At 39.2% G+C, this 57,671-nt stretch carries 55 protein-coding genes and 2 tRNA genes (2 of these 57 cut by a window edge); 36 read left to right on the top strand and 21 right to left on the bottom strand.

The window, feature by feature from the left end; all coding sequences use genetic code 11:
* A protein-coding gene (locus LC454_RS07625) for a DNA topoisomerase IV subunit B (RefSeq protein WP_120262205.1) crosses the window boundary here: on the bottom strand, positions 1–1,691 show its 5' portion. It extends 163 nt beyond the left edge of the window; 1,691 of the gene's 1,854 nt are visible here — the first part of the coding sequence; it begins with the start codon at positions 1,689–1,691; the stop codon falls past the left edge of the window.
* Positions 1,692–1,857: 166 nt separating this feature from the next.
* On the opposite strand from LC454_RS07625, the gene LC454_RS07620 reads away from it, so the two are divergent.
* Both LC454_RS07620 and LC454_RS07615 read left to right on the top strand, forming a co-directional pair.
* Entirely contained in the window at positions 1,858–3,009 is a 1,152-nt protein-coding gene (locus LC454_RS07620; RefSeq protein WP_223581175.1) for an SPFH domain-containing protein, read from the top strand.
* Positions 3,010–3,031: 22 nt separating this feature from the next.
* On the top strand, positions 3,032–4,141 hold the full coding sequence (locus LC454_RS07615) for a zinc finger domain-containing protein (protein WP_223581174.1): 1,110 nt from the start codon (positions 3,032–3,034) through the stop codon (positions 4,139–4,141).
* Positions 4,142–4,214: 73 nt separating this feature from the next.
* Here LC454_RS07615 and LC454_RS07610 read toward each other — a convergent pair whose 3' ends face one another.
* From LC454_RS07610 to LC454_RS07595, 4 genes are all read right to left on the bottom strand, one after another.
* Positions 4,215–5,207, bottom strand: a complete 993-nt coding sequence (locus tag LC454_RS07610; RefSeq protein ID WP_223581173.1) for a hypothetical protein — start codon at positions 5,205–5,207, stop codon at positions 4,215–4,217.
* Positions 5,208–5,238: 31 nt separating this feature from the next.
* The gene (locus LC454_RS07605; RefSeq protein WP_223581172.1) at positions 5,239–6,348 is read right to left on the bottom strand and encodes a hypothetical protein; all 1,110 of its coding nucleotides are present in this window, start codon (positions 6,346–6,348) and stop codon (positions 5,239–5,241) included.
* A 10-nt stretch (positions 6,349–6,358) separates the two neighbouring features.
* Positions 6,359–7,102, bottom strand: coding sequence for a hypothetical protein (locus LC454_RS07600; protein ID WP_223581171.1), 744 nt, complete (start codon positions 7,100–7,102; stop codon positions 6,359–6,361).
* Between the two features lie 265 nt (positions 7,103–7,367).
* On the bottom strand, positions 7,368–7,823 hold the full coding sequence (locus LC454_RS07595) for a phosphoheptose isomerase (protein WP_223581170.1): 456 nt from the start codon (positions 7,821–7,823) through the stop codon (positions 7,368–7,370).
* A 242-nt stretch (positions 7,824–8,065) separates the two neighbouring features.
* Here LC454_RS07595 and LC454_RS07590 point away from each other — a divergent pair, with 242 nt between their 5' ends.
* The 9 genes from LC454_RS07590 (at position 8,066) to atpG (ending at position 16,162) form a co-directional block, all read left to right on the top strand.
* Positions 8,066–10,291, top strand: coding sequence for a helix-turn-helix domain-containing protein (locus LC454_RS07590; RefSeq protein WP_223581169.1), 2,226 nt, complete (start codon positions 8,066–8,068; stop codon positions 10,289–10,291).
* A 49-nt stretch (positions 10,292–10,340) separates the two neighbouring features.
* Complete coding sequence (locus tag LC454_RS07585; RefSeq protein WP_223581168.1) at positions 10,341–10,568, top strand: AtpZ/AtpI family protein; 228 nt, start codon at positions 10,341–10,343, stop codon at positions 10,566–10,568.
* Positions 10,561–10,959, top strand: coding sequence for a hypothetical protein (locus LC454_RS07580; RefSeq protein WP_223581167.1), 399 nt, complete (start codon positions 10,561–10,563; stop codon positions 10,957–10,959). The genes LC454_RS07585 and LC454_RS07580 overlap by 8 nt, the downstream gene beginning before the upstream one ends.
* A 94-nt stretch (positions 10,960–11,053) precedes the next feature.
* Positions 11,054–12,142 (top strand): F0F1 ATP synthase subunit A, encoded by a 1,089-nt coding sequence (atpB, locus tag LC454_RS07575; RefSeq protein WP_120262214.1) that lies wholly within the window; start codon positions 11,054–11,056, stop codon positions 12,140–12,142.
* Positions 12,143–12,178: 36 nt separating this feature from the next.
* A complete protein-coding gene (gene atpE / locus LC454_RS07570; RefSeq protein WP_028070619.1) occupies positions 12,179–12,367 on the top strand; it encodes an ATP synthase F0 subunit C in 189 nt (62 codons plus the stop codon).
* A gap of 111 nt (positions 12,368–12,478) precedes the next feature.
* Entirely contained in the window at positions 12,479–12,979 is a 501-nt protein-coding gene (locus tag LC454_RS07565; protein ID WP_223581166.1) for a F0F1 ATP synthase subunit B, read from the top strand.
* 29 nt (positions 12,980–13,008) lie between these two features.
* A complete protein-coding gene (gene atpH / locus LC454_RS07560; RefSeq protein ID WP_223581165.1) occupies positions 13,009–13,551 on the top strand; it encodes an ATP synthase F1 subunit delta in 543 nt (180 codons plus the stop codon).
* Between the two features lie 55 nt (positions 13,552–13,606).
* Positions 13,607–15,181, top strand: coding sequence for a F0F1 ATP synthase subunit alpha (atpA, locus tag LC454_RS07555; protein WP_223581164.1), 1,575 nt, complete (start codon positions 13,607–13,609; stop codon positions 15,179–15,181).
* 78 nt (positions 15,182–15,259) lie between these two features.
* The gene (gene atpG / locus LC454_RS07550) at positions 15,260–16,162 is read left to right on the top strand and encodes an ATP synthase F1 subunit gamma (RefSeq protein WP_223581163.1); all 903 of its coding nucleotides are present in this window, start codon (positions 15,260–15,262) and stop codon (positions 16,160–16,162) included.
* Positions 16,163–16,237: 75 nt separating this feature from the next.
* On the opposite strand, the gene LC454_RS07545 is transcribed toward atpG, so the two are convergent.
* On the bottom strand, positions 16,238–17,284 hold the full coding sequence (locus tag LC454_RS07545; RefSeq protein WP_223581162.1) for a 3-oxoacyl-ACP synthase III family protein: 1,047 nt from the start codon (positions 17,282–17,284) through the stop codon (positions 16,238–16,240).
* 78 nt (positions 17,285–17,362) lie between these two features.
* On the opposite strand from LC454_RS07545, the gene LC454_RS07540 reads away from it, so the two are divergent.
* From LC454_RS07540 to LC454_RS07530, 3 genes are all read left to right on the top strand, one after another.
* Positions 17,363–17,644: an ATP-dependent Clp protease adaptor ClpS gene (locus tag LC454_RS07540; RefSeq protein WP_077437687.1), complete on the top strand. Its 282-nt coding sequence runs from the start codon at positions 17,363–17,365 to the stop codon at positions 17,642–17,644.
* A 103-nt stretch (positions 17,645–17,747) separates the two neighbouring features.
* Complete coding sequence (locus LC454_RS07535) at positions 17,748–20,195, top strand: TonB-dependent receptor domain-containing protein (protein ID WP_223581160.1); 2,448 nt, start codon at positions 17,748–17,750, stop codon at positions 20,193–20,195.
* 67 nt (positions 20,196–20,262) lie between these two features.
* On the top strand, positions 20,263–21,072 hold the full coding sequence (locus tag LC454_RS07530) for a DUF1080 domain-containing protein (protein ID WP_223581159.1): 810 nt from the start codon (positions 20,263–20,265) through the stop codon (positions 21,070–21,072).
* 31 nt (positions 21,073–21,103) lie between these two features.
* Here the strand turns inward: LC454_RS07530 and LC454_RS07525 are convergent, their stop codons facing one another.
* Positions 21,104–21,808 carry a YjjG family noncanonical pyrimidine nucleotidase gene (locus LC454_RS07525; RefSeq protein WP_223581222.1) on the bottom strand — a complete coding sequence of 235 codons (705 nt, stop codon included), beginning with the start codon at positions 21,806–21,808 and terminating at the stop codon, positions 21,104–21,106.
* A gap of 118 nt (positions 21,809–21,926) precedes the next feature.
* Between LC454_RS07525 and LC454_RS07520 the strand changes: the two genes are divergently transcribed.
* The 13 genes from LC454_RS07520 to LC454_RS07460 all read left to right on the top strand — a co-directional run bounded on the left by LC454_RS07520 (position 21,927) and on the right by LC454_RS07460 (position 36,413).
* On the top strand, positions 21,927–22,802 hold the full coding sequence (locus LC454_RS07520; protein ID WP_120262223.1) for a sensor histidine kinase: 876 nt from the start codon (positions 21,927–21,929) through the stop codon (positions 22,800–22,802).
* Entirely contained in the window at positions 22,792–23,499 is a 708-nt protein-coding gene (locus LC454_RS07515; protein ID WP_120262224.1) for a response regulator transcription factor, read from the top strand. The genes LC454_RS07520 and LC454_RS07515 overlap by 11 nt, the downstream gene beginning before the upstream one ends.
* Before the next feature lie 10 nt (positions 23,500–23,509).
* Entirely contained in the window at positions 23,510–24,028 is a 519-nt protein-coding gene (locus LC454_RS07510; RefSeq protein WP_223581157.1) for a hypothetical protein, read from the top strand.
* Entirely contained in the window at positions 24,028–25,065 is a 1,038-nt protein-coding gene (hemE, locus tag LC454_RS07505; RefSeq protein ID WP_223581155.1) for a uroporphyrinogen decarboxylase, read from the top strand. The genes LC454_RS07510 and hemE overlap by 1 nt, the downstream gene beginning before the upstream one ends.
* Before the next feature lie 280 nt (positions 25,066–25,345).
* Positions 25,346–25,942: an RNA polymerase sigma-70 factor gene (locus tag LC454_RS07500; protein WP_223581153.1), complete on the top strand. Its 597-nt coding sequence runs from the start codon at positions 25,346–25,348 to the stop codon at positions 25,940–25,942.
* Positions 25,943–26,017: 75 nt separating this feature from the next.
* Positions 26,018–27,034, top strand: a complete 1,017-nt coding sequence (locus tag LC454_RS07495) for a FecR family protein (RefSeq protein ID WP_223581151.1) — start codon at positions 26,018–26,020, stop codon at positions 27,032–27,034.
* Between the two features lie 48 nt (positions 27,035–27,082).
* Entirely contained in the window at positions 27,083–30,445 is a 3,363-nt protein-coding gene (locus LC454_RS07490; RefSeq protein ID WP_223581143.1) for a SusC/RagA family TonB-linked outer membrane protein, read from the top strand.
* A 41-nt stretch (positions 30,446–30,486) separates the two neighbouring features.
* Positions 30,487–32,010, top strand: coding sequence for a RagB/SusD family nutrient uptake outer membrane protein (locus tag LC454_RS07485; RefSeq protein ID WP_223581141.1), 1,524 nt, complete (start codon positions 30,487–30,489; stop codon positions 32,008–32,010).
* Between the two features lie 5 nt (positions 32,011–32,015).
* Positions 32,016–32,291, top strand: coding sequence for a LysO family transporter (locus LC454_RS07480; protein WP_120262229.1), 276 nt, complete (start codon positions 32,016–32,018; stop codon positions 32,289–32,291).
* On the top strand, positions 32,281–32,883 hold the full coding sequence (locus tag LC454_RS07475; protein WP_223581139.1) for a lysine exporter LysO family protein: 603 nt from the start codon (positions 32,281–32,283) through the stop codon (positions 32,881–32,883). Before LC454_RS07480 ends, LC454_RS07475 begins: the two co-directional genes overlap by 11 nt.
* On the top strand, positions 32,880–34,790 hold the full coding sequence (locus LC454_RS07470) for an MGH1-like glycoside hydrolase domain-containing protein (protein WP_223581137.1): 1,911 nt from the start codon (positions 32,880–32,882) through the stop codon (positions 34,788–34,790). The genes LC454_RS07475 and LC454_RS07470 overlap by 4 nt, the downstream gene beginning before the upstream one ends.
* 202 nt (positions 34,791–34,992) lie before the next feature.
* Positions 34,993–35,553, top strand: a complete 561-nt coding sequence (locus tag LC454_RS07465) for a CopD family protein (RefSeq protein WP_223581135.1) — start codon at positions 34,993–34,995, stop codon at positions 35,551–35,553.
* A gap of 56 nt (positions 35,554–35,609) precedes the next feature.
* Complete coding sequence (locus LC454_RS07460; RefSeq protein ID WP_223581133.1) at positions 35,610–36,413, top strand: DUF4476 domain-containing protein; 804 nt, start codon at positions 35,610–35,612, stop codon at positions 36,411–36,413.
* A 154-nt stretch (positions 36,414–36,567) separates the two neighbouring features.
* Here the strand turns inward: LC454_RS07460 and LC454_RS07455 are convergent, their stop codons facing one another.
* The 5 genes from LC454_RS07455 to LC454_RS07435 all read right to left on the bottom strand — a co-directional run bounded on the left by LC454_RS07455 (position 36,568) and on the right by LC454_RS07435 (position 42,066).
* Positions 36,568–37,998, bottom strand: a complete 1,431-nt coding sequence (locus LC454_RS07455; RefSeq protein WP_223581131.1) for an NAD-dependent succinate-semialdehyde dehydrogenase — start codon at positions 37,996–37,998, stop codon at positions 36,568–36,570.
* 168 nt (positions 37,999–38,166) lie between these two features.
* Positions 38,167–38,601, bottom strand: a complete 435-nt coding sequence (locus LC454_RS07450) for a thiol-disulfide oxidoreductase DCC family protein (protein ID WP_223581129.1) — start codon at positions 38,599–38,601, stop codon at positions 38,167–38,169.
* Between the two features lie 214 nt (positions 38,602–38,815).
* Positions 38,816–40,030 carry a bifunctional 3,4-dihydroxy-2-butanone-4-phosphate synthase/GTP cyclohydrolase II gene (locus tag LC454_RS07445; protein WP_120262235.1) on the bottom strand — a complete coding sequence of 405 codons (1,215 nt, stop codon included), beginning with the start codon at positions 40,028–40,030 and terminating at the stop codon, positions 38,816–38,818.
* A gap of 72 nt (positions 40,031–40,102) precedes the next feature.
* Complete coding sequence (locus LC454_RS07440; protein WP_223581121.1) at positions 40,103–41,587, bottom strand: LptF/LptG family permease; 1,485 nt, start codon at positions 41,585–41,587, stop codon at positions 40,103–40,105.
* 101 nt (positions 41,588–41,688) lie between these two features.
* The gene (locus LC454_RS07435; protein WP_223581119.1) at positions 41,689–42,066 is read right to left on the bottom strand and encodes an START-like domain-containing protein; all 378 of its coding nucleotides are present in this window, start codon (positions 42,064–42,066) and stop codon (positions 41,689–41,691) included.
* 65 nt (positions 42,067–42,131) lie between these two features.
* Between LC454_RS07435 and LC454_RS07430 the strand changes: the two genes are divergently transcribed.
* The 3 genes from LC454_RS07430 to LC454_RS07420 all read left to right on the top strand — a co-directional run bounded on the left by LC454_RS07430 (position 42,132) and on the right by LC454_RS07420 (position 44,734).
* Positions 42,132–42,205, top strand: a tRNA-Met gene (locus LC454_RS07430).
* 292 nt (positions 42,206–42,497) lie between these two features.
* Positions 42,498–42,571 (top strand) — tRNA-Met (locus tag LC454_RS07425).
* Positions 42,572–42,817: 246 nt separating this feature from the next.
* Entirely contained in the window at positions 42,818–44,734 is a 1,917-nt protein-coding gene (locus LC454_RS07420) for a peptide-N-glycosidase F-related protein (RefSeq protein WP_223581117.1), read from the top strand.
* Between the two features lie 53 nt (positions 44,735–44,787).
* Here the strand turns inward: LC454_RS07420 and LC454_RS07415 are convergent, their stop codons facing one another.
* The 3 genes from LC454_RS07415 to LC454_RS07405 form a co-directional block, all read right to left on the bottom strand.
* Positions 44,788–46,467: a hypothetical protein gene (locus tag LC454_RS07415; RefSeq protein ID WP_223581116.1), complete on the bottom strand. Its 1,680-nt coding sequence runs from the start codon at positions 46,465–46,467 to the stop codon at positions 44,788–44,790.
* 1 nt (position 46,468) lies between these two features.
* Positions 46,469–47,245, bottom strand: coding sequence for an ABC transporter ATP-binding protein (locus tag LC454_RS07410; RefSeq protein WP_223581114.1), 777 nt, complete (start codon positions 47,243–47,245; stop codon positions 46,469–46,471).
* Positions 47,246–47,357: 112 nt separating this feature from the next.
* Positions 47,358–47,747, bottom strand: coding sequence for a hypothetical protein (locus tag LC454_RS07405; RefSeq protein ID WP_223581112.1), 390 nt, complete (start codon positions 47,745–47,747; stop codon positions 47,358–47,360).
* A gap of 204 nt (positions 47,748–47,951) precedes the next feature.
* On the opposite strand from LC454_RS07405, the gene LC454_RS07400 reads away from it, so the two are divergent.
* The gene (locus LC454_RS07400; RefSeq protein WP_223581110.1) at positions 47,952–48,212 is read left to right on the top strand and encodes a hypothetical protein; all 261 of its coding nucleotides are present in this window, start codon (positions 47,952–47,954) and stop codon (positions 48,210–48,212) included.
* Here the strand turns inward: LC454_RS07400 and LC454_RS07395 are convergent.
* The 6 genes from LC454_RS07395 to rplM form a co-directional block, all read right to left on the bottom strand.
* Positions 48,209–49,033 (bottom strand): helix-turn-helix domain-containing protein, encoded by an 825-nt coding sequence (locus tag LC454_RS07395; protein ID WP_223581108.1) that lies wholly within the window; start codon positions 49,031–49,033, stop codon positions 48,209–48,211. The genes LC454_RS07400 and LC454_RS07395 overlap by 4 nt on opposite strands.
* Before the next feature lie 124 nt (positions 49,034–49,157).
* Positions 49,158–50,021 (bottom strand): SDR family oxidoreductase, encoded by an 864-nt coding sequence (locus LC454_RS07390; protein WP_120262275.1) that lies wholly within the window; start codon positions 50,019–50,021, stop codon positions 49,158–49,160.
* A 209-nt stretch (positions 50,022–50,230) separates the two neighbouring features.
* Positions 50,231–51,067 carry a translation elongation factor Ts gene (gene tsf, locus LC454_RS07385; protein WP_120262244.1) on the bottom strand — a complete coding sequence of 279 codons (837 nt, stop codon included), beginning with the start codon at positions 51,065–51,067 and terminating at the stop codon, positions 50,231–50,233.
* 197 nt (positions 51,068–51,264) lie between these two features.
* The gene (gene rpsB, locus LC454_RS07380) at positions 51,265–52,062 is read right to left on the bottom strand and encodes a 30S ribosomal protein S2 (protein WP_104385702.1); all 798 of its coding nucleotides are present in this window, start codon (positions 52,060–52,062) and stop codon (positions 51,265–51,267) included.
* Positions 52,063–52,080: 18 nt separating this feature from the next.
* Positions 52,081–52,467, bottom strand: a complete 387-nt coding sequence (gene rpsI, locus LC454_RS07375) for a 30S ribosomal protein S9 (protein ID WP_077437656.1) — start codon at positions 52,465–52,467, stop codon at positions 52,081–52,083.
* A gap of 11 nt (positions 52,468–52,478) precedes the next feature.
* On the bottom strand, positions 52,479–52,922 hold the full coding sequence (gene rplM, locus LC454_RS07370; protein ID WP_120262245.1) for a 50S ribosomal protein L13: 444 nt from the start codon (positions 52,920–52,922) through the stop codon (positions 52,479–52,481).
* Between the two features lie 235 nt (positions 52,923–53,157).
* Between rplM and LC454_RS07365 the strand changes: the two genes are divergently transcribed.
* The 5 genes from LC454_RS07365 to LC454_RS07345 all read left to right on the top strand — a co-directional run.
* A complete protein-coding gene (locus tag LC454_RS07365; protein ID WP_223581106.1) occupies positions 53,158–54,879 on the top strand; it encodes a hypothetical protein in 1,722 nt (573 codons plus the stop codon).
* On the top strand, positions 54,869–55,672 hold the full coding sequence (locus LC454_RS07360; protein WP_223581104.1) for a DUF4292 domain-containing protein: 804 nt from the start codon (positions 54,869–54,871) through the stop codon (positions 55,670–55,672). Before LC454_RS07365 ends, LC454_RS07360 begins: the two co-directional genes overlap by 11 nt.
* 108 nt (positions 55,673–55,780) lie before the next feature.
* Entirely contained in the window at positions 55,781–57,094 is a 1,314-nt protein-coding gene (locus LC454_RS07355) for a murein hydrolase activator EnvC family protein (protein ID WP_223581102.1), read from the top strand.
* A gap of 93 nt (positions 57,095–57,187) precedes the next feature.
* A complete protein-coding gene (tatA, locus tag LC454_RS07350) occupies positions 57,188–57,385 on the top strand; it encodes a twin-arginine translocase TatA/TatE family subunit (protein ID WP_208642640.1) in 198 nt (65 codons plus the stop codon).
* 183 nt (positions 57,386–57,568) lie between these two features.
* Positions 57,569–57,671 carry the 5' end (the start) of a LysM peptidoglycan-binding domain-containing protein gene (locus tag LC454_RS07345; RefSeq protein WP_223581100.1) on the top strand. It continues 1,364 nt past the right edge of the window, so the window shows 103 of its 1,467 coding nt (coding positions 1–103); the start codon lies at positions 57,569–57,571; its stop codon lies off the right edge, out of view.

Here is a 57,671-nt window from a genome sequence, read left to right as displayed (position 1 = left end):
TTTCCGATAAAGAGACCAAATTCGGAGGGTGATATTTCACCTAAACCTTTAAATCGCGTGATCTCAGGCTTAGCTCCTAGTTTTGCAATTGCTTTTTGTCTTTCTTCATCCGAATAACAGTAGATCGTCTCCTTTTTGTTCCGCACCCTGAATAATGGTGTTTGGAGGATAGATACATGTCCCGCTTTGACCAAATCAGGGAAAAACTGTAAGAAAAAGGTCAATAACAGAAGTCGGATGTGCATGCCATCGACATCGGCATCTGTAGCGATAACGATATTATTATAACGTAGTCCATCTAACCCATCTTCAATATTGAGGGCGTGCTGCAAGAGATTGAACTCTTCGTTTTCATAAACGATCTTTTTGGACATGCCATAAGAGTTCAACGGTTTTCCTTTTAAGCTGAAAACAGCTTGAGTCTGTACGTCACGTGATTTGGTGATCGAACCTGAAGCGGAGTCTCCCTCTGTTATGAAAAGTGTCGTTTCTTGGTTACGCTCGTTTTTATCGCTGAAATGGACTTTACAGTCACGCAATTTGCGGTTGTGTAAAGAGGCCTTTTTAGCCCTTTCATTCGCTAGTTTTTTGATCCCTGCAATATCCTTCCGTTCTCTTTCAGATTGGAGAATACGTTTTTGAAGCGCATCGGCAGTACTTGGATTTTTATGCAGGTAATCATCCAATGCTTTTTTGAGAAAATCATTGATAAACCCTCTTACAGTAGGGCCTTCTGGGCCTACACTCTGAGAGCCTAATTTTGTTTTTGTCTGGGATTCGAAAACCGGTTCCTGTACTTTTATGGCGATTGCACCAATAATCGAGGATCGAATATCTGATGCATCAAATTCTTTTTTGTAGAACTCGCGAATGGTTTTTACAAGTGCTTCGCGGAATGCTGCTTGATGTGTTCCCCCTTGTGTTGTATGCTGACCATTAACAAAGGAATAATATTCTTCTCCATACTGTTGACCATGGGTCATTGCAATCTCGATGTCTTCCCCGCGTAGGTGAATGATTGGATAGCGCATGGATTCGGCGTCAATATTCCTTTCTAATAGATCTTTTAATCCATTCTCGGAAATAAATCGCTGTCCATTGAAGTTGATCGTAAGACCTGAATTCAGAAAAACATAATTCCAGATCATATTCTCTACAAATTCTGAACGGTATTTGTAGTTTCTGAAAATAGAATCGTCTGGATAGAATGTTACCGACGTACCATTACGTTGAGTAGTGTCTTTCTGCTCATCATTTACCAATTCCCCTTTGGAAAACTGTGCGATACGCGTTATATTTTGGCGGTAGGATTGTACCGTAAACTGGCTGGATAATGCATTGACGGCTTTTGTACCCACACCATTTAATCCAACGGATTTTTGGAAGGCCTTGCTGTCATATTTACCACCAGTATTGATTTTGGAAACTACATCTACGACAGAGCCAATCGGAATTCCACGGCCATAATCGCGTACTGAAACTTTGTTTTCGTTTACAGTGATATCAATGGTTTTACCGGCACCCATCACAAATTCGTCAATCGAGTTGTCGACGACTTCCTTCAATAAGACATAGATGCCATCATCGTAGGCCGAACCGTCCCCCAATTTTCCTATGTACATTCCCGGACGAAGGCGGATATGCTCTTTCCAATCCAGGGACCTAATACTGTCTTCGTTATATGTACTCATAAATTTATGTAGAACTTAGCTAACAAAAGTATAAAAAATAAAAACGATATACGGTATGGAAGACTAAATTTTTTAGATATCTATGGTTTCTGATATGATTGGTAAAATTGGCGATTTCCCAAGAAATGTTTACATTTAGTGTAAGTAATTATAAAGAGAAAAATTTATGGGGTTATTTGATAAAATCAGGAATGAATTTATTGATATTATCGAGTGGGTCGATAATAGTACTGATACGATCGTATGGAAATTTCCTAGGTATCAGAATGAAATAAAAATGGGTGCGCAACTTACTGTACGTGAGGGGCAAGCAGCGGTGTTTTTAAATGAGGGTGTGGTCGCCGATGTATTCCAACCCGGAAGATATGAATTGACAACTCAAAACATGCCGATTATGACAACCATCAGAGGTTGGAAGTACGGCTTTAATAGCCCGTTTAAGGCTGATGTCTATTTTATTAACCTACGTCAGTTTGTCAATCAACGTTGGGGAACAAAAAATCCGATTATGTTGCGTGACCCTGAATTTGGGCCGATACGTCTTCGCGCTTTTGGAAATTTTTCATTCCAAGTGAAAGATGTCCCTGTTTTTATGAAACAGCTGGTTGCCACGACCCCGGTATTTACTGTAGATGATATTACTGAGCAATTGCGCAATATTGCTGTCTCAAGAGGTATGGATGCTATTGCGGAGTCAAAAATTCCGGCGTTGGATTTAGCGTCTAACTACGATGAAGTTTCGGCATTGATTCAACAAAAGATTACTGGAGATTTTGAGGAGATCGGATTGAGCTTGACCAAATTTTTGATTGAGAATATCTCATTTCCAGAAGAAGTGGAAAAAGCACTGGATAAAAGAAGTAGTATGGGTGTGGTTGGGAACCTTGGTGCTTATGCGCAATTCCAGGCAGCCAATTCGATGGAGAAAGCAGCGGAAAATCCAAGCAGTGGTGGTATTGTTGGTGCGGGCTTTGGTGCAGGTTTGGGTGCTGGGATGGTTGGACAAATGGGCAATGTATTCCAACAGAATAATTTTGACGGGAATAACCCTGCTGGTGTTGCCGGTGCGGGAGCTGTTGCAGCGGGATCAGCTGGGCCACCACCATTACCCAAGGCTGTTGCTTATTACCTGGCTATAAAAGGCAAGCAGGAGGGACCTTTCGATCAGGAACAATTGCGCGGATTAGTGGGTGAAGGTACGTTTACCACATCAACATTAGTATGGAAAGAAGGGCTCGATAACTGGACCGAGGCCGATAAAGTTGTTGAATTGAAGGATTTGTTTTCGCAAACCCCGCCGCCAATTCCTGGAGTTTAGAGATATAAGTGCTATCACGAGTATGAGTTTTGAAGAGAAAACCTCCGAAATAGATCGGGGGTTAAAATGCCAAGGTTGTGGTGCCGTTTTGACCTATCAGCCAGGAACTTCTTATCTGGAATGTTCTTATTGTGGGACAAAAAATGAAATTGCGGATGAAATGCCAGTAAGTGGCGAGATTGAAGCAACGGATTATAAGGTTTTTGGTAAAGCGATGGAAGGCGTAGCAGATGAACGTTATAGTTATCTAGCTGAGGTTGTTCATTGCAACAACTGTGGCGCTAATTCAAGGTTGAATCCGCATGTTACCGCAGATGTCTGTGCTTTCTGTGCATCGCCATTGGTTATTGATCATCAGCAAAGACGTATTGTCAGACCCCACGGACTTGTACCTTTCACAGTGGACTACAAACAGGCGTTTGGATTATTGACCCAATGGGCAGGGAAGGTCTGGTTTGCCCCCAATGATTTCAAAAAAATCTTTAATACACGGAATGATCGCTTAAAGGGTGTTTACATCCCATTTTGGTCCTATGACTCCGATGTAGATTCTTCTTATGAAGGATCCCGTGGGGAATATTATTATGTAACACGGACACGACGTAATTCAGACGGTGAAACGGAGGAATATGAAGAGCGCCGTACGAACTGGTATCCGGCTTCAGGAAGGATCTATAGTCGATTTAGAGATATTGTTATTTCTGGATCGACCTCACTGCCCGAAAAGTTCTCGGACAAAATTGGTCCTTGGAACCTAGATTACCTGAAACCGTTTAATGAACAGTATTTAAGTGGTTTTATCGCGGAGACTTTCAGTGTTGATCATGTGGTGGCTGCCGGAACTGCCCGTGCTATTATGGATCGTGAAATTGTGCGACAGGTGGAAGATGATATTGGCGGGGATACACAGGACATTGATTCCATCGATAGCGATTTTAAGTCGATCAGATTGAAATATATTTTGTTGCCGGTCTGGCTCTCAGCTTATCAGTATAAAGGTAAGAGTTATCAGATTATGGTGAATGCTTTCAATGGCAAGGTTTATGGACAAAGACCGTACAGTGTCTGGAAAATAGTATCTCTGATCCTTTTGATTCTTTTAGTATTATATCTTTTGAGCTTTATGGGCTAAGGTTTGTAATGATGATACAAAAAGAGCTGTACTTTGAAAGAAGTACAGCTCTTTTTGTTGCTGTAAAATGTAATTATTTATTCAATGAAAGCAAGAAGCCGATCGTGAAGTTTGCGTCCCAGTCAAATACAAAGGTATCGCAATTGGTCGCATCCTTAAGTGCTTTGTAGATGTTTACTCCGCTTTTGGTTTTTATTTTTTCTGCTTTATAAGAGGAAGGGTCATTCAATACAGTAAACCGTTCCTCTCCTTGACGTGTCTGAGATGCTAGTTCAAAGGGAACGCCGCCAATGATAAAACATACTTCTCTTTTTGCAGCAGGTATTTTCTCACCTAATTTTTTCACTTCCGCATAAACGGCATCGTCTTTTAGATCTTTTTCATAATATTTTGCACCAGGTGCTTCCTCAGATTTGGTATCACCATCAATCCAGGAGATCTTGGTGTTGCCCGAACCGATATCCACAACAAAAGAGTTTTCTTCATAAGCCTTAGGAAGAACAGATTTAAGCGCTAGCTTCCCTTCTTGTTCGGCAGTCACTAAGTTAACAACAAAACCCATTTTTCTGAGTTCGGAACTAATCACAGTTGTCTTAGGTTCTTTCTGTGCGCCAGAGCTGATAACAAAGTGGATGTTTTTGGATTTCACACCTTTATCGAGCATCATGCCGATATAGTCTTTTAAACCTTTACGGATATCTTCTGTATTGGCTAAGCCTTCATAAGCAAAGGATTTACCAAAATCTTTGGAAATAATCTCCCAACGATTTTCTTTATCCATATTGACGACAAAGGAATTAAATCCTGAGGCGCCCACTTCTACAACACCCTTATACTCTCCATCAACGGGTTTTTCAGGTTGATAATTGAATGAACGTGCGCTTCCAGAGGTTGGGGTAGCTGCATCTGGTGCGTTGAAACTGGTTGTATCAGCTTTATTAACAGTTGGGGTAGTGTCGAATTTGCCTGATTGCATCGCCCAATAGCCAATAGCTAAAATAGGTACCGCGATAATAAGTGCTTTGATAGGCCATCTTAATCTGGCCCATGTCGATTTCTCTTCCATAATTTTGAATAATATGATATTGTTTTGTTAATTAATCTAGTAATGTAAAGCCTTTGTCGATTTTCTCCTCTGGCTTGAGCTCGTAGCTCGCATCAGACATCTGAGTGACATTGAGTACTTTCAAATTACGTTCGTCGACCTTACGGATAAATTCTTCCAGTTCTCCTTGTGAAGGGGCGCCACCGACCGTGATGTTGTTGTTTTGATCCAAGAAATCCAAGTTCGATCTAATCGAAGCAATGTTTTGACTGATAGCACCTGTAGCTGCATTCATTGCTTCCTGAAAAGCCCATCCATCTTTGATATTAAATACATCGGCAAGACCATCCGTTGCATTTTTCATTTTTTGTGTTGCTTCTAACTTCTTGGAAATAATTGAAATACTGCTATCCAATGTGCTTACATAGATACGTGCTGCGCTTTCGTTGTCTTTGAGGACCTCCAGTACTTTCGCAAACTGATTGGCGTATTGCACATAGCTACGGGCATTTTGTTCTTCTGATTCCCCTTCTTTACCTAGCAAAAAAGCTTTGGTACGTGTCTCCTTGGCATCTCTTGCATAAGCATTGGCTTTCTCCGCATTATTTTTGCTGGCTTCTTCTTTTGATTTTTCATCAAGATTAGCAGCTTCAGCTGTAAACCTTTTCGCATAAGTATACTTTTCTTCCGCAGTTTTTTGCGCTGTTTCACCGCTTTGAATCATATCAATGCGAACACCGTCCACATTACTGATCTTCTCCTTTACACGTTTTAACGTGTCTTTGGCATCACGGGATAGCAATTGTAAAGTCTCGATGGGATTATTTCTAATAATGGATTTTTCACCTTTGAACAGTAGTACTGTACCCAAGCGATGCAGTAGGGCGATGATCTTAGGAGCTAAAAGCAATAAGGTGATCAGGATAATACTGAAAATAACAAATAAAATGCTCTTTCCTGCGTATTCGAGCATAATGGGAAGAAATTTGAAAAAAGCAAATGCGCCGCCCAAAAGTAATGCCCAAAAGAAAACAGTAGAAACAGTTTTTTTTGCTTCTGGAGATTTTAATTGTGCAGGTAAATGATCCCCCAAAACTTGAAATATGGGGAGTTGTGTCTTTATTTCAGCGGGAATATTGATGTATTGATCTTTTTTTTCCATTGATTTATTGTTATGTAATTGATTGATTAATCATATGCAATGCGTTGTTTATTTCGGTAATAACCTCACCAACAGCAGCGTTGCCTATTGCTATTTTTTGTTCGATTTCTTTGATCTTTGGTTCGTACTTTTCATTAATCTGTCCCAGGGCAACCTGCTTTTTCTGTAGGTCATCTTGCAATTTGGTTATATTTTCCGTTAATGCTTTGATTTCACTGTTCAAATTAGCAATTTCCATTGTTCGGTCCTGTTCTGTCCTTTTCTTTTCCTCCTGTTTCTGATCCGACTCCTTGGCTATGGTTTCTTTAAGCTTATTAGCATAATTTGTGCCAGTTGCCACAAGTTTTTCCTTCGATAGTGAACTATCTACAAACTTAAGTGAGGTATATGCCGCTTTTAAGGTGTTTTCTTCTACTTTGCCCATTGCAGCAGCGGCATTCCAGACTTCAAAAAAATCGACACCCTGCTCATTGAGTTTTTCGAGGATGGCATAAACCTTGAGTTTCATTTCTTTGAGATCCGTAGATCCATCGTTGGCTGTAATGGGAATAGGCGGCGGAGTCTTACCAGTTGCTACGGGTGGTGTTACCGACGTATATGTTGGTGTGGGAGTATTTAATTTTTCTTGTGTCGGAGCAGCAGGTGCTGGAGACGGAGATTGAGGGGCAGAGCTTGTCTGATCATCTTCGAAAATTAATTTTTTAAGACTGTTTAATATCCCAGAACTTCTTTGGTTTTCGTTGTTGCTCATCATGTGACATTTTATTATACGTATACTAAAATAGTAAAAATTAGGATTGTGACAGCTAATTTATTGGAATGAAATCATCATCAGGTTAATTAATGGTCAGAATGAGGCGAATAGACCTAGCTGATAATTTTCATCTTAATAAAATACGGAAGCAATAGATGAGACTTCAATATCTGAAAAAATGACGAATCTAGGGGATAGCTATAAAAATGAAAAAGGGCTGTCATTTGTGGACAGCCCTTTTATGAAGAATAGATAGAAAGTACTTCTATCTACCAAAGTCGTCTTGAACACGAACAATATCGTCTTCATCTGAAGGGTTGTTCGCATCGGTATGTTGCCAAATTTCTGCCAAAATACCAAAGCCATCCAAGCCAATTAGGCGGTGACGTTGTCCCTGACGTAATCTGATTGTTTCACCTTCTTTCAAAGTAGATACCACTGACTCCTCATCGGTATCAGAAACCATAACACCTACGTTGCCTTGAATAACACGCCAGATTTCAGCGCGACGGTGGTGGTATTGCCAAGAAAGTCTCTTGTCTGGAGCAACGATCAGAATTTTTGGGCTTAATTTTCCTGAAATTCTTAACTCCTGAACATCCAATCCACCAAAATACTCATTTGCGAACTCTTGTGCCTGGGATTCGTCGATGACAAAAAAGCCACCCCAAGGGCGTGCTGCATCCGACTTCTCAATGTTGAATCCTTTGGATGTCAACATCTCTTGCACTTTTTCAAATAATGCGGTTTTATCTATAGCCATCTTATAAAATTTCTAAAAAATTTATTGATCATTAATTCAGCAGCTAAATATAGGAAAAAATCATTAATATTTTTAGTTAACCGTTTTAGCTTTACTAAAATCATTAATAAAATGTACTTTTTTATCAAATATACAATCTATCGATAGGATATGTTTTCAAAATGAAATACTTAGTTTTGTGATCAATCTAATTTCAGGATATGTCAAATTTTCAAGTCGATCGAGAAAACACAGCATTTATGCAGGCTGTTGCATTTGTTAACCAAACCAATCAGAATGTATTTATTACAGGAAAAGCAGGTACGGGAAAGACGACTTTCTTGAAGTATATTCGTGAGCATAGCTATAAGAAAATGGCGATTACTGCACCAACAGGAGTAGCTGCCATGAATGCGGGTGGGACAACCCTACACTCCCTGTTTTGGCTTCCTTTCGGAACGTTTGTTGAAGATTATGAGTTGCGCTGGGATGAGCAGGATAGTCATATTTATAATAAATCGCGTTTGTTCAGTACAATAAAGCTAACAAAACAACGGCGGGCGATTCTACAGGAACTAGAATTATTGATTATCGATGAGGTTTCGATGGTACGGGCTGATACATTGGATGCGATCAATGTGATATTACAATCTGTTCGTCGCGATATGCGTCCTTTCGGTGGATTACAGGTCTTGTTTATTGGCGATTTATATCAATTGCCTCCCGTGGTCAAAGATGCAGAATGGAATATTCTCCGTGATCATTATTCGTCTGTATTTTTCTTCAATGCAAAGATTCTAAGGGACAGCCCCTTGGTCATGCTAGAGCTTAATAAGATTTATCGTCAGCAGGATGAAGGGTTTATTTCGATCTTGAATGCAATACGGAATAATCAATGTACCAGTGAAATGCTAACTACTTTAAATGGTTATTACAAACAGGATTTTGTACCAAAAGAGGAGGAGCAATATATTACATTGACATCCCACAATCGGAATGCCGATGAGATCAACAGTGCAAAACTGGCTTCGTTGTCTGGAAAGATGCTCAACTTAAAAGCGGTTGTGAAAGATGACTTTGCACAAGGGTCTTATCCTGCCGAGGAAACGCTATCCTTAAAAATAGGAGCGCAGGTGATGTTCATCCGGAATGATTCCGGTGATGAACGGAAGTATTACAATGGTAAGATCGGTACTGTAAAACATATTGATACAGTACAAGGAACAGTATCAGTCACTTTTCCTGACGGCTCTGAAGAGGTGACGGTCAAAAGAGAGACCTGGGAAAATATCCGTTACAATTATGATAAAGGCCAGGATCAAATCAAAGAGGAGATCCTGGGTACATTTTCTCAATTTCCTTTGCGACTGGCCTGGGCTATTACAATCCATAAGAGCCAGGGTCTGACTTTTCAGAAAGCAATTATTGATGCGGGTACCTCATTTGCGGCTGGACAGGTTTATGTTGCGTTAAGCCGTTTGACGAGCTTGGATGGGCTTGTACTTAAATCAGTTATTCCATCTTATGCCATCCGTACAGATTATCAGGTGGTCGAGTTTGCACAACGTGCACATTCCCAATTCAGTATTAACGAAATTTTGGAACAGTGCCAACGAAATTATCTGGGGCAGATTTTGATGAATGGTTTTCGATGGGATGGCCTCTTGGTGGAAACTTCGGAGCTGCTGAAATCAATGGATGAACGCAATATCGATGGGAAAGAGCAGGCTGTTCAATTTTTCCAGGAGATCGTTAAACAGCTCCAGACACAAGAGAAAGTGGCCCACAAATTTATTGTTGTCCTTTATGAACTCCTTAGAGATAAGGATGCGATTGACTATGACCTGATTTGTGAGCGTTCTACTGCTGCTGTAAATTGGTTTTTACCACGGATGGATAAGGATCTTATTGCGGCCCTGACAAAGCATATTGAGGAATACCAGATTCGCAAGCGGACAAAGAAATATGTTGATGAGTTGAAAGCAATATTGTTGGATTATAAGAGAAAACGTGAGCAGTTGCAGCATTGTCTAATTATTGCTGAAACGCTGTCCAAAAGAGAAGATTTTCAAACAGCCATGCTTGATGTAGCTGCTCAGGTTAAGACAAAAGAAAAAGATGAATTGGCGGCACAAAGCGCTGACGAAGAAGGAGCTAAAAAACTGGATACAAAGGATATTTCGTTAGAAATGTTTAAAGAGGGGATGACTATCGCTGATATTGCGGGCAAGCGTGGGATGGTTGCTGGTACCATCTATGGGCATCTGATTAATTTTGTAGGGACAGAGGTAGAGGCAACGGAATTAATTGATCAAGAAAAGCTTGACCGCATTCTTGATGTTATTCGAGCAAATCCAGACAAATCATCTTCCGAACTGAAGATGCTGTTGGGTGCAGATATTGATTATCCGGATATTAAAATTGGACAAAAAGTTTTAGGATTGTAGTGGGTAAGGATTTATGATGTATATTTGTCAACCTTTTATTATAAGCTAATTGAAAGAGGAGAAGACCAATAAGAAAATTAACAAGTGGATTGTATTTACTTCCATGCCGATTCAGATGGGTGTGACAATATATTTGTTTTATTGGGTCGGGAGTTGGTTAGATAATAAATATGCCATTGCGGGTGATTGGGGAATGAAAGGATTGACGTTGTTGGGTGTGGTTGTATCCTTGTATCAGTTCATTAGGCAGGCAAATCAAATTAATAAGAATGAATAGTTATTTGAAAAGCATACTTATACTGCTGATCGTCTTTGTGGCAAGTTTTGCTGCGCATTATTTAGTGATATCCGGAATGAACGTGGAGCAATACTGGGGCAAAACCTCCTACAGTCTGGTGGGGATGTATACCTTTGGATTCTGTTCTTCGTTGCTGGTTGCGGTGTTGATATTTTTTGCAAATTGGTCTATGCCGGAGAAACTGGGGGTTATATTTCTGGGGCTGGTGCTCTTGAAAGGTGTTGCAGGATATATTTATATTAAAGACGGGTTAAAGACCTTTGAAAATAACTTTATCGAATATAACTTTTTGGTTGTATTTTTTATCTCTCTGTTTGTGGATGTCTACGTCGCTTTTAGCGCTTTAAATCAAGCAGATAAAAAGGTTTAAACTATTTTTGGAAAAAGTTTAAACAAATGGTGATTTATGCCAAATAAAATTGTATTTTTGCGCAAAATTTTTTATTATTCAATAGTAATCTGAAATGGTGAATCTTAAGAGAGCACTTTTATTATTTGCAGTAATTTTTCTTGCTGTCAATCCTTTTACCTTAAAAGCAGCTGAGGAAGCGCATGGGGATGCGCCTAAAACCCAAGCTGAGGAAATCAAAGAGTATAGTCAACATCACTTACAAGATGATCATTATTTTTCTTTGTTCTCCGATCAAAAAGCAGGAAAACATTATGGTTTTCCATTGCCAGTAATTCTTATTGATAATGGATTGGTTGTTTTTTCTTCTGGCGAGTTTCATCATGGCGAATCCGTTGTAGAGAAAAATGGTCAATACTATACACTTTACCATGGCAAGATCTATAAAACAGATGCTGCAGGTACCTTAAACTTTGATGAAGCACATCACCCTACGAATGCAAAACCTTTAGATTTCTCGATTACCAAGAATGTGGTGGGCCTGTTATTGGCAGCATTCTTATTGTTCTGGGGTTTCATATGTCTGGCTAAAACATATAAGAAAGGTGTTAATAACCTTCCTAAAGGTGTTGGCCGCGTTTTAGAACCATTGGTTTTATATGTACGTGATGAGATGGCTGTTCCAAATATTGGTCATCGTTATAAAGAATTTATGCCTTACCTGTTATCTGTGTTTTTCTTGATCTTTGTTTTAAACTTGTTGGGTATGACTCCACTAGGTTTTAACGTGACAGGAAATATTACAGTCACTTTATGTTTGGCTTTATTCACTTTCTTTATTACCAACTTTAAGGCCAATAAAGATTATTGGAAACACATTTTTTGGATGCCGGGTGTTCCAGTTCCTTTCAAATTTATTTTGGCACCAATTGAGGTGTTGGGTATGTTTACTAAGCCTTTCTCCTTGATGTTGCGTTTGTTTGCGAATATTACTGCTGGTCACTCCGTTGTAATGGGGTTGATCGCAATCGTATATTTATTTCAACAACAGTTGACTGTCGGTGGTAGTATCGGGGTGTCAATGTTGTTAACATTAGTGTTGTTTTTCTTGGAGTTATTGGTTGCGTTTTTGCAAGCCTTTATCTTTACAATGTTGTCATCCTTGTTTATCGGAATGGCAGTCGAAGAACACGCACATCATTAATCGAATTTTTTTGTTAAATTTTATAAAATAATTATTATGTACAACTTAATTGGAGCAGGTTTAATCGTAATCGGTGCAGGTTTAGGTTTAGGTAAAATCGGTGGTTCAGCTATGGAAGCTATCGCTCGTCAACCAGAAGCAGCATCTAAAATTCAAACTGCGATGATCATCATTGGTGCCTTAGTTGAAGGTTTAGCATTCGGTGCTTTAATCTTAGGTAAATAATCCAAGCTGATTAAAAGTTTACTAAATACAATCTGCAACGGTTGGTTGCAGATTGTATTTAAACAAAAAAATACAAAACAAAAGAAAATTATAATTTACAATTGTATATAAATGGAAGCATTAATTAATCAGTTCTCGTACGGTTTGTTCTTTTGGCAACTAATCATCTTGTTGGTTGTGATCTTTTTATTGGGCAAGTTTGCCTGGAAACCTATCGTCAACGCTTTAGATGAACGTGAGCAAGGAATTGCGAATGCATTGGAAGCTGCTGAGAAAGCTAAATTAGAAATGGCTCGTTTGACAAATGAGAACGAACAATTGCTTAAAGAGGCTCGTGCAGAACGTGATGTTATCCTTAAAGAAGCAAAAGAGCTAAAAGACAAAATTGTTGCTGAGGCAAGAAATCAAGCGCAATACGAAGGTGCTAAAATGATTGCTCAAGCGAAAGAGGAGATCGACGAACAAAAGAATAAAGCTTTGGCTGAGGTAAAATCACAAGTTTCATCTTTGTCTTTGGATATCGCCCGCAAAGTATTAACAAGAGAATTTGAGGACCAAGGTAAGCAAGAGGCTTTAGTAGCAGATTTGCTTAAAGACGTTAAATTGAACTAATCCGGTCACTTAAATTACGAAATAGAATTATGTCAGTATTTAAAGTAGCATCGAGATATGCAAAGTCATTAATTGACTTGGCTAGCGAGCAAGGCTCACTGGAGACCATCAAAACAGATATGGATTCGTTCATCGCTGTTTTAAAGTCCAGTTCAGAATTGCAGGCTGTTTTGGCCAATCCTATTGTTCCTTTGGACAAGAAGAAAAACATATTGGATGCTTTATTTAAAGATAAGATCAATGCAAATATCTTAGCCTTTTTCAAGATCATGATCAACAAAGGTCGTGGTACGATCGTATATGCTACTGCGCAGGAATTTGTCCGTGAGTATAATGAGGTTAAAGGTATTGTAAAAGCTACAGTTACCTCTGCTGCACCACTTTCTGAAGCTAATTTAGCCGCAATGAAAGATGTACTTGCAAAAGAAACCAACGCTCAAGTGATATTGGTCAATAAAGTCGATAACAACTTGATCGGTGGATTTGTCGTTAATGTTGGTGACCGCCAGATTGATGCAAGTATTGCTGGTAAGTTGAATAAATTAGAAAGATATTTGAATCAGGGTAACTAAGGTTATTCTGGTATTTAAAGTAAAATAAATCAAAAAACCCCTTATAATAATTAAAATGATAGAGGTAAGACCAGATGAAGTTTCGGCAATTCTAAGAGAGCAATTGGCGGGCTTTAAATCAGAAGCCGAACTAGAGGAAGTGGGTACCGTACTTGCTGTAGGTGACGGTATTGCTCGTATTTACGGCTTAACTAAAGTTCAGTCCGGTGAGTTGGTTGAATTTGATAACGGATTACAAGGTATTGTATTAAACTTAGAAGAAGACAACGTCGGTGTTGTACTTTTAGGTCCTTCTGACGAAATTAAAGAAGGAGATACGATTAAACGTACCAACCGTATTGCATCCATCAAAGTTGGAGAAGGTTTGTTGGGACGTGTTGTGAATACATTGGGTCAGCCAATTGATGGTAAAGGACCTATCCAAGGAGAATTATACGAAATGCCTATCGAGCGTAAGGCTCCAGGTGTTATCTACCGTCAGCCAGTAACTGAGCCATTACAAACAGGTATCAAGGCAATCGATGCGATGATTCCAGTAGGTCGTGGTCAACGTGAGTTGGTTATTGGTGACCGTCAAACAGGTAAAACTGCGGTATGTATCGATACGATTTTAAACCAAAAAGAATTCTACGATGCAGGTCAACCTGTATTCTGTATCTACGTTGCTGTAGGTCAAAAGAATTCTACGGTAGCGAATATCGTTCGTACATTGGAGGAAAGAGGTGCAATGGCTTATACTGTTGTTGTCGCTGCTTCTGCTGCTGATCCTGCTCCACTTCAATTCTACGCGCCAATGGCAGGTGCTGCTATCGGCGAGTTCTTCCGTGATACAGGTCGTCCAGCGTTGATCGTTTATGATGATTTGTCAAAACAAGCTGTGGCATACCGTGAGGTTTCTTTGTTGTTGCGTCGTCCTCCAGGCCGCGAAGCATATCCAGGTGACGTATTCTACCTACACAGCCGTTTATTAGAGCGTGCTGCGAAAATCAACTCTTCTGATGATATCGCTCGTAACATGAATGACCTTCCTGAGTCTATCAAGCATTTGGTTAAAGGTGGTGGTTCATTGACAGCCCTTCCAATCATTGAAACACAAGCAGGTGACGTTTCGGCATATATTCCTACCAACGTAATCTCTATTACAGATGGTCAGATCTTCTTGGAATCTAACTTATTTAATGCTGGTATTCGTCCGGCGATCAACGTAGGTATTTCGGTATCTCGTGTGGGTGGTAACGCTCAGATCAAACCGATGAAAAAAGTATCAGGTACATTAAAGTTGGATCAAGCACAGTACCGTGAATTGGAAGCTTTCGCGAAATTTGGTTCTGATTTAGATGCTGCTACTAAGGCTGTATTGGATAAAGGTGTTCGTAACGTTGAGATCTTGAAACAAGGTCAATACTCTCCAGTTTCTGTAGAGAAACAAGTTGCGATCATTTACATTGGAACGAAAGGTTTATTACGTAATGTTCCAGTAAATAAAGTAAGAGAGTTTGAAGAAGAATTCTTGACGCAATTGGAACAACGCCATCCAGAAGTTTTGTCAGCGTTCAAAGCTGGTAAATTCTCTGATGAGTTGACTGCAGTATTAGAAAAAGTAGCTAAGGATTTAGCATCAAAATATTAATTAGTAATGAGTATTTGGTATTGAGTCCATTGACTAGGCTCAATACTCAATACTAGGTACTTGATACTTAAAACAAATATGGCAAATTTAAAGGAAGTAAGAAATCGGATTACCTCGGTATCATCAACACAGCAGATCACTAAAGCCATGAAAATGGTTTCGGCTGCTAAATTGAAGCGCGCTACTAACGCTATCTTACAATTGCGCCCATATGCGAATAAACTAAGAGATATTTTGGCTGATGTTTCTGCAAGTGTGGAGGGAAGTAATTCTCCTTTCACAGTAGATCGTGAGCCAAATAAGGTGTTGATCGTTGTTGTTTCTTCTAATAGAGGTTTGGCTGGGGCATTCAATGCGAATGCTATCAAGATGACTAATAACTTGATCGCTAACAAATATGCCGAGCAGCATGCGAAAGGCAATTTGAGTATCATCGCTATTGGTAAAAAAGGTTACGATTTCTATTCGAAGCGTAATTTCGATGTGATAGCTAACCACTCAGACTTGTTTTCTGATTTAAATTTTGGATCTGTTTCTGTAGTGACAGAATTTATCATGGAACAATTTAAGGAAGGTAATTTTGATCGTGTTGAAGTGGTTTATAACCAATTCAAAAACGCTGCTGTTCAAGAGTTGACAGCAGAGCAGATTTTGCCTTTATTACCACCTGCAGAGCAAAACACACAACATACGCATAAAGCAAAAATTGAAGCTGAAGTGGATTATATCATTGAACCTTCTAAAGAGAAGATTATCGAAGAATTAATTCCTAAAGCCATCAAGATTCAATTATACAAAGCTGTTTTAGATTCCAATGCTTCTGAGCATGGTGCACGTATGACAGCAATGGATAAAGCAACTGAAAATGCTGGTGACTTAATAAAATCACTTAAGTTATCGTATAACCAAGCGCGTCAAGCGGCAATTACAACAGAATTGACAGAGATCGTCTCTGGAGCGACAGCGTTATCAAACGGATAATCCTGTAATCGGGAAAACATAAAAAAGGCGATAATCTTTATGATTATCGCCTTTTTTATGTTTAATAGTCCTTTTTTACCACCGGATTAAAGCGGATCCCCAGGTAAAGCCTGCACCAAAGGCGGCTAAACAAATAAGATCACCTTCTTTTATTTTTCCGGCTTCCCAAGCCTCACATAGTGCGATCGGTATAGACGCTGCTGTTGTATTGCCATATTTTTGGATATTGTTGAAGACCTGATCCTCATTTAATCCCAAGGTTTTCTGCACAAACTGTGAAATACGAAGATTGGCCTGATGAGGGATCAACAGATCAATGTCAGAAGTTTTCAGGTTGTTCTTTGTCAAAGCCTCATGAATAACTTCGGGGAACTTTACAACAGCCTTTTTGAAAACGGCCTGTCCATCCATATTTGGGAACGCAGTTCCATCTTCAAGCATTTCTTTGGTCATCAATAATCCCCCCAGTTCCTGTTCCGGCCAATCGGGCATTTTATCCAGCCAGATTCCACTTGATGCTCCTGGATAATACATCGCGAGCTTTTCTGCTTCCGCGCCGTCAGAATGTAAATGCGTGCTCAAAATGCCTTTGCCAGCTTCGGTTGTCGGCTGCACAACTACTGCTCCTGCACCATCACCGAAAATTACAGAAACAGCACGTCCTCTGGTTGAAAAATTGAGCGCAAATGAATGTTTCTCTGAACCCACTACAAGTACATTTTTGTACATCCCCGTTTTGACAAATTGATCTGCTATGGATAGGGCATAGATGAAGCCAGAACATTGATTTCTGATATCCAATGCGCCGACCTCGTTCATTCCCATTTCCCGTTGTAGTAAAACAGCGCAGCCTGGGAAATAATAGTCAGGCGACAAGGTTGCAAAGATGATGAAATCGACATCTTCCTTGCTGATATTGGCACGTTCAATTGCTATTTTCGCGGCTTCAACACCCATTGTGGTTGTTGTTTCTCCGATACGGTCGGCATATCTACGCTCTTTGATACCTGTTCTTTCTTGAATCCACTCGTCACTGGTATCCATAAAACGTGTTAAGTCATTGTTGGTATATACGTTTTTTGGAACGTAATAGCCAATTCCTGCGATTTTTGACTGAAACATAATAAATTCCTCTAATTGATTGTATTCTTCCCTTTTATATTATCGTTAATTTAGAAAAAAATATTCTATTTTTGCAGCATGGGTACCCAAACTGCTGAAGAAACCTTTACGTTAGAAGAGATATTAGCGTCTGTTAAGGACTCTAATCGCCTGATTTTATGGAATGACGAAACGAATACGTTCGACCATGTGATTCATTGTCTGATGTATCACCTTCAATATACCGAAAAACAAGCTGAAAAAATTGCATGGAAAGTGCATACTGAAGGAAAGTGCGCCGTTTTGGAGGGTACTTTTACAGAGATGGAAATCTACCGCAAGATTTTGAAAGCAGAAGGATTGACGGTCTCTGTGGAATAAATTTACTATCCTTTTTGTTACCGTAATAATATGGTTACGCTTCAATTTTGTCTCTAAGTTTTAGTTTTATTTGCACTAAACTATAAACTAAGCTGAAGCTCTCATGTCATTTAACGCTAAATCGTTTAAATTTTTATTATTATTTGTATTCTTTCTACCGGTTGTTGTTCTTGCGCAAACTGGTCAAATCAAAGCTATCCTGATCGATAGCAAAACTTCCAAACCTATTTCGTCTGCCAGTGCTGCGCTTTTAGATGCGAGCAATAATAGTTATGTTAAAGGAGCTCAATCAGTAGATCAGGGATTTCTTTTATTCTCAGATATCAAACCCGGTAAATATAATGTTCGTATCAGTTATGTAGGCTATGAGACGCATACGATTGAAGGGGTGGATGTGGCGGTATCGAAAAGCAACGACCTTGGACGAATTGGTTTAAATTCAACGGGTGAGCTCCTGGATGAGGTTGTAGTCGAGGGGAGAGTTCCTGCGATGCAGATTGGTATTGACCGCAAAACCTTTAACGTGGGTGAGAGCTTGGTCAGTGCGGGGGGAACAGCAACAGATGTGTTAGCCAATGTACCCACGCTTCAGGTGGATCAAGACGGATCGGTGAGCCTGCGTGGATCCAGCAGTGTCAAGATTCTAATAGATGGCCGCGAGTCAGCACTCGCAGGAAACGATGTCACATCTTTGCTTCAGAGCCTTCCGGCTAATTCCATAGAAAAAGTTGAGGTCATCACCAATCCCTCGTCTAAATATGATGCTGAAGGGCAGACGGGGATTATCAATATCGTCTTAAAGAAAAATATTCGAACAGGGCTGAACGGATCGGTAAATACATCCGCTGGTTCCTATGACAATTATATGGCTGGTATAACATTGAATTATCGTGATCGGAAATTCAATTACTTCGGATCCTATAACTTCAATAAACGTAACATGGTTGGAAGTGGGAAGACGGACAATACGTTTTTGAGTGATACCACAAGCAATTATAGCGAATCCGAATCCTCAAGAAAGGGGAATAGCCATACAGTAAAAGCCGGATTTGACTATAATATGTCTGACCGTACTTCATTGAGTTTTTCCGGTAATTTGAGCATCCGGGATAATAAACGGATAGAGGACTTAAATTATCGTTTTTTTAAAGGAACAGATGAAACAGGAACCAGTGATCGTAAGTCTACCCAATTTGAGGACGATCTGGGCTATGAATTCAACGCCGATTTTAAACATCAATTTAAGCGACAAGGAGAGGAATTGACGGGGAATGCGAGTTATGGAAGAGACAAGGAAGATGGTACGAACGATTTTTCTCAAAAATATACCGACGGACGGAAAGAAACCGCACGGAGGAATACGACCTCCGAAGATGGTAAGAATATTAATCTTCAGCTGGATTATGTGCTGCCATTTTCCGAGGTAAGCAAATTCGAGGCTGGCTATCGTTCTCAAATTAGAAAGTCATTTGATACGCAATTTTCCGAGCTCCGCGATACAACAGGCAAATATCTGCCAGACTATAGGATCAGCAATGATTTTGATTTTACCAGTATTGTCCATGCAATTTACGCTAACTATCAAAATAAGCTAACGGATAAAATTGGCTATCAAATCGGGTTACGGGGAGAACAATTTGAACTTAAGTCCACTTATCTCTCGAAGGATCCTAACGCCGAGGAAAAAGAATCCAATGCAAAGCAGAACTTTTTTAGATTATACCCGACTTTGTTTTTAACATATGATGTAGATGACAATGGTGATAAAGTTCAGTTTAGTTACTCACGTCGTGTGCAACGAGCTCGTGGTTGGCAGGTCAATCCATTTTTAAATGTATCCGATGATCTGAATTATCGTCAGGGAAATCCGAATCTGAAACCAGAAGATGTACACAGTTTTGAAATGAGTTTTGCCAAAACTTTTGGCAAAGTAAATTTGATATCTTCAGCTTATTTTAATCACGCCAGTGAGGTTATCCAGCCTTTTGTTTACAAAATAGAAGATGGCAGAACATACAGTCGATGGGAGAATATGACCAGCCGGAATCTTTCGGGTTTTGAATTTATTTCAAAGGTCAATGCGACGAAGGATTTTGACTTTACATTTAATCTCAATTTGATCCATATTAAATATAATGCAAATCCAGACTATGAGATAAAAGACAGAAAAGACTTCGCTTATAATGCTAATTTAACAGCTAATTATCGTTTTACACCGACTTTCTCTGCTCAAATGAGAGGGGAATACAATTCTTCACGTGTCATGGCTCAAGGACAGATGAATGCTATGAAAGGGGTGGATGTTGCGCTGAAAAAAGATGTATTCAAGAAGAAGGCATCGATTATGTTGAATGTTAGAGATGTGTTTAATTCGCGCAAAATGAATGGTATGCTAGAGACATCTCAACTAGTGTCTAATTTTGAACACCGTTGGATGAAGAGGATGGTAACTTTATCACTATCCTATCGCTTTGGGAGTCAGGATCTAAATAAGTCTAAAAAGAAAGAAACAAATACAAATGAAATAAATGGTGGTGGAGAGGAATATTAAAAAATATTCCTCTTTTTAACCCCAAATGCTTAATTTTAATTTTGAAACAAACCTAAAACTAAAAAGAATGAAGTTATTAAAAACAGTTTTTGCGGTATCGGTGATGGCATTTTCTGCACATCTAAATACAGCAGTAGCGCAAGCAAAAAAAGAAGTACCGGCTTACAAAATTTTGGATTTGCCACGTGTGGATATCAAGAAATTCAAAAAGAATAAGGCCGGAGCATATGTTATCTTTGATGGTACTTCGATGGAGGGCTGGAGAGGATATGATAAAACTGTAGTTCCCAAAAAATGGGTTATCAATGAAGGCGCAATTAAATTTGATAGCGGAGCGAATGTGGGCAAGGACGAAGGTGGTGATTTGATTTTCGCACATGACTTCAAAAACTTCGAATTGGAATTGGAATGGAAAGTAGCAAAAGGAGCAAATTCCGGAATTTTCTTTTTGGCCAAAGAAGTCGAAGGTCAGCCAATTTATATCTCATCACCCGAGTGTCAGGTTCTTGACAACGAAAACCATCCAGATGCTAAAATGGGCGTCGATGGGAATCGTAAGTCTACATCATTGTATGATATGATTCCTGCGAAACCACAAAATGGCAAACCTTACGGCGAATGGAACAAGGTGAAGATCCGCGTGAACAATGGTAAAGTTGAACACTTCCAAAATGGGGTGAAAGTCGTTGAATATACCCTGTGGGATAAATCATGGGTTGACCTATTACAAAAAAGTAAATTCAGTCAAGAGAAATGGCCTCTGGCGTTTGAGTTGCTGAGCCATGTAGGTGGAGAAAGCAAATCAGGATTGATTGGTCTCCAAGATCATGGAAACGATGTTTGGTTTAAGAACATAACCGTAAAAGTCTTAAAATAACAAAAAAGCAGCTTTTAAAGCTGCTTTTTTGTTATAATATAGATTGTAATTCTTTCAGATCGACAATCATATGTGGTACATCCTCAGGTTGCTCCGTACTGTTCGGATTAAAGAAGATCGCATCCATTCCGACATTCATTGCCCCACGTACATCCGCATCCAGATTATCTCCAATCATCAATGACTGTTGTACATGTGCCCCTGTGGTTTCCAGTGCAAATTGAAAGATCCTTGGATCAGGTTTGTTCACTCCAACGACCTCAGAAATAAAGATGTTTTTGAAATATTTGTTCAAATTGCTTTTCTCCAATTTGGTCTCACAGGCCTCCTTAAAACCATTGGAGATCAAATGCAGGTTGTATTTTTCGTCTAGATAGGCCAAGGTTTCATGTGCATGCGGAAATAAATTCGTCTTTTGAGGACAGATCGTGAGGTATTCCAGTTCAAATTCTTCAGGAAACAATTCGGGGTCTACACCCATTTCGATAAATGTATCAGCGAATCGCGCCTTTCTTAACTCGGGTTTTGAAATCTTTCCATGATGGTATAATCCCCAAAGGCGATGATTGTTGATTGTATAAGTTTCTATGAAACGGGAAGGAGATTCCTTATTAAATAAGCTGTCAAACTTGTATTTAAAATATAGTTCGTGGAGACTTTCTTCGGCATTTTTGTCAAAATCCCAGATGGTATGATCCAAATCAAAGAAAATATCCTTTTTCTCACGATTAAACATATACAAATATACCACCTCTGGGGAGATTTTATCTTATTGTGAATCGGCTAATTTTCTTCTTTGTGTCATAATCTTTAGGATATTTCCGAATGCCTTGATGAATAACTATTTTTGCTACATGAAGAAAGCGCTTTTACTCTTTTATTTCCTTTTGTTTTACGCGATCATGCAATTGATCTGGTGGGGGGTGATGTTCATCCGGTTTGATCCAAGCAAAAAGAACATGATTATAGGCGAAGGTATTTTCTTCTTGATCATTTTTTTATGGGGTGCCTGGCGGTTAAAGCGCCTGGTAGAGCGGGAACAGAAATTGTTGCAACAGCAGCAAAATTTCCTTCTGGCTATTACGCATGAGTTGAAATCTCCTTTGGCATCCGTCAAACTCTATATTCAGACCATTTTGCGACGAGATTTGGATAAAGAGCAACAACAGACTTTTTTAAGAAATTCCCTAAAAGATATTGAGCGATTGGATGATCTGGTAGAGAATGTCTTGATGACGACCAAATTGGACAGCCGCAATTACAGCATGCCCAAAGAGGATTTTAACTTTACCTCTTTGGTGGAGCAAATCGTCGATCGACTTCAAAAGAATTCATGCAGCTCACAGGTATTGAAACCTTACCTGGAGTCGGATATTATTATCCATGGTGATAAATTTGCAATAAGTAATGTTGTGACAAATCTCATTGAGAATGCTATTAAATATTCACCGGCCTGTGCCATGGTGGATGTGAAACTATATACGGAGAGCAGTAAAATAATTTTTTCTGTTGCTGACCATGGTATCGGTATCAGTGATGAAGAGAAAAAACTTATCTTTAATAAGTTTTATCGCGTGGGAAGTGAAGCGACAAGGAAAACCAAAGGTACTGGTTTGGGGTTATATATCGTGAAAACCGTGTTGCAGAAGCACGATGCGACCATTAAAGTTAAAGATAACACTCCTAAAGGGAGTATTTTTGAAGTAACATTTGAAAGAAATGCAAAGTAAACAAAGAATATTACTTGTCGAAGATGAAGAACACTTGTTAGAAGCAATCAAGTTGAATCTCGAAATGGAAGGTTACCGTGTCACTACGGCTACTGACGGAAAAAAAGCATTGAAAGTTTTTAAAGAGGAACGTTTCAATCTCGTGATATTGGACGTTATGATCCCTGAAATTGACGGATTTCAGGTTGCGGAAACCATCCGACTACAGAATACAGAGGTTCCTATCATGTTTTTGACGGCCAAGAACAGTAGTGAAGACCGTATCACTGGACTAAAAAAAGGTGCTGATGATTATTTGGTAAAACCTTTCAATCTAGAAGAATTGATTCTCCGTGTTGGAAATTTGGTTCGTCGTGGTATGAAACCAGATGATCTTAAAGAATTGAATTCTTATCAAATCGGTGATAAAACCATCTATTTTAATTCTTACGAATTGCATCATGCAGATGGAACGATTACCTCATTGACGAAAAAAGAAACCATGCTATTGAAGCTGTTGATCGAACGTCGTAATGAAGCCGTTTCGCGTGAGCAGATTTTAGAAACTGTATGGAATTATGACGTCTATCCTTCGACGCGTACCATTGACAATTTCATTTTGACATTCCGGAAATATTTTGAGCCTGATCAAAAGCATCCAATCTATTTCCACTCTATCCGAGGTGTTGGTTATAAATTTACCGACAATAACGCATAGCAGATAAAAGATGATGACAATTAAGGCTAGAATAGCCGTTATTTTTATTGCTGCGTTACTTTTGGGCTATGGTTTATACCAAGGGCATTATCAGACAGCTGTATTGTTGGCTGGCGGAATCGGTTATCTAATTTGGAGCCATTTTCGGGAAGGTTCAGTTTTCTTGGCAACACAAGCTTTTCATCGGCAAGACTATGAAAAGACAAAAAACTTGTTATCCGAAATAAAAAATCCAGATACACTTCGTAAGGGGCGCCGTAATTTCTATGAATTTATGATGGGAAATATAGCCTTGAAAGAGGATCGTATCGATGAGGCTGAATATCATTTTCAGCTGGCTTCTCGTCTACCCTGGAAAAAAGATAATGAAAAAGGTATGGTAATGATAAATCTGGCTAATATTGCACTGCGAAAGACAGATTATGAACGGGCAAGGGCGTATACAGATGTGGCTAACAAATTGCATTTAACTGCAAGACAGGCCAGTATTATTACAAAAATAGAAAACGAAATTTCAAAACATTTATAGTGAGTACTACTTTACAAAACGACTTATTGATTAGAGCTGCATTCTCGCAGCAAACGGAGAGACCTCCTGTGTGGATGATGCGTCAAGCTGGACGCTTTATGAAAGAATACTGGGATATCAAAAACAAGTATTCTTTTCTCGAAATGTGCAAAACACCAGAGATTGCAGCAGACGTAACGATGTTACCTGTAGATTTGTTGGGAATAGATGCAGCGATCTTGTTTTCGGATATTTTGGTTACAGCAGAGGCAATGGGTGGCGATCTGTCATTTGAACAAGGAGTAGGTCCTCGTTTTTCTAATCCAATTCGTTCTGTCAAAGATGCGGAGGCATTATCGGTTGACTGTTTGGATAAGTTGCAATATGTTGCGGATGCCATAAAAGTAATTCAACAACGTCTTGATAATCGTATCCCATTGATCGGTTTTGCAGGAGCACCTTTTACCATTTTAAGTTATTTGGTTGAAGGCGGTTCATCAAAAGATTTCAAGTTGACGAAGTTGATGTTAAACAATCAACCTGAATTGGCGCATACAATCCTTCAAAAGATTGCTGATGTAACGGTAGAATATCTTAATATGCAGATTGCGGCAGGGGTAAATGCGATCCAATTATTTGACAGCTGGGCTTTGGCTTTGTCTTGGAATGATTACCGTGATTTTTCACATTATTATAACAAACAGATCATTTCCAAATTGAACCGCAAGGATATTCCTGTAATATCTTTCTGTAAAGGATCATCTGTCTTTGCTCCAATGATGGTGGAGGCGCAGCCAGATGTGGTTTCAATCGACTGGAATGCAGATCTTAAAAATATGAAGCAATCCTTGCCACAGGGAATAGCTGTTCAAGGGAATTTAGATCCGTTTGTACTATATGCTGAAAAGCCTGTTATCAGAAAGAAAATTATAGAATTATTTGAGCGCATGCGCGGAGAGAATGGTTTTATATTCAACTTGGGACATGGTATTATGCCTGATATTCCTTTTGATAATGTAAAATACGCAATCGAGGTTGTGAAAGAATTTAGCTATTAAACTTTTGATTAGAAAGAGTTCTAAGAAAACGAAACAAGATTTTAGATAAACATCCGATCGAGAAGAAAGAAGACTTGCTATAACTAGCAGGTCTTTTTTTTAAGTAAGGGATGGCAGTTGGGAATAATTTAAAAAGTAAGTTTTTTATTGTTTTATAATGCATTAAAATGCGTGTTATCATGGATATGGTGAAAATTCGTGCAAAATATGTTAAAATGAGCACACTTACTTTTTTTGTAAATCTTGTTTTATTTTATAGCTTAGTCGCAAAACCTAATAAATGAGTAAAAATACCTTGATGGATGGACTGCTGATTAATGAAGAAGCGCTGGAAGAAGTGTTTCATCATTATTTTGATGAGCTATGCCATTTCTTAGGGTATTATACGCGTGATGTACAGTTGGTGGAGGACTGTTTGCAGGATGTGTTTGTTAAACTATGGGAAGATCGGGATCAAATCCATATTTTCCATGTCAAGACCTATCTTTATCGGGCAGCTCGTAACCGTGTGCTCAATGCTTTACGCAATGAAAGTGCACGTACTGCTCATTTAGAGCGTTGGTTTAAGGAGGAAATGACCCGCCAGGAAGCAGAGGAGTGTATCAATATGGAGGAGTTTTCTCTTGTTTATCAGGAAGCTATTGGCAAATTGCCTAAAAAATGTAAAATCGTCTATCAATACTGTAAGGAAGAGCAGAAAACCTATCAGCAGGCCGCCCAAGAACTGCAAATATCCATCAAGACAGTCGAAAATCAGATGTCCATTGCGTCTAAAAAAATACGGGCACATATACTTGAACGCTATCAAATACTGTATCCAGATTCTATTTTATTGGTTTTAACGATGTGTGGTGCAGGTCTTTCCACTCTCATTTAAATATTTTAAAAAAAATACAAAACCTTTTAGGGGTTTTCTCCGCTCTGGGTGTCTATTTGTCGTAAACCCAAAATAATGAATAGCAGTTATAAGCCGTCACTGGAGCAATTAGTTCGATATCTAAAAAAAGAGAGTGATGTAAAGGAAAATGAAGCGATTGTAGCTTGGCTCGATTCAAGTGAACAAAATCGTTATTATCTTTTGCAGCTGGAAAACGAATGGATACATCTCAAAGAACCGCCACTGATCATCGATCGGGCAGATCGTCCACGGATATGGGACAAAATCCAAGATCGTATACAACCTGTCGTAAAAACTATTGTTTTTGACCGTAACCGTTTTTGGTGGTTGGTCAGTGCGGCTGCGATTCTTATTTTTCTGTCAGGGACATTGGGGACGTATTTTATTCAGCGTAATATTTTGATGAACACATCTTCGCAGGAGCAAACAATTGTTTATACGGCTTTAGGGCAAAAGTCACAGGTTATATTACCTGATGGATCAAAAGCTTGGTTAAATGCGGGAACTAAGATGAGCTATTCGCATGCATTCAATCAACATGATCGCAAGATTACACTTGAAGGCGAGGCATTTTTTGATGTGGTGAAAAAAGAAAATATGCCTTTCACCGTGCAGACTTCCCATTTGGATGTCGTCGTGAAAGGAACTGCTTTCGATGTTTCAGCCTATGCGGATGATGCCAAGATAGAGGTGTCCTTGTTACGTGGAAAAGTTGCGATAAACGATAAAAAAGGACAATTGATCGGAGAAATGAAACCTAATGATTGGATCCAATTGGATAAACGGACTGGTCGGTATACGCAGATACGACAATTGGACGCGGTACAATATAGCACCTGGAAATCTGAGGAACTTGTTTTTGAGAACGAATCTTTGGAAAGTGTTCTTAAGAAATTGGAGCGTTGGTATGGTGTCAATATTACTTGGAGGGGAGCAGATCCCGATAGACATTATACATTCAAAGTGAAAACTGAAAGTTTACGAGAAATTTTGGAATTGATCAATGTCATTACACCAATCGAATATACAATAGCAGGCAAATCTGTTGCTATAGTTTCAAAAAAACGATAACCAAAAATTGATGATGTAAACTACTTAAAACAAAATATACCAAAAATTATGAAAAAGAAACCTATTCTGATGAGTCTTTTACTCCTCAGCCAGACCTTCTTTGCTGTAAACGCGCAGCAGATATCAGGCAAAAAGGAGTCTTCAAATCTTAAGTCACTTATCGAGATTGTTGAAAAAAAGTATGGCTATTCATTTATGTTCAGTAATTCGGATGTAGATGTCAAGACACCACTTTTCTATGACAGTCAGGCAAGCAGCTTGGAAGCTCTGTTGAAAGATGCGTTACAAGAGAGCTCGATTACATACGACATTACGGGGAAACGGATTTTATTAAAACGTAAGGTTGCAAACAAACAGCAAATGGGGCAAGTAAAAGGAACTGTTGTAAATGAAAAAGGTGAACCATTACGCGGTGTGAGTATACATGCTTCGGGCAGTGGGAAAACCGTCGCTACAGATCTTTCAGGCGCTTTTTCTCTAGAAGTCAATGCGAAGGACTTACTTCAGGTTAGCTATGTGGGGTACCAAAACCAACAAATTAATGTACAGGCGGGAAAAGATGTCGATATCACCTTAAATAGCGGAAATAGAGAACTTGATGAGGTTGTTGTGATCGGATATGGCACTTTAAAGAAGTCTGATGTCACGGGTGCAATAGCAAGTATTAGCACAAAGGATCTGGCAAAACGTGCAACAACAAACCCTGCTGAGGCATTACAAGGGGTGGCTGCTGGTGTCAATGTGCAGAAAAATAGTGGTATTGCAGGAGCAGGAGTGCAGGTCAAGATCCGTGGGGTCAATACCTTCGGCAGTAATGAACCACTGTATATCATAGATGGTTTCCCCGGTACAATCAGTAATGTCAACCCCAATGATATAGAGAGCATGGAGGTACTCAAAGATGGTGCCGCTGCCGCAATATATGGATCTGTGGCTGCCAATGGTGTTGTTATCGTCACAACTAAAGCCGGTAAAGCTGGAAAAATTCTTGTAGACATCAACAGCTTTACGAATGTAACAGAAACGTCTAATCGATTAAAAGTGCTCGACGCTGACGGTTATGTAAAAGTGCATCGTCAAATGTATGAGGAATACAATAAGTACGCTACGACGCCAGTCAAACTCCCCGACTATATCAACAAGCCTCGTACCAATAATACCGATTGGCAAGAGGAGGTATTCCGTACAGGGCTTTCCACAGCGAATAGCGTTGCTATCAGGGGCGGACAAGACAATACCCGCTATTCCCTGTCTGCGAACTTAAGTAATGACAAAGGTGTTGTTATCGCGAACGATTTCAAAAAGGAAAATGTCCGTATGAAATTGGGAACCAAGAAGAATATCTTCACCGTGGAAGGGAATATGGCCTATACAAATTCCAAATACCATGGCCCCAATTTTAGTCTAAAAGAGGCGTATATGATTTCGCCTTTGGTACCGGTGTATGACTCGACGGAAAAAGGTGGTTTTGGTTTGACAAATTGGGGCGGTATTCCCAATAATGTCAATGTGATTGCCGACGAACATTATAAAACAAGCTGGACAAAAAAGCAAGATTTCGCCGGAAATGCTTTTGTTAGTGTAGATATCATGAAAGGCTTAACCTTTAAAACAAGTTATGCATTCAATGCAATCAATACACAAAATTATTACCATTATCCTCCATTCGCCTCGGATGAAAAGAACCCGTATGAATTTCCTTTTTATTGGGAGGGACGCAGCTATTGGCAGGAACAGGTCTTTGATAATCTCCTGAACTATAAAACAGAATTTGGAAAACATAGCTTAAATGCGCTTTTGGGTAGTTCGTTGAATATGCAGGAATCCAATTGGAATAATGTAGGTGTTGAAGGAAAGAAGATCGTATACTCGGTTGAGAATGGTAAACTGATGAGCAAGGAAAGTGCCGAGGGATTTTTGGATCCCAATTTCATGACGATCAGTTCGGGACAAGGTGGAACATTCTCCGCGGATGGTTCTAAGTATGACTATAACCGCATGTCTATCTTTGGTCGTGTCAATTACTCTTATGCCGATCGTTACCTCGTACAGTTGACCTTACGTCGTGATGGTTCATCTAAATTTGGAAAGGATAGTCGATATGGAAGTTTTCCTTCAATAGCATTGGGTTGGAAGATCGATGAGGAATCATTCTTCTCGAAAGAATCTTTTGTGTCGAATCTGAAATTAAGAGGAAGCTGGGGGAAGCTCGGAAATGAGGTCGCTTTGGGGTACTACGACCACCAAGCATTGATCAGCACCTACAATAATTTATACATGGGATATGTACGCGGAAGTGGCAATCCGTGGCCCGGTAGTATTGCAATGGGACTAGAGAATAGACTGCTGAGCTGGGAGACGACGGAATCTAAAAACATAGGTGCAGACTTTGGTCTATTCAATAATGTATTAAGAGGTTCGGTAAATTACTTTATCAAGACCACCAATGATCTTTTGATCACTAAGAAAGTTGCTCCATCTGCGGGTTTGGAAGATCCGACATTAAATGTCGGAAAGATCCGAAACTCGGGTTTTGAGCTTGAACTCAAGTATGCAAATCGGAAAAATGAGTTTCAATACGATATCGGCTTAAATCTTTCAACTCTCAAAAATAAGGTCGTCAGCCTCGCTAATGAAGACCAGATTCTTTTGGGAAATGGCCTAAAATTCGATACCGAACATTTTCCGAATCAGACTCGTGTAGGATATCCGATTGGAGGATTCTTCCTTTACCAAACCGATGGTATCTTTCAGAGCATGGAGGAGGTGAACAAACATGTCAATAAGGAGGGTGAATTACTACAAGATAATGCCAAGCCGGGCGATATCCGTTTTGTCGATGTCGATGGTAATGGTGTGATTGATGATGAAGACAAGAAATACAGTGGTACAGGAATTCCTAAATTGGAAGTAGGTTTGAATCTTGGTGCTTCTTACAAAGGCTTTGATTTTTCGGCATTGATTGGAAGTGGCTGGGGCCATAAACTCTATAATGGGAATCGCTACTTTTTTGAAGCCATGAGTTCTGGATCCAACTTTTTGAGCAGTACGTTAAATGCATGGACCGAAAACAACCGGGATACCGATGTTCCGCGAGCTGTATTACAAGATCCAAATGGAAACAGCCGTGAGTCCACACGCTTTTTGGAATCGGGTAACTTTATTAGACTACGTCAGCTACAGATCGGGTATACTTTGCCTAAAAATCTATTGCATGCGATCCGTTCAGAAAATCTACGGTTTTATATCAGTGGACAGAATATATATACCTGGACAAAATACAAGGGAATTGATCCTGAGTTTGCACCATCTGGAGTTAACAATAAATCCAGCGTGTTGAATACAGGGGTAGACCGTTATATTTTTCCATTTACCAAGTCCTATTCCTTTGGAGTTCAATTTACATTTTAAGACTTGGGTATTTATTGTATCATAATTAAAGAAACTAGAAGATGAAAAAGAATAGAACAAATTATAAATGGATTCTTTGTATCGCTTGTGCGCTAAGCACGACATTGTCCTGCAGCGATAAATTAGATTTAACATCACCGGACAAACTTACTTCAGATAACTTCTGGCGTAATGCCGAGGATGCTGAGTCTGGACTTTCTGCTGCCTATTCGCAGTTGGAAGCAGCAACGGATGTATGGGAATTTGCGGAGGTAAAATTTCCGGTCGAGGCTTATCGTGAAGATGCTTGTGAAATCGGTAGCGATGCATTGAACTATCAGACTTGGGTAGAACTCTATAATTTTACCTATACCAATGGTAATAGTCAATTTACGGCCTATTGGAGTAAAGCATATCGCGGTATTTCTTATGCAAATCAAGTGATAGAGAAGACCGCACCGATTGAAATGGATGCAAATAAGAAAAATCAGATTATTGCCGAAGCAAAGTTCTTGCGCGCCTATTACCATTTGAAACTATTGCTTAACTGGGAAAAGATCGTTGTCCGCGATCAATATATCACCAGTGAAGGAAAGATTAACAAGGCCTTATCTACACGTGAGGAAGCGTGGGCTTTTATTATCGGGGATCTGGAGGCTGCGGTTGGCAATTTGCCTGTGAAACAGGAGGCAGCCAATATTGGTCGAGCTACCAGAGGGGCGGCGAATGCTTACCTTGGCTACAGCTATTTAACATTAGCATATGAAAATACGGCCAAGAAAGAAGAATTGCTCGGGAAAGCTGAACAGGCCTTTAAAGCAATATCAGGATATAACCTGGAAAAAGATTTCCTGTCTATGTTTGACGGCACCAATAAAAATAGCGCAGAATCTATTTTTGAACTTCAATTTACTGATAATACCGCTAATGGTGCGAGTTACCGCACAGCACTGCATAAGTGGATCGCTGTAGGAGAGTTGGGTGGTTGGGATGAAATCTTACCAAGCAAGATGCTCTTAAGCGAATTTAAAAAGGAGGGTAAGATCGCTACAACAGGACGTTATGACTCACGTATGTACCAGACCTTGTTCTGCAATGATCCTTATTTTAATGATTTGAAGAATGGGGGAGTTTATGGCTTTACCTACGATGAAATATTTGGAGCTGGATCTGACCGGGCAAGTTTCAGAAAGTATTTACCACGAACAGCAGCCGATTTGGATAAGTCCCGCACAGCAGTCAATCTTCCATTGATGCGTTATGCTGATGTGTTGCTGTTATTGGCTGAAACCTTAAATGAACGTAATCGTCCTGCCGATGCCATCTCTTTGATCAATCAGGTACGCCAGCGGGCAGATATGCCAGCACTTCCTTTAAATTTGTCTGTTACCGAAGTCAAAAAACGTATCGAACATGAGCGTATCGTGGAGTTTGCCTTGGAAAATACCCGATTCTACGATATGAGAAGATGGGGGAAAGCGAAAGAAGCATTGCAAGCTATTGGTCGGAATAGTTTTGATCCGGCTAAGCACAACTTTTACCCTGTTCCATTATTGGAGATCAAGTCAAATGATAAAATTAATTAAGGAGCATGTTTACCGTTTTTTTTGTCATGCTTTTAGGTGTAGGAATAGGGATAGGACTTCGGTCCTTTCCTATTCTTAAACATACAGGTATTCTTGTCCGATTGGTCATATTTGCCTTACTGTTTCTTTTGGGACGAGAGGTCGGGCAAAATCCAAAAATAGTAGACAATCTTGATACATTGGGATTGCAAGCTATACTGATCACATTGGCAGGAGTCGCTGGAAGTGTTCTTTGCTCATGGTTCGTTTATCGTTTATTCTTTAGCAAACATGAAAGGTAGTTTGATCATTCTCGCATTTTTTATCGTGGGTGTTTTTGTCGGTTTCAAGGGAATTATTCCAGCCGAATTGTTGAAAGAAGAATGGAATACTTATGTCCTCTATGCATTGATGTTGTTGGTTGGGGTTACCATTGGTTATGATAGGGAACTCTTGATATCTCTACGAAAAGTTAATTTAAGCATCGTGCTCGTCCCCTTGGCGACTATTGTTGGAACATTGTTAGGTACCTTTATCGTCAGTTTCTTTATCCGCGACTGGAATGCCGCTGAAAGCATGGCTGTAGGATCTGGATTTGGTTACTACTCTTTATCAAGTATTTTTATTACACAATATAAGGGTGTCACATTGGGAACTATAGCGTTGATGTCGAATTTGATGCGTGAATTATTGGCGCTATTGATGGCTCCATTAACTCGAAAATGGTTTGGCCCATTGGCGCCGATTTCTGTTGCGGGCGCCACAAGTATGGATACTGCATTACCCATTATCACACAATACTCCGGCAAACAATATGTTCTCGTTGCGATCATCCATGGTATATTGATTGACCTCAGTGTACCCTTTTTAGTTACTTTTTTTTGTTATTTATGAAAAATAAGATCGAAACCTTATGGGTTACAATTAGTTTTTGTTTGATTTTGATAGGATGCAATACGGTCAAGTCTCCTAAAATGGATGGCTATGGTGGATTGTTAAGGGTCGAGCAACAACCAGAAGGTTCCACTCGCCGAACAAATCCCTTTTATACCGACCGCGGCGCCTGGGTCGGATTTGGCATTCATGAAAATAAGACAGTAACAGGTTTTTGTGGCCCCTATGATCTGGATGCGCGCGATTGGTTAAGTAGTGCATTGCTGCAGATTGGAACAGCTCCGGCTCGAGAAAAAAATCTACTGAGCCGTGATAGCAGTTGTTATTATCCGGATCGCTTGTGGATGCGTTTGCGAGGAGAGGATATGGAAGTTGAGCAAACTCTTAAACTGGTCTCATCAACAACAGCCATATTACATATTAAAAACAAATCATCAAAAGAACTATGGACCTATGGCAATCTCAATCAAGGACAATGGACACTAGCAGGTAATACCCTGTGGTCTAAACTTCCAAATGGAGAACTTATTTTACTATCTTTTGAAGCTGGTGTGAAAGTAACTTTTGATCAGGGGAAATATCAAGCCCATTTAGAAAAGGCTGATACAGAGATTGTCCTGACCCATTATGCCAACCCGATCACCTTAGAAAAAGCACTTATAGCGGCAAAAACCGCTGTTGAGCAAAGCAAGGCTTTGAGCGTGCAACATACAGCACGCTGGGCGAATTATATCAGCTCAAATACTCGTCCGGAACTCTCCATGGAGGAACATCGCATTATGGTGAAAAGTATGATGACCCTGATGAGCAATTGGCGGAGTGCAAAAAAGGAATTAAAACATGATGGTGTTGTCCCTTCACATGTAGCTGACTATTTTGTTGGATTTTGGGCCTGGGATTCATGGAAGCATGCCGTTGCATTGGCGCAGATAGATCCCGCTTTGGCGAAAGATCAGATTCGCGCTATGTTTGACTTTCAAGATAGCGTCGGGATGATTGCCGATTGTATCTATACGGACCATCGCGAGAATAATTACCGTGATTCCAAACCGCCATTAGCTGCCTGGGCGGTAAATGCTATCTATGAAGCCGATCATGACCTATCGTTTGTACGGGAAATGTACGATAAACTAGTCTTGTACCATGAATGGTGGTTTCGCTACCGGGATCACAATAAAAATGGTATCTGTGAGTATGGTGCTACGGATGGAACATTGGAAGCCGCGAAGTGGGAAAGCGGTATGGACAACGCTATTCGGTACGATAGTACCCAGATGTTATTGAATGAAAAAGGTGCCTGGAGCATGGATCAGGAATCTGTGGAGCTCAGTGCTTATCTTAAGCTGGAACGAAAATATCTGATGCATTTTGCGGAAATGCTCGGAGTACCATTTAGGGAAAAAAAAGAATCATACCTTGCCATGGATTACTTCTTCGATCAGGAGCGCGGTTATTATTTTGATCGCAAACTGAATGGAGCACTTATTCCATGTTTTGGGCCTGAAGGCTGGTCGCCATTGTGGACAGGTTTAGCTACTGTGCCACAAGCTGAAGCTGTGGTTCGTGTGATGCAGGATACGGCTAAATTTGCCTCCTTTGTACCTTTTCCTACAGCGGCTTTAGACAATACCAAATTCATGGATAGAGGATACTGGCGCGGGCCTATTTGGCTCGATCAAGTCTATTTTGCAATTGCTGGTTTAAGGAAATACGGTTATCAACAGGAAGCGGATATGTATACCAAACAAGTCTTTGAGCGATTGGAAGGGTTATCTGGTAATGGACCAATTCATGAAAACTATGAAGCGCACACAGGCAAAAGGCTCAAAGCACCACATTTTAGCTGGTCTGCAGCCCATTTATTTCTGTTATATAAGGAACTGAAAACTTCTCCACAAAAGAAATAGATCAGTTGAAATACCAACGCTTCCAATCCGATAAGTGTACTATCTATATCGGATTGGAAGCGTTGTTTATTTAACATGCATTATTGAAAACTAAAATTAAGTAATCGGGATGGATTTCTGTCTTTTGTATACAGCATGTAAGATTTTTCTAATTAAAGCCTAGCTTTATTGATTGCCCCTAACTTTTCTTATTTTTGTACCTATGGTCTATTTATACGCAAAAGCAGTTCATATTATCTTTGTGGTTTGTTGGATGGCTGGATTATTTTACATCGTTCGTTTATTCATCTACCATACCGAAGCTAAATCAAAATCTGCGGAAGAGTATGGGATTTTGCATAAACAGTTTATACTGATGGAGGGTAAATTGTGGTGGATCATCACAACACCAGCCATGTACCTCACTATTCTAGCAGCTCTTGTCATGCTGTATATTAATCCGGGATTGTTGACCATGGGCTGGATGCATGTCAAGCTCACCTTTGTATTGGGACTGATCCTTTATCATTTTGCTTGCCAACGTATTATGTTTCAATTAAAAGGGGAATCATCTACTTGGTCCTCGACCAAATTGCGCCTTTGGAATGAGCTGGCGACCGTCTTATTATTTGCTATCGTATTTACAGTCGTATTAAAATCTGCTCTCAATTGGATATTTGGTGTCCTCGGACTTTTAATACTGTCTATCTCCCTGATGATGGCTGTGAAGCTCTACAAAAAAATCAGAAATAAGAACAATACGGATAAAACGTTAAATTCTTAGTTTTCTTAATCCTTTTATATTCTCGATAGTCGAACGATTATAAATTGAAAAGGAATATGTACAAGAGACTTTTGACTGTGATCATGTTGCTTGCTATCGCAACTGGAGGATTTGCCCAACGCTATAGACCTTACGGCGGAACATTAAATATCTATTCGGCCGATGTTCCCTTCTTTCTTTATATCAATAATGTTTTGTACAATAATAGGCCCTCGACTGATATTCGTGTGCCGAATTTGCAAAACCCGAGGTATAATCTCCGTATTGTATTTGCAAACAGACAGCGGAGGACTTTAAATGGGAGGGGTGTGCAGCTCGTCGACCAAAATGGTCAATATATGAATGTTGTATTTTCAGTAAGCAGCCGTGGCGGAAATAGAGGTATTGTTTTGGAATCGATGAATCCTGTTGGTCAATATAATGATAATTATCGCAATGGCGACAACTATAATAATGGTGATTATAATGAAGACAGGTACGATCGGGATCAACAATATGACGAGCGATATGGCCGGTCTGAGAATGATAGAGGTAATAATAATCAAAATCAGGAAGATCCGATCGATACTGGTTATCAGGATAAAAATGACGCTAACCAGTTGAATGATCTGCTCAATCAAAAAGAAAATGATCAGGACCGTTTGCAGGTGGCGGCTCAGGAATTGAAAAATAGGCGATTGCGCAGTTCCGAAATCATAGACCTCATGGAATTATTTATAAGAGACGACAACAAATTGGCTTTTGCTAAATACGCTTATCCAAGCTGTGTGGATAAAGAGAACTATGATAAGGTGGGCGATGCACTGTCATTTAGTTCAACTCGGGAAAAATTGACAGCATTTATTAAAACGCAGCGTTAGTTACAGTTGAAATTTATCTTTTGGTTTCATTGCCAAGAAAGAGTGATTAAGAATAAGAATTACCTGTATAAATAGGCTATTTGTGTCATACCAACAATGGTTGTATAGTGCAAATAGCCTATTTCAGTAAAATGTAACCTCAGCTATATCGTATCTATTCCGCGAAACAGATATACTTCAATTCCATGTATTCATCGAGTCCATGTTTTGATCCTTCACGACCGACGCCAGATTGTTTTACCCCACCAAAAGGAGCTGCAGCATTCGATATTAATCCTGTGTTAACACCTACCATACCTGCCTCAAGTTGTTCCGCCACACGAAAGCAACGATTGATATTGGTACTGTAGAAATAAGAGGCAAGGCCAAATTCAGTGTGATTGGCCATGGCTATACCATCTTCTTCTGTTTTAAAACTAAACAATGCGCAGACTGGGCCAAAAGTTTCTTCGTGAAATATCAGTGCCTCTTTCGGAATATTGGTAAGGACTGTAGGTTGGAAAAACAGACCTTTGATCACATGTCCACCAGCTGCCAATTCCGCCCCATGATTCAAAGCATCTTGAACATGATGCAGCACTTTTTCTAAACCTTTGGCATTGATCAATGGCCCTACCTGAACACCTTTGTCGAGTCCATTGCCTACCTTTAATTGACGTACAGCAAGAGCGAGTTTTGTAGCGAATTCATCGTAGACGTCTTCTTGGACTAAGAAGCGGTTGATAGAAACGCAAGTTTGTCCGGAGTTTCGGAACTTACCAGCAATAGCACCTTCCACTGCGGCGTCAATATCTGCGTCATTAAATACAAGGAAGGGAGCATTTCCGCCGAGTTCCATGGAGACTTTCTTAATGTTTGAGGCTGATTGTTCGATCAATGTCCTACCGACCTCAGTAGAACCTGTAAAAGAAAGTTTACGTACAAGATCATTTGTAGCAAGTTCCTTTCCGATACCAGCGCTGTCCTTTCCCGTAATGACGTTGAAGACGCCTTTTGGCAGGCCTGCCTCTTCGGCTAGTTTAACCAATGCGATTGCAGATAAAGGTGTTTGGGATGCTGGTTTGAGGACTACTGTACAACCTGTTACAAGTGCCGGAGCGACCTTTCTGGTGATCATGGCCAAAGGGAAATTCCAGGGCGTAATTGCCGCAACGACTCCGACACCTTGTCGGATTGTCATCATTCTTACCCCTTTTTTCTGAGCGGGAATCGTTTCCCCATAGGCTCTCTTCCCCTCTTCGGAAAACCACTCAACAAATGAATTCCCGTAATCTACTTCTACTTTCGACTCATTGAGCGGTTTTCCACTCTCAAGTGTCATAATTTCAGCAAGCAGGTCTTTATTTTGTTGAATAAGATTATACCAATTGCGAACAATAAGACATCGTTCCGAAATTGTTGTGTTTTTCCAGCTTCTCCAAGCTTTATCAGCCGCCTGTATGGCTTTTGTGCAATCTGCTACTGTCAGATCCGGTAATGCTGCAATTGTCTTTCCAGTTGCGGGGTTGACAACATCAAACGTTTTTTTTGATGTGATAAATTTTCCGTTTATATAAGCTCTGTTAATTAAAAGTGGATTTTTCATTGGAGTCATTATTTTTTGTTTTTTACAAGCCATTGCTGCTATTTGTGACCTGTACTTATTTATTCTTGCTGATGTATTGCCTTGGATTAATTGGTACATCAGCTGTTTTTGAAACAATATTCGTATGCCTATTGTTTCGCAAACAGGCAATTTTATAGGAAGCTTTGCTTAGACGAATTTTCTCCGTTGCTGTTCGTTCGGAACCGTACAATACTTATTTGTTCCAAACCATCTGTAGCGATTTTTTGCAAAATAATCATAGCCCAAGTCCCGCCACTTTTTCGGTAGTATTTTGAGAAAATAGACGATTGAATAGGGAAGACCCAATGTTTTGCAGATGTTCAATATGGCTTCGCTTTTGATATAAGTTCCGCTAGGAGACATATAAACAATAGAATCTATATCTTTTGGAATAATGTGTAAATTATTTTTAGCAAAATCAGATTGTAAGGAACTAAATAGAAGCCTATTATTGGAGTCTATTTTCAATAGGATTTGAACAAAACGATTACAAACTAAGCAATCACCGTCAAAAAAGATGATATGTTTCCCCTGCGTATCCATTAATATAAAGTTACTTCTATTTACTGAAAGAACTGCCATGATAACATCACATCTTTTATAAAACCTTCCTATTGTCACAAGCTCAACAGCAATGAAAATCTATTAAAGATTCTTTCTGGCCAATAAACCGAGTATAACGAGTTCATTGATACCTTATCGAAAAAAACAAATCAATAAAAAATAAATACTTTTAAAAAAAACGGTGTTTTTCCATGGAAAAACACCGCTTCTTCGATATTCTTTTTGACCTTTATTATAAGTTCTTCATAATGGTATGTCCCATACGATCCCTTTTTGTTCGCAAATACTCTTCGTTGTAGGGATTCGCGGTGATTTCAATAGGAACGTTTTCTACGATTTCCAGCCCATAGCCGACCAATCCTGCACGTTTTGTTGGGTTATTGGACATCAAGCGCATTTTTGTTACCCCTAGATTTCTAAGGATTTGTGCACCAACACCATAGTCTCTCAAATCAGCTTTAAATCCAAGTTGAGCATTGGCATCAACGGTATCCAATCCATTCTCTTGTAATTTGTAAGCATGCAATTTATTGATCAGCCCAATACCACGGCCTTCCTGATTCATATAGACAATCACACCTTTTCCTTCGTTTTGGATCATCTCCATCGCTTTATGAAGCTGAGGTCCACAATCACAACGGCAAGATCCGAAAATATCACCGGTCACGCAGGAACTATGTACACGAACAAGAATAGGTTCATCTTCATTCCATTCACCTTTATAAAGGGCAAGATGTTGTTCACCCGTATCTTTTTGAGTAAAGGCTTTCATTTGAAAATCACCATATTGTGTAGGCATATTGACAGTCACCTCTTCAGTAATCAATGAATCGTGTTTTAAACGGTATTCAATAAGGTCTTCAATACTGATGATTTTTAAATCAAATTTTTTGGCTACTTCCATTAATTCTGGTAATCTAGCCATTTCACCATCTTCTTTTAAGATCTCGACCAATACACCTGCTGGTTCAAAACCTGCCAAACGAGCAAGGTCAACAGTTGCTTCGGTATGTCCTGTTCGACGTAGTACACCACCATCTTTAGCAATCAATGGAAAGATATGACCAGGTCTACCCAACTCTTCGTAGTGAATATTTGGGTCTATCATTGCCTTGATCGTCTTTGAACGATCAGATGCAGAGATCCCTGTTGTACAACCGTATCCTTGTAAGTCAATAGAAACAGTGAAATTAGTTTCATAAACCGCTGTATTTTGCCCCACCATCAGGTCAAGATGCAAAGCATCGGCTCTCTCTTTGGTGATAGGAGCACATACCAAACCCCGACCATGGGTTGCCATAAAGTTGATAATTTCGGGAGTTGCGTTGCGGGCTGCGGTGATAAAATCACCTTCATTTTCACGATCTTCGTCATCTACGACGATAACTACTTTTCCTGCTTGTATATCAGCGATCGCTTCTTCGATCGTGTTTAATTTGAATTCCATTTAATTGTTATATTGTATTGATACAAAGTTAGTGTAGAATCTAATTTTATTTATAATAGCGTTGTCACAAATCTAATGTGACTCCTTTAATTTATTCTTTTTACCAAATTTCTCTTTGATCCATTTCCAGGCTGCTTCTGCTTTTAATTTGTACTGATCAATATCAAACAAAGCCGAATCTGTAGTCGATTTATAGGTTAAAAATGCAGCAAGGGGAGTTAATATGATAATAGCCATCCACATACCTACAGCCGAAGATATGGCACCATCTTTAGCCGTTTTTTCTGACACGGTAGAGATGATATGATAGATTAAGAAGAAAATGATAGCCATAACGACAGGAAGTCCGAGACCTCCCTTTCTAATAATGGCACCTAAAGGCGCTCCAATAGCAAATAGCAGTAGACAAGATACGGCCAATGTGAACTTTCTATGCCATTCAATGCGATAACGTATATCTTTTGTTTTGTAATCTTTAAATTCAAGGGTGCGGCTGTTGAGATCCTCTTTTAGATAGTTTAGCTGGCTCAATGCGTTCATGGTGATCTGCGTCCGTTGTTCAGAAGGTACAAGATCGGCTACTAAATCTTTATAAGGTTTGATCTTCGCTTCTTTTACCTTTGGCAGGCCAGGTTGATTTGCACTGAAATACTTCGAATAGATATTATAGCGCGTATCAAGAGTTCGTGTAATTGCTTTACCCATACTGTCGATTTTAACATGGTTGGAGTCAATATACATATCCAGTTGTCTAAGATTTAACATTGCATGGTGGCTCTTGAAAAGACTTTCATCTGTTTTACCTTGTTGAAAGCTACCCATGTCGAACTTCTGTTCCGTTTCCTTAAATTTAAAGCGTGTGAATTGCTGGCGTGGATCGTATGTTTTTGAGTTCTTTGTGCGCGACTCTTCATAGCGTATACCATCCTTCAATTTGAGGATCATATAACTATTGTCTGGTGAATTATAAATGTACCCTTCTTTTGCCATCAGCACATTGTTGGCCGTATTGCCACCCCGATGATCATAGATCATTAAGTCATAGAGAATCGTTCCTTCCCTATTTTTGCCTCTCGCGCGAATGGAGTATCCTGGAATTGTATTGTTGAAAATACCGGGTTTGATCAGAAAGTCAGCCTTTTTATTCCGTACATCTGTCAGCAAGGTTCCCATTTTTAGGTTGACCACAGGTAAAATATAATCGGAAAATAGAAAGGAACTCGTTGCAAAAATCGCGACAAGTATAAATAGGGGGGTCATCGCCTTGCGTAAGGATACGCCTGCTGCTTTGATAGCCACGAGTTCATAGCTTTCCCCCAAGTTTCCAAAGGTCATAATGGAAGACAATAACATGGATAGGGGCATTGCCATTTGAATCTGAACAATGCATTGATACCCAATAAGCTCCATAATGGTGTACCATTCAAATCCTTTTCCTATCAAATCATCGATGTATTTAAATAGGAAAAGCATTAATAACACAAACATCACAATAAAAAATGTGACGATGAATGGTTTAATGAAAGCTTGAAGAATAAGTAAATGAACCTTTTTCATCCGTGACGCTAAGCAAATTGATGCCTTTACATTAAAGCATCTTCCAGCCAAGGAGCTCTTTTAGAGCCCTTGGTGAAAATATATTGCAAAGATAGGTTTTTTTATGCACCTATAACGCTTTGAAGATAGACGATTGAATTTTTCCAGATTAATTTTCTATTTTCCAAGTCCTCTTCTTTAGCAAAATCTATTATTTTAAGTGCGACATCGTTTGTCAGCTCATCTTGATCGATTTCTAGATCGAAATAATAAGGATCATCATCGAGCCACTTAAAACGCACTGATTTGTTTTCTTTTGATGCTACGATTTTTGCGCGATGCGGTTCATCATCCCAAATGAAGGTATAAACAGTGTCTTTGTAGTTTACATCGTCTGCAAACCATTGTGCCAGTTCGTTTGGTTCTTGCAAATACGGAAATAAAATTCTAGGTGAAGAGTTGATGATATATTCTAGTTGGAATTTTATTTTATCTGCCATAAAAATGTTTTTTTAAATTTCAGTTTGTTTAAATCAAAAATAAGCTATATTTGCATTCCCAAAATGGCGGGGTAGCTCAGATGGTTAGAGCGTTGGATTCATAACCCAAAGGTCGGCAGTTCGATTCTGCTCCCCGCTACAAATCTCTTCCCATTTTGCTTTTTATCGCATAAACTTATTATTTGTAATAATACATATTTATTTTGTTATTGCAAGTTTTTTTGTGAAAAGTTGAAGGCTTTTTAGCAAATATTTGAATTTAAAATCGCCCAAATCTTATCCCGACTTTTTTCATAATTGAAACGTTATTTTACTTCGTTAAGAATGAGTTTGTTGTGTGGTATAATGATTTTTGAATAGGATAAATCGCTAAAAAAAATAAAAAAATCTTTTGAATTGACAGGCGAAGTGGTATATTTGCATACCGAAACGGCGGGGTAGCTCAGATGGTTAGAGCGCAGGATTCATAACCCTGAGGTCGGCAGTTCGATCCTGCTCCCCGCTACTTTTAAAAAGGAAAGTCTAAATATAGATTTTCCTTTTTTTTTGAACCATTTTTGAAATAACCTTAGATTAGAATACCATTTTTTCCACCCCAAAGGTTGCCTAGCAATAACCATATGTTGGCGATCAAGCATTGTTTTGTAATACAATTTCCGCGTATATCATGCCTGATGCACTCTAATGATAGGTTGTGACATTAAATTCATGTATATTTATGCGGTTTCTTACCTAATATTTTTTTTCTATAATGAACTTCAGACCTATTCTTATTCTAGTGTGGCTTATTATCGGTTATCATGCTATTGCGCAAAAGAAAGCAATAAGCCATGTTGTCACGCACAACCGTACTACGATTATTTGTGATGCCGCTAAAGGTGAAAACCCGTATCCAGCATGGGGGGTATTCCCCAAAGCCGAGTACCCTGTAAGAAAAATAACCATGCATGTCACTTTGGGAAGTCCTGATAGCTTAAACACTGCACATTGGGATTATCTGGATCATATTGTGCTGAGACGTAAAGGAGGAGCGAAAGGAGAGGTGCTGAACTATGAATTGGGCCGGATGCTTACCCCCTATGGGAGCATTTACAACAAAGGGTGGAATTGGAAGTGGCAGGTGGATGTGACTGACTTTGCCCCTTTTTTGCGAGATAGCGTTGAGATTGTATATGTACATTCGGGTTTTGAGGATAAAACAGTAGGTTGGGCACTTCGTATAGACTTTGAAATTTTATCAGGACCTCCAGTTGTTACACCTCTGGGTATAACACCTTTGTGGAATAAGGGCTATAAATACGGCGATCCCAACGAGAAGATAGAGGAGAATTTATTGCCCGTAACTTACGAATCGCTTGGGCTAGCAGCCTTGAGCCGTATACGTATTCAGCACACAGGACATGGTATGGACAAGCCTCGTGGTTGCAGCGAGTTTTGTACACGATGGCGTGAACTCATGCTCGACGGAAAGGTCGTTGACCTGCGAGATATGTGGAAAAAGTGTGGCGATAACCCTTTATACCCGCAAGGCGGGACATGGATCTTTGATCGGGCGTATTGGTGTCCAGGTGATCTGCAGCAACCTGATGTAATCGATGTATTCACAAAGCCAGGCCGCCATACTGCAGCATTGCGAATGGAACCCTATACTGCTTCAAGCAATATACAGGCTGTTGAAAATATTTCAGCTTACTTGTTTCATTATTCGAAACCCAATCAAAAAATAGATGCAGCCGTTGAATCTATTATGGTACCAAACGACGAGCAACGTTTTTCGAGATTAAACCCAGCCAGTTCTGGCCCACGGATAGCTTTTAGAAACCTAGGGACAGATCCGATGCATTCGCTTACAATTGTATATGGAACCAAGGGCTTTCCATCCAAAACATTTCATTGGAAGGGAAATCTTTCATTTAATCAAGTGGCAGATGTATTGCTACCGGGGGAAATTCAGGAAAAAGATGGTGAAAATGTCTTTCATGTAGCGCTTATCAAACCGAATGGTAAGAAAGATGCATGGTCAGAAGACAATGAAATGGACGTTGTTTTTACAGCACCAGAGAAATTTCCGAATGAATTTGTTGTGAAATTTCTTACAAATAAAGCATCTCAAGACAATAGTATTTCTTTAATAAATGCTCAGCAGGATACCGTTTTTCAAAAGAAGGCGGCAATGTTAACTGCGCTCACACTATATACTGATACGATACGCCTTGCTGCAGGCAATTACTCCTTTCGCCTAATAGATACCGCTGGAAATGGACTACAGTTTTGGGCACAGCCCGAAAACGGAGATGGTTATCTTCGTATCTTCGACCTGAAAGGAAATCTTATTCATGCATTTGAAAGTGATTGTGGAGTGGGTGAAATGTTTAGCTTTAAGGCTGTTCCAGGGTTTGAAATGGATACAACAAAGGCTCAATATGCATTTTCCCTGTATCCAAGATCAGTGGTTGACCAAACGCAATTAAATGTGGTATCCAATAAGCAGAGCGATATGACCGTGAGGATAACGGTTGATGGTGTAGTATGGCAAAAACATGAATATAAAGCCGTTAAGAACGCGATATTCAACTATGATCTTAATCATCTTCCTAAAGGAAGGATAATTGTAGAAGCTTTTATGGATGGTATCAGTCGGTTTAAAGGGCGCATCAATAAAAAGTAGTTGTAAAATACACAGGTTCCAGAAAATGGAACCTGTGTATTCATGGTAATTTCTTAATTATCATCAAAGGCCAGGCTTTTCCAATCCTCTTTTTGTAAATATTTGAGCATGATGAAAAACAATATCCAGCCGATTACCGCCAGCCCCCAAATCAATAGTTCATACTGAAAAATAACTTTATGAAGATAGCCCAAGAGTCCGAGCAAACCTAAGATCAATAAGTTGACCAGTGCTTTGGAACTGGATTGGCTCGCTTTGGAAAAAGGATAGTTTTTTACGAGAAAGAGCATGATCAGAATACTTTCGATTCCGCCAACAGCTGAGGAAAGTAATAAGTCATTTATAGAGCTGATACCAAATAGAGGAACACAAATACAAAAAAACAGCACATTAAATGGTAGTACGTATTTAATAAGACATGCTTTAAGTACACCGGTCATAAATTGTCCCGGACGATCTATTGGAGTGACATAGTAGATCCAAGCGGCCTTATACTTATTGCTCTGTGTGATCAGCTGAAATACAGTCAATATGGTTAATAGTGAAAGGTAGAACATAATGATATATAAGCCAGATTCTCCTAACTTAACCAGTTTCTCTCTGATCGGCAAACCGTCTCCAGTCCGTAAAAAGAGAAATATAAAATAGATGGGTAAATAGGCCAAAGAAGGGTAGAGTTGTTGCTTAAATTCCCTTGTTTTTGAACTTATAAGCCATACGATACTAAACCCAGCTTCTTCAAGTGGAGATGAACACAGGCTTGTTCTTAATTTTTTATATAACGGGCGTTTTGTGACGTTCTGCAAAAGCACCTTTGTTGATTCAGGTAAAGGCGCATCTGTACTGGCTAGAGCCGCTATTTTTGCGTTAAAACCCCTAGAAAATAACTGTGTACAAGCATAGATCCCAAAGAATGGAACAACTATACCCAAAACGGAAAATAGGATGATCTGTAGACTATGGTCACCTAGAAGCAGGGATTGAAAAGAGGCAATCCAGGTACTGGGAAATAACCAAAGGAATTTGAGTTGTTGAATGGTCAATTGAGACTCGACGATCGTTTGAATCAGATTGGGACCAAGGTAATAGGCTAAAAAAATGATCATTGAAAGCCCAATTTGTAGATAGGTAATAATATCTTTAAATTTTTGGATGGGTAGATATTTGATGCTAATCAGGTAGAACCCATTGACGAATACCAATGCTACAAGTGTGCTTAATAGCAGTTGTACAACCAATAGAAAAATAGCGATAACATCCCAGTTGAAGAGGACATAGATCAAAAGCGGCAAGCATAATGCAATGACCTGATTGAAAAGTTTAATGGCAATAAATGTTATTCGCGATAATGCAATTGTCCGATCGTTGACCGGCTTGGGCATAATGATGTATTGATCCCTGGTATCCAAAAGTATGGGCGAAAAGTCCGATACTAATGTAATGCTCAGCATGCTGATAAAACAAAGCAGCATAATAGCAATAGCTAAGTAGCGATCTGGAATTAGAATAAGAATAACCATGAACATCAAGCCAATGATCATATACATGATAAACTGTATAATGGAGGACGAAGAGGAGGACTTTCCTGTATTCCGTTTCTTAAATGTGATTGGCTTTCTGTTATCTAAGGTAACTTTAGTCTCTAAAATAATTTTAAACTGCGTAAAGTTTACCCCCAAATTTTCCCATAATCCCCTAAATAGAAGAATAAATCGTAAGATATATCTTTCCATATTATTGAATAGCAGTGATGATGTCAGATGCATCCAGTGCATCGTTGTCGGTATTGGTTAATTTTGCAAATATATGCTCAAGTGATTCGTTGGGATTTGACTTCAATTCGTCAATCGTTCCATCCGCAATAATACTCCCCTGACTGATCAGGAGGATTCGATCGGATACTTTTTCAACGACATCCATCATGTGTGAGCAGTAAAAAATAGTCTTACCTTCTTTGGCGAGTAATGATATGAGTTCCTTTACGAAGATTACCGCATTGGCATCTAGCCCAGACAGGGGCTCATCCAGGATGATGATCTGTGGATTATGGATAATACCGGATATAAGGAGCACCTTCTGACGCATACCTTTGGAAAAGGTATCCATTCTATTATTAGCATTTACGGCTAGACCAAATGCGTTTAATAATTTGAGGGAACGTTCCTGGATCGTATGATCCTCCATACCGTATAATTTTCCGACAAAATCGAGATATTCCATCGGGGTCAATACTTCGTACAGCTCTGCATTTTCAGGAACATACCCGAGTTGAGATTTTATAGAAAGCGGATCCTTTTGAATATCGATGCCATTGATCTCAACTTTACCGGTGAAATCTTCAATCAATCCGGTCAGTATTTTGACCGTAGTAGACTTTCCTGCGCCATTGGGACCTATATAGCCAATGACCTGACCTGGAAAGATATCCAGATTGATCCCCTTTAAAATTTCTTTTGTTCCGTATGATTTTTTTAGGTCAATGATACGAATGAGCGGCAACAAACCTTCCATATATTTAAATCTCCTAACGTAAACTTACATAAAAATATAGAGTTGCGGGCTTTATTTATTCAGAAAAAAGGAGTCCTAAGACTCCTTTCAAAACTACTTTATAATTGGAAAACTACCTGTCATTTTTTGGATATCCTTCCTCATCAAGATCATCTCTGAGATCCTCTTCATTCTGAGCCAGCTTTTTATCTAAAGGGGATAGTCGATTGTGCTTGAAATTTTCGATTCGCATATGTTCATCCTCTAGCTCATCTTCCTCTAAATCTTCGCGATCAGCGTATTCATCACCGACAAAAGGATTTGAATTATCATAAGTAGAGTCATCATCTATTGCACCTTCGGATAGTGTGTCATAATTTGCCGGATGATCGTAATCTGGATCATTATCGTCCACATCCATCTCATAACTGTCCATATCTCTGTTGTAAGCTAGATTTTGCTCCGAATCAGGGTAATCAGCTTCGACTTTTCCCTTCGTCTTTTTGTTTTCTGTGCTAGCCATAATTCTATGATTTATCTCTAATAATACAACAGGCAGCAGCGTGAAAAGTTTTAGAAATTATCACAATACTAGCGATGGGGTACATTTTTTTAGCAATTGATAAATTCGCTGAAATAGTGATCATAAAAGATAAAATTCTACCTGATAATGCAAACAAATTGAAAATATTATTGTTACTAATAGTAACAGTAAATCTTGGCCATTATGATTTTCAAGCGTTTAAATTATCAGACATTACAGAGTTTGCGCCTACAGGGGTATGATATCTTATTGACCATCGGGCGTTCAGAAGATGAGAACCCAATTTATTTCCCCATGAAATTGGAATCATTCAATTCGACACAGACAAATACCAGTAGCGGACAAGAACGTACACTCCAGGGGCAGAAGATATTGATTCTCGACGAAGCGATCCAACGTTCGTTAAATAATGACCTCAATGGCATCATTCAACTCGACAACTAGTTGACTGCTTTTCTAGATTTTTTATAAGCACTTGGGGTTATATTTCTCTTTTTCTTATAAAAGTTGGTCAGGTGACTTTCGTCGTTAAAACCTAGTTCATCCACAATCTGTTTCATGGTGTATTGGCTCGATGCCAACCTTTCTTCGATAAGTTGGGTACGAATATCGTCTATATAAAGTTTATAACTTTTCTGGTATTTTTTCTTAAAAAAGGCACCAAAATAATTAGCCGAAATCTGGAAATGCTCAGCTATATTTTTTATTTGTAGCTTGTCTGGGAAATAAATGTTTTGCTGGATATAAGTTTCTATTTCTTGAGACATGTTGCGGGACTCATTGATCGGAAGATCCAGATCTTTTAATATATTTTCGATTAATGCGAACAGTGACATCACTTGATGAAAGACAAAGGTAGAAGTTGCTGCATTTTCAGATTCTACCTGTTGATAAATTAAGGAGATTACTTTTTCTATTAATTTTCTATTCTCCTTTTTAAGAGACAGGCTTTTATTGCGTAGTGTTTCTGAATTGAAAATATCCTGAGGATTGTAAGATAAACAAAAGTTTTGTTGTATATGATGCAGATCTTTAAAGTAATGGCTTGAAAAATATAAAATAAATACATTTGAATCTTTCTTACTTTCAAGTATTTCTGAAGTGGTATTCAGGAAGAGCAGATTTTCTTTGAGAAATTTTGCACCATTATTTTTTGATACCAACGTACCTTCCGAAATATAGGCCAATGCAAAATCAAAACCTAATTCGCTTAAATCAATCTTTTGCTTATGTTTGATTTTTTCGGGCAGAAAGGATAAATTCATTGTGTACTTGTAAATTTTGTTTTATCGAATGATAATCAATATGACAGTCAAATATCGTTATTTTGATTATATCTTTTGACTTTTTAAAGAAAACAATGTGCTGTTGCAGGTACCAGAAATGGGACTAAGTACTTTTTGCACTTCGTGTCATTTTTTCGATATTGTCCCATTGTTCTTCAGGAATAATATCCAGACCATTAAATTCTCCGGCGCCTTTTAACCATTCTCCACCATCTATTGTTATGACATCGCCATTAATGTAGCTGGAATAATCCGATACAAGATATGCCGCAAGATCAGCCAGCTCGTCTAATTGACCCAAACGTCCTAAGGGAATCCGTTTCGTAGGAGATAGTAGTTCTCCTAATTCACCTGGTAGTAGGCGCTCCATGGCACCTGAGGTCTGAAAGGGACCTGGGGCAATTGCATTTAGACGTATACCTTTTTTTCCCCATTCGACAGCAAGGGATCTTGTCATTGCCAATACACCAGCCTTGGCTGTCGCGGAAGGGACAACATAACCTGATCCTGTCCAGGCGTAAGTCGTCACAATGCTAAGTACCGTTTTATTTTGGTCCTTATTTTCAATCCAACGTTTGCCCAGCGCTAAGGTGTAATTTATGCTACCCTGAAGTACTATTCCGATGACAGATTCAAAAGCACGGTGACTCAGCCGTTCGGTAGGAGATATAAAATTTCCTGCAGCATTGTTGATTAAGATGTCGATCCCGCCCAATTGTTCGTAGCCATAAGCTACTACACGTTCGACATCTTCATAATTACGTACATCACCAGCTATGGCCAGGCATGTGCCTTGGTGTTTTTCGGATAGCTCTTTTGCTGTATGTTGAATCACATCATCCTTTCGGCTGCTGATCAAGCAAGAAGCACCTAGCTCCAGGAAATAATCAGTCATCGCTTTTCCTAGCCCAGTACCACCACCTGTAATTAAAATGCGTTTGCCTTTTAGTGCACCTTCTTTTAACATGCCCATATCTTGTTTCGTTTTTATGTATGATTAAGTTACATAAATTTGAATGAAAATAAAAGTGGTGAATGAAAGACAAGGGAGGTGGGGGCATTGTAGCAAATGATAGAAGAATGGGACTGACCGCCTATAAATAAAAAAACAGGGACTATTTTGTCAATAGTCCCTGTTTTTATTTTTTCCGATCTATTGCTAGAAAGGAAATATGCTTATGCGCCTAATTGTACGCGTTTGAAAGCAGTTACAGTCAATCCTTTAGAAACTGAATCTAGGAATTGAGCGATATTTTTAGAAGAATCTTTTACAAATTCTTGGTTCAACAAAGTAGTGTCTTTGAAGAATTTGTTCAATTTACCTTGAGCGATTTTCTCAGCCATCTCTGCTGGTTTACCTTCTGCAATGATTTGCTCTTTCGCGATAGCGATTTCACGCTCGATTGTGTTTTGATCAACACCGTCTTTATCGATTGCGATAGGGTTCATCGCTGCGATTTGCATAGCAACATCTTTACCAGCTTCTTCAGCACCAGCTGCGTCAGCAGAAAGACCTACTAATACACCTAAACGGTAGTTACCGTGGATATAAGCGATTACTTTCTCTGCAGTGATAGTTTCGTATTTAGAAACGTCAATTTTCTCACCGATTACACCAGTTTGCTCGATCAAAGCATCAGCGATTTTCTTGCCATCAATTTCCAAACCTTTCAATTCTTCCAAAGAAGCAGGTTTGTTGTTTAACGCTAGGTCTGCGATTTTTTCTGCGAAAGCTACGAAATCTGAGTTTTTAGCTACGAAGTCAGTTTCACAGTTTACTTCAACTACGATACCCGATTTACCATCAGCAGTTGCTTTAGCGATGATAACACCTTCGTTAGAGTCGCGATCTTGACGGCTAGCAGCTACTTTAGCGCCTTTTTTGCGCAAGTAATCTACAGCAGCTTCAAAGTCACCATTAGACTCAACCAAAGCTTTTTTACAATCCATCATACCAGCGCCAGTTTGTTGACGCAATTTGTTTACATCTGATGCAGAAATTTGTACTGACATGTTTATTTCTTTTTATTATTGTTTACTACTGAAAATTTTGTACAATATTAACTTAAAACATGTTAAGCTAATATGAAGTTTAACATTCCTTGATAATCGGGAGCTGTTAAACCAAAAAACCGGACAGATAGGCTAGTTCAAGAAAAGTAATCTTTTCCAGAAACTAACGCTACGCTATCCGGTTTGGAATAAAAATATTATTCTCCGTCTTTCGCTTTGCGAGGACGTTTAGCTTCTGAAGCTTCACTATTGTCAACTTTTGCTTTTGCAGCAGCAGCATCTTTTTCAGCTTCTTCTTCTTTGTCGCGTTTGCGCTCGTCCAAACCTTCTTGGATTGCTTGACCAATGATGCTAGCGATTAAGCTAATAGATTTACTAGCGTCATCATTTGCAGGGATTGGGAAATCAATGTTTGAAGGATCAGAGTTTGTATCTACCATCGCGAAAGTTGGGATGTTCAATTTCATTGCTTCAGAAACAGCGATGTGTTCTTTTTTCACATCGATGATGAATAAAGCAGCTGGCAAACGGTTCAAATCAGCGATACCTCCTAAAAGGTTTTCTAATTTGATACGCTCACGTTGAATCATCAACTTTTCTTTCTTAGACAATACATCATAAGTGCCGTCTTTTTGCATTTTGTCGATGTTAGACATTTTTTTGATAGACTTACGAACTGTAGCGAAGTTTGTAAGCATACCACCTAACCAACGCTCAGTCACGAAAGGCATGTTAACCTCTTTAGCTTGTTGTGCGATGATTTCTTTTGCTTGTTTTTTCGTTGCAACGAATAAAACTTTGCGACCTGATTTTACGATTTGTTTGATAGCTGAAGCAGCTTCTTCTAATTTCGTAAGAGTTTTGTTCAAGTCAATGATGTGGATACCGTTGCGCTCCATGAAAATGTACTTAGCCATTTTCGGATCCCATTTACGTGTAAGGTGACCAAAGTGCACACCTGCATCCAATAAATCTTGATAAGTAGTTCTTGCCATTTTTTGATCCTCCTTTGATTAACGTTTACTGAATTGGAATCTTCTACGAGCTTTACGACGTCCTGGTTTCTTACGCTCAACCATACGGTCATCACGTGTTACTAAACCTTTAGCGCGTAATGCAGGTTTAACTTCTGGGTTAAGCTCAACCAAAGCTTTTGCGATCGCTAAGCGAACAGCTTCTGCTTGACCTTTAACACCACCTCCGTTAACGTTTACTTTTACATCAAAGTTTGCTAATTCACCAGCTACGCTCAATGATTGAGTAGCGATGTATTGCAAAGGTAATGTTGGGAAATACTCTTTGTAGTCTTTACCGTTTATGATAATGTTTCCGCTACCAGCAGTTAAGTAAATGCGGGCAACAGCAGTTTTTCTTCTTCCTGAAGTGTTAGTTGTTGACATGTCGATGTTCCTTAAAATTTAACTGGTTTTGGACTTTGTGCTTCATGTTTGTGCTCAGTACCAGCATAAACGTAAAGGTTCTTAAACAATTGACGACCTAAACGGTTTTTAGGAAGCATACCACGAACAGCTTTCTCAATGATGCGCTCAGGGAATTTAGCCATTAACTCTTTAGGAGAAACGAAACGTTGACCACCTGGGTATCCAGTGTAGCGTACGTAAACTTTGTCGCCTAATTTGTTTCCTGTCAATCTAATTTTGTCTGCATTGATAACAATAACGTTATCTCCACAGTCTACGTGTGGGGTGAATGTAGGCTTGTGCTTACCACGAATTACTTTCGCGATGTTGCTCGCCAAACGCCCCAAAATCTCTCCTTCAGCGTCAACAACGATCCACTCTTTGTTAACGGTGTTCTTGTTGGCAGAGACAGTTTTGTAACTTAACGTATTCACTTGCTTTTGTTTAAATAATTTGTAAATTTTTATTTATCTTCCCCTTATCACAAGGGTCTGCAAAGGTACATCTATTATTCTATATTTTAAAATCTATTTCACTTATTTTGTTGGAAACGAGCTAAGTTTCTAATTGGGAGGGCCAATCTCAATATTTTTACAACTTCCTCGAAGGAATATTGTTACATTAGTTAGTATATTGCAGGAAGAATTTTTAATTATTTAGTGGAAGTAGATGAGATTGAATTTTTTAGATAAACGAGTTGTTATAAGTTTTGTTGGATTTCTTTTTGGTACAGTCAGCCTAGTGCAGGCCCAGTCATTGGAGAAGAAGAGCAAACCCTATGATGCGCGGCTCAAAAATGTACAAGAAATATTAAAGCAAGGGAAAATCGGTCCTGGTGTAGATTCTTTAGATGCCATATTAGCGGATTACCCAAAAGCAGATGAGATCTATTTCACAAAGGCTATCCTTTTTGCTCAAATGCGAAATCAGGATGCCGCAATAGATGCCATAAAGGCGGCCTTAGAAATTCAACAGAAACCTGAGTATCTAAGTTTTGCAGTCGATGCCTTTAAAAGCAAAAATGATGCGGATAGCGCACTGATCTATCTGGATAAATTGATCAACATAGATGAAAATAACACAGCTTCATTGAAACGTGAACGTGTTATGCTTCTTTTTAATGGGGGGTATAAAGACATAGCGCTCGAATATTTTTTTAAAACAAAAGAAATCGAAACTCCTTCCGATACGCTTGATATGGTGGGTAGTGTGCTGTTGAATGATGCTGGTGACTACAATGCCGTAATCGGTCTCCTGAAACCTTGGGCTGATAAAGGTACTAAATTGGCTCAGGTATATGGGCAATTGGCACAGGCTTATAATCTTTCTAAAAACTCAAAACTTGCATTGGAATATATCAATAAGGGTATTCAAACTTCACAGGAGGACTTCCTTTATTTTGATTTAGCCGACCTGTACCGGCTAGATAAGAAAAGTAAATTATCATTTGATGCATTAAAAAAAGGATTTCAATCAAAAAAAATTGATTTCGGAGACAAAAATAGAATTATCATGACCTTGTTGGGACCTAAAAGTCCCTATTCCAATGCGCAGCTTTTGGAATTAGCTAATATTTTAGTAGAGGTGCACCCGCGCATTGCGGAGAGCCATATGGCCAAAGGGCAGGTATTGTGGCTGAACGAAGATAAAACAGCAGCACAAAGTTCGCTGGCAGTGGCTGTAAGTATGAATCCTTATCAGATCGACGCATGGCGGATGTTGATGAGTTTGGATATGGATAAAGGAGAATTTGATCAAGCTATAGCCCATGGGGGAGAAGCCCTACATTATGTGGCCAATAATTCTACCATACTCTATTTCACAAGTATGGCCTACCTGATGAAAAAGGATACAGAGAATAGTCGTAAGTTTATGGAGGCAGCATTGAATAATGCGCAGGACGAAACACCTTTTTTACAAGCGAATATCTATGGAGGACTAGGTGATATCTACAATACATTAAAGATGTATAAAGAATCGGATGCTGCCTATATGGAGGCGATTCGATTGGATAGCACAAATGTGACTGCCATGAACAATTTAGCGTACTATTTATCGTTAAGAAAAGAGCGGCTGGATGAAGCGACGAAATATGCAGCAATGGCTACGAAATTGCAGCCCAACAACGGAACATTCGAAGATACCTACGCTTGGGTTTTATTTGCCGATGGTAAATATGAAGATGCGCTGGTTTGGATTCAAAAAGCAATGAAAAATACAAGTCCACCGACGGCAGTCTTACTTGAGCATTATGGTGATATTTTGTTCAAATTGGGTAAGACCGGTGAAGCGCTCAAACAATGGAATCTAGCACTGGAAAAAGGTTTGGATTCTGATGAAAGTAAACAGAAAGTAAAAAGGAAGATTGAGACAAAAAGCTATGTGGAATAAAATTGTTTGGGTAGGTATTCTGGTGACTTTGCTTTCTTCTTGTAGCTCCAAAAAGAAACTGTTGAAAGGAGCAGATCTCAAATCAGAGAATGAACTGGTTATTAAAGACAATACACGTGAAGCAAAGAAAACGACACTGCGTAATCTTTTTTTGACCAATTTAAGCTATTCGACCTTTTCAGGAAAGGCAAAAATGCGTCTCGATCTGGGTAAGGATAAGTTTGATGTTACCTCTAATATCCGGATCGAAAAAGATAAAAAGATCTGGATTTCGATTTCAGCAACCCTTGGAATTGAAGTCGCCCGGGTTTTAATTACGCCGGATAGCGTGCAGATTCTGAATAAGTTTCAGAATGAGTATATGGTCAAACCATTTGACTATCTCTATCGTTTTGCAAGCCCTGATCTTACTTTTTCTAACCTACAGGATTTGCTTTTGGCGAATATATCCGTTAATCTTCTGTCAGATATCGATGCGGTGAATTTTAAACAAGATCCAAATTCTGTGCAGTTAGATGGAAAACTGAATGAACTTGATTTCTTATACAAATTGAACAACAATAATCGCCCTTACCAGTTCAGACTGTCACAGTTGTCAAAAAAACAACTATTGGAGGCAAATTATGGAGAATATGCAATGGCTTCCGGTCAGGAATTTCCGATGCTGCTAAAAATGATTATTTCAGATGGACGTCAGGAGATAAAAACAGAGTTTAATTTTAACAAAGTGACATTTAATGAACCGGTTGAAATGCCTTTTTCAGTGTCATCGCGATATAAAGTAATCCGATAAGAAGTTATCTATTTCCATTAGATTTATTACTTTCGCATTTAGTTTGCTATTGTAAATGAAAAAAATGGGGTTAGGAAAGGAGCAAACACTAAATAAATAGTACTGTAAATGAACTTTAAAAAGACGATATTTGGTATAGTAGCATTCATTTTGATGATTGGTATTTCTGCTGCTCAGACGAGAGCCGAGTTGGAAAAGCAGCGGGAAAAACTCACTCGAGAAATTGCTGAATTGCAGAATACTGTGAAAGAAATAGCCAAGGAAAAATCGTTGACACAGCAACAGGTAACAGCCTTGAGTAAGCAGATCAACTTGCGTGAACAAAAGATAAATACAATCACTTCTGAAGTAGCAGTCATCAATAAACATATTAACGCGAATACAGCAGCAGTAAATAAATTGAAGGCCGAACTGGAAAAAATGAAACGTGACTATGAAAAGATGGTCATGTTTGCTTTTCGGAATCGCAATGCCTACAATAAACTGATGTTTATTTTTGCTTCCAAGGATTTTAATCAAGGATTTAGACGCGTAAAATATTTGCAGCAATTTAATGATTCAAGGAAATTAAAGGCCGCAGATATCGAGAATACGAAGAAACAGATCGAGCAAAAAATTGCGCAATTGCAGGCCGATCGAAATAAGCAGGTGGCACTGATGAAAGAGCAAGAAACGGAGAAGAGGACGATCTCTCAACAACGCTCTGTTTACTCTGGGCAATTGAGTGACCTCATTGTTACAGAACGTGGTGTGAAAAAAGATATCACGCAAAAACAAAAAGAAGAACGTCGTATCAATGCTGCTATCAAAGAAATCATTAGAAGAGAGATCGAAGCTGAAAGAAGACGTGCAGAAGCTGCCCGTCGTGCTGCCGAAGCAGCCGCAGAACGTAATCGGAAAGCAAATGAATCTGCAAATGCTTCGAAAGGTAAAAACAATACGAGTACAAAAAGTAGTAATACCGCACGGAAATCAGATTCTGAGGTCTTACGTAGCACACCAGAAGCAATCAAGCTTTCAAATGATTTTAGATCTAATCGTGGTAGCTTGCCTTGGCCGGTTTCCAATGCAAAAGTTATGCAAGGTTTTGGTGGTGAAAGCGTCGGTAGAAATGTGAACTGGGATCACGAGTCCGTGAAAATTCAAACATCCAGCGGAGCTGCTGTCAAAGCTGTTTTTGCAGGTGAAGTAAGTAGCGTGTTGACCATGTATGGGCAACGTATTGTGATGATCAAACACGGTGAGTACTTTACAGTATATAATAACTTAGGTAGTGTAAGTGTTTCTAAGGGACAGAAGGTAAGTACGGGGCAAACAATCGGTACGGCAGATGTGGATTCAGATACAGGTGTACCAATGGTCGACTTCTCTGTTTATCAGGGATCAACACCATTGAATCCGATGTCATGGTTGGCGAGATAAGAAATAATTACTATATTTAATAATTATCACTACATTTGTAAAGAGGGAGAATAGATTTAGTTTAAAAGAATTGAAAAACAAGAAATTATAGATATGTCAACATCATTTTTAATCATGGGTTTGGGAGCGAATGAGATTATCCTCATTGTAATAGCATTGTTACTATTATTCGGAGGTAAGAAGATTCCTGAGTTGATGCGCGGATTGGGTAAGGGGGTGAAAGAGTTCAAAGAAGGTCAAAAAGAAGATTCTTCGGCTGAAAAGAAATCTGAAGTAGAAGATAACAAATAAGGATAATTTTATCCCATATAGCATAAATACGATTTTGTGAGGAACAAAATCGTATTTTGTTTTATCCTGGACCTATAGCTGAATAGGGCAGAACCATTTTTATACTAAAATCCATTTCTAAGCGTTTAGATTATTGTTGATTTTTTAAGAAGAAAAATCAGACCTGGATTTAACAGTAAATTTATGATCGGAAAACAGACGTTAATTTCAATACTAGGAGGGCTGTGCTATGTGCTGCCTATCATGGCTCAGGAAAGCGCTGTAGAAGGCATGAGAGAAGCCACAC

It is taken from the genome of Sphingobacterium sp. GVS05A (assembly GCF_019969845.1).
Taxonomy (GTDB): Bacteria; Bacteroidota; Bacteroidia; order Sphingobacteriales; family Sphingobacteriaceae; genus Sphingobacterium.
The sequence above is the reverse complement of the archived record's forward strand: the minus strand, read 5'-3'. Positions and strand labels throughout refer to the sequence as shown.

Coding starts and splice junctions, on each gene's coding strand:
- LC454_RS07620 (WP_223581175.1), top strand. CDS start 1,858: ATGGGGTTATTTGATAAAATCAGGAATGAATTTATTGATATTATCGAG.
- LC454_RS07615 (WP_223581174.1), top strand. CDS start 3,032: ATGAGTTTTGAAGAGAAAACCTCCGAAATAGATCGGGGGTTAAAATGC.
- LC454_RS07610 (WP_223581173.1), bottom strand. CDS start 5,207: ATGGAAGAGAAATCGACATGGGCCAGATTAAGATGGCCTATCAAAGCA.
- LC454_RS07605 (WP_223581172.1), bottom strand. CDS start 6,348: ATGGAAAAAAAAGATCAATACATCAATATTCCCGCTGAAATAAAGACA.
- LC454_RS07600 (WP_223581171.1), bottom strand. CDS start 7,102: ATGATGAGCAACAACGAAAACCAAAGAAGTTCTGGGATATTAAACAGT.
- LC454_RS07595 (WP_223581170.1), bottom strand. CDS start 7,823: ATGTTGACATCCAAAGGATTCAACATTGAGAAGTCGGATGCAGCACGC.
- LC454_RS07590 (WP_223581169.1), top strand. CDS start 8,066: ATGTCAAATTTTCAAGTCGATCGAGAAAACACAGCATTTATGCAGGCT.
- LC454_RS07580 (WP_223581167.1), top strand. CDS start 10,561: ATGAATAGTTATTTGAAAAGCATACTTATACTGCTGATCGTCTTTGTG.
- atpB (WP_120262214.1), top strand. CDS start 11,054: ATGGTGAATCTTAAGAGAGCACTTTTATTATTTGCAGTAATTTTTCTT.
- atpE (WP_028070619.1), top strand. CDS start 12,179: ATGTACAACTTAATTGGAGCAGGTTTAATCGTAATCGGTGCAGGTTTA.
- LC454_RS07565 (WP_223581166.1), top strand. CDS start 12,479: ATGGAAGCATTAATTAATCAGTTCTCGTACGGTTTGTTCTTTTGGCAA.
- atpH (WP_223581165.1), top strand. CDS start 13,009: ATGTCAGTATTTAAAGTAGCATCGAGATATGCAAAGTCATTAATTGAC.
- atpA (WP_223581164.1), top strand. CDS start 13,607: ATGATAGAGGTAAGACCAGATGAAGTTTCGGCAATTCTAAGAGAGCAA.
- atpG (WP_223581163.1), top strand. CDS start 15,260: ATGGCAAATTTAAAGGAAGTAAGAAATCGGATTACCTCGGTATCATCA.
- LC454_RS07545 (WP_223581162.1), bottom strand. CDS start 17,284: ATGTTTCAGTCAAAAATCGCAGGAATTGGCTATTACGTTCCAAAAAAC.
- LC454_RS07540 (WP_077437687.1), top strand. CDS start 17,363: ATGGGTACCCAAACTGCTGAAGAAACCTTTACGTTAGAAGAGATATTA.
- LC454_RS07535 (WP_223581160.1), top strand. CDS start 17,748: ATGTCATTTAACGCTAAATCGTTTAAATTTTTATTATTATTTGTATTC.
- LC454_RS07530 (WP_223581159.1), top strand. CDS start 20,263: ATGAAGTTATTAAAAACAGTTTTTGCGGTATCGGTGATGGCATTTTCT.
- LC454_RS07525 (WP_223581222.1), bottom strand. CDS start 21,808: ATGTTTAATCGTGAGAAAAAGGATATTTTCTTTGATTTGGATCATACC.
- LC454_RS07520 (WP_120262223.1), top strand. CDS start 21,927: ATGAAGAAAGCGCTTTTACTCTTTTATTTCCTTTTGTTTTACGCGATC.
- LC454_RS07515 (WP_120262224.1), top strand. CDS start 22,792: ATGCAAAGTAAACAAAGAATATTACTTGTCGAAGATGAAGAACACTTG.
- LC454_RS07510 (WP_223581157.1), top strand. CDS start 23,510: ATGATGACAATTAAGGCTAGAATAGCCGTTATTTTTATTGCTGCGTTA.
- LC454_RS07500 (WP_223581153.1), top strand. CDS start 25,346: ATGAGTAAAAATACCTTGATGGATGGACTGCTGATTAATGAAGAAGCG.
- LC454_RS07495 (WP_223581151.1), top strand. CDS start 26,018: ATGAATAGCAGTTATAAGCCGTCACTGGAGCAATTAGTTCGATATCTA.
- LC454_RS07490 (WP_223581143.1), top strand. CDS start 27,083: ATGAAAAAGAAACCTATTCTGATGAGTCTTTTACTCCTCAGCCAGACC.
- LC454_RS07485 (WP_223581141.1), top strand. CDS start 30,487: ATGAAAAAGAATAGAACAAATTATAAATGGATTCTTTGTATCGCTTGT.
- LC454_RS07480 (WP_120262229.1), top strand. CDS start 32,016: ATGTTTACCGTTTTTTTTGTCATGCTTTTAGGTGTAGGAATAGGGATA.
- LC454_RS07475 (WP_223581139.1), top strand. CDS start 32,281: ATGAAAGGTAGTTTGATCATTCTCGCATTTTTTATCGTGGGTGTTTTT.
- LC454_RS07470 (WP_223581137.1), top strand. CDS start 32,880: ATGAAAAATAAGATCGAAACCTTATGGGTTACAATTAGTTTTTGTTTG.
- LC454_RS07465 (WP_223581135.1), top strand. CDS start 34,993: ATGGTCTATTTATACGCAAAAGCAGTTCATATTATCTTTGTGGTTTGT.
- LC454_RS07460 (WP_223581133.1), top strand. CDS start 35,610: ATGTACAAGAGACTTTTGACTGTGATCATGTTGCTTGCTATCGCAACT.
- LC454_RS07455 (WP_223581131.1), bottom strand. CDS start 37,998: ATGAAAAATCCACTTTTAATTAACAGAGCTTATATAAACGGAAAATTT.
- LC454_RS07450 (WP_223581129.1), bottom strand. CDS start 38,601: ATGGCAGTTCTTTCAGTAAATAGAAGTAACTTTATATTAATGGATACG.
- LC454_RS07445 (WP_120262235.1), bottom strand. CDS start 40,030: ATGGAATTCAAATTAAACACGATCGAAGAAGCGATCGCTGATATACAA.
- LC454_RS07440 (WP_223581121.1), bottom strand. CDS start 41,587: ATGAAAAAGGTTCATTTACTTATTCTTCAAGCTTTCATTAAACCATTC.
- LC454_RS07435 (WP_223581119.1), bottom strand. CDS start 42,066: ATGGCAGATAAAATAAAATTCCAACTAGAATATATCATCAACTCTTCA.
- LC454_RS07420 (WP_223581117.1), top strand. CDS start 42,818: ATGAACTTCAGACCTATTCTTATTCTAGTGTGGCTTATTATCGGTTAT.
- LC454_RS07415 (WP_223581116.1), bottom strand. CDS start 46,467: ATGGAAAGATATATCTTACGATTTATTCTTCTATTTAGGGGATTATGG.
- LC454_RS07410 (WP_223581114.1), bottom strand. CDS start 47,245: ATGGAAGGTTTGTTGCCGCTCATTCGTATCATTGACCTAAAAAAATCA.
- LC454_RS07405 (WP_223581112.1), bottom strand. CDS start 47,747: ATGGCTAGCACAGAAAACAAAAAGACGAAGGGAAAAGTCGAAGCTGAT.
- LC454_RS07400 (WP_223581110.1), top strand. CDS start 47,952: ATGATTTTCAAGCGTTTAAATTATCAGACATTACAGAGTTTGCGCCTA.
- LC454_RS07395 (WP_223581108.1), bottom strand. CDS start 49,033: ATGAATTTATCCTTTCTGCCCGAAAAAATCAAACATAAGCAAAAGATT.
- LC454_RS07390 (WP_120262275.1), bottom strand. CDS start 50,021: ATGTTAAAAGAAGGTGCACTAAAAGGCAAACGCATTTTAATTACAGGT.
- tsf (WP_120262244.1), bottom strand. CDS start 51,067: ATGTCAGTACAAATTTCTGCATCAGATGTAAACAAATTGCGTCAACAA.
- rpsB (WP_104385702.1), bottom strand. CDS start 52,062: ATGGCAAGAACTACTTATCAAGATTTATTGGATGCAGGTGTGCACTTT.
- rpsI (WP_077437656.1), bottom strand. CDS start 52,467: ATGTCAACAACTAACACTTCAGGAAGAAGAAAAACTGCTGTTGCCCGC.
- LC454_RS07365 (WP_223581106.1), top strand. CDS start 53,158: ATGAGATTGAATTTTTTAGATAAACGAGTTGTTATAAGTTTTGTTGGA.
- LC454_RS07360 (WP_223581104.1), top strand. CDS start 54,869: ATGTGGAATAAAATTGTTTGGGTAGGTATTCTGGTGACTTTGCTTTCT.
- LC454_RS07355 (WP_223581102.1), top strand. CDS start 55,781: ATGAACTTTAAAAAGACGATATTTGGTATAGTAGCATTCATTTTGATG.
- tatA (WP_208642640.1), top strand. CDS start 57,188: ATGTCAACATCATTTTTAATCATGGGTTTGGGAGCGAATGAGATTATC.